Origin of the sequence: Xanthomonas sp. WHRI 8932A (assembly GCF_035012785.1) — a bacterium.
Lineage (GTDB): Bacteria > Pseudomonadota > Gammaproteobacteria > Xanthomonadales > Xanthomonadaceae > Xanthomonas.
On sequence record NZ_JAYGQQ010000006.1, the window covers coordinates 230687 to 288357 of the forward strand.

The following is a 57671-nucleotide window of genomic DNA, read 5'->3' on the forward strand; positions in this document are numbered from 1 at the left end:
GGTTTCTAATATCAGCACCACCAGCGTGCAGCAGGCCGCAACTGAGCTCAGCGCGGTGTATGCCGCGCAAGGTGTCTCGGTGTCAGTCTCAGCCAACAAGCTGCTCGTGCAGCCTGTGCCGGTGTCAGCGGGTTCCAAACTCTGAGGGTGCGTCGACCGATGTGATGCACATGTGGCATTGCATTTGCAGGAACGTCCATGCTTCCAAAGTGCCCGCAACCCATCGCGGCAACAGTTTCAGGCCTGACAAGGCCCCACGGTGACGGATCTAGACATGTTGCGTAAGAAGGTTAATGAAAAGGACGGATCTGCCCAGGTAGGCGCGGCCGTCCAGAAGGCGGTCAATTACGAGGTGAGCATCGCTGATCTCGCCCGCCGCAGTGAAAAGCGTGCATGGATTGTGGCGACCTTGTCGATGGTGGTGACGGTGATGACAGCGGGCGGTTACTACTACATGCTGCCGCTGAAGGAAAAGGTTCCTTATCTAGTAATGGCGGATGCTTATTCGGGCACCAGCACTATCGCCAAGATCGAGGCTAACTACGGTGGTCGCACGATCAGCACCAGTGAAGCGCTTGCGCGCAGCAATATTGCGCGATTCATCCTCGCGCGCGAGTCATTCGATGCATCAACCATCGGTGATCGTGATTGGAATACAGTAGCTGCGATGGCTGCTACGAATGTGCTCGGCGAATATCGCTCGCTGCACGCTGGAAATAATCCACAGAGGCCTTTCAATACTTATGGAAGGCTGCGTGCAATTCGCATCAATATCCTCAGTATTACCCTGATCGGCGGCAAGGGGCGGCCATACACTGGTGCGACAGTGCGGTTTCAGCGAAATGTCTACGACAAGGCTTCTACGATGACAACGTTACTGGATAATAAAATTGCCACCATGGGATTTGTTTATCAGGACAATCTTCAGATGAGTGATGCTCTTCGAGTGGAGAATCCTCTTGGTTTTCGTGTCACCGATTATCGCGTGGATAATGATTATTCTGCCTTGCCCGCAGCGCCGTCAGCTATCGGTACGCAGGCGCAAGCCGTCCCCCAGGCTGCATATCAGCAGCAAGTGAATCCAGGCGCGGTTGATCAAAATGCCGCTGGCGTCGTTCCACAAACAGGTGTTCCGATGCAGCAGGTCATGCCGTCGGCTCCGGGTGGCGTGCCAGTACAGCAGTCCGGATATCCTGTGCAGGCACAGCCTGCGAGCCAGCCTCAAGTTCAGCCCACGCAACCTCAAGGGATGCCGAACAATGTCAATGGAGCAAGTGGTCGATGAAACCCTTTAACCCCTACAGGGCGGCATTGGCTTTAGCGCTGCCACTCGCTTTATGTGCATTCCCAGCTGCTGCTCAGGTAGTTCAGGAGTATGAGTATGCGCCTGATAGTATTTATCAAGTTCGCACAGGCTTAGGAATTACTACCCAGATTGAGCTTAGTCCAAATGAGAAGATTTTGGATTACAGCACTGGCTTCACGGGTGGATGGGAGCTGACGCGTCGCGAAAATGTCTTCTACTTGAAGCCAAAAAACGTCGATGTCGATACGAATATGATGATTCGTACAGCCACGCATTCTTACATTTTGGAACTTAAGGTTGTGGCGACCGATTGGCAGCGCTTAGAGCAGGCCAAGCAAGCGGGCGTACAATACAAGATTCTTTTTACCTATCCGACAGATACCAGCTTCAATGGTCCAGTAGATGCCGCTGTCGCAAAAGACGGGCCCCAGCTTAATGCGAAAATCCTCAAGGATCGCCGCTATTATTATGATTACGATTATTCTACACGAACGAAAAAATCCTGGTTGATTCCCAGTCGTGTTTATGATGACGGTAAATTCACCTATATAAATATGGATTTAACGCGCTTTCCCACCGGAAATTTCCCAGCAGTCTTTGCTCGCGAAAAAGAACATAGCGAAGATTTTCTGGTTAATACGACCGTTGAGGGGAATACGTTGATTGTCCATGGCACCTATCCATTCCTGGTGGTGCGCCATGGCGATAATGTCATAGGTCTGCGAAGGAATAAGCAAAAGTGAATCCGAACACGCCAAATAACTCCGACGAGCGGGCAAGCGGCAACCGCGACGAACAGTCGCATGCTGCTCAAGATGAGCACAGCAGCAATCCGTATTTTGCGCGTCAAAACGTTGAGGGCGCGCCGGATCTAGACGCAAATGAACCGGTTCTCCGATCAAATGACATTAAGCGCCTTAATCGTAAAGCGCTGCTGTTCTTGGCAGGTATCGCCGCGCTGCTAATTGTGGCTATTTTTTGGCTGGTATCGCGAGGTTCTGATAAGGACGAGGTAAAGAAACCTCGCACCGAAACAGTGGTAGCACCAGCATTGCCTCAAAACATGACGGCCCCTGTTGATACGGCTCCCGTTCCGTTGGCCCAGCAGCAATTGAGCCTGCCGCCTATGCCGCCTGTGTCCAACGATGAAGAAGAAGTTAACGTTCCTGTCCAGCGTGAGCGTGGTCCCACCTTGCTAGAGCGTCGTATTCTTGCAGAGCAGGGCGCCGCTCAGGGAGCCCAAAATCAATCAGATGCGAATGATCCGCTTGGAATGCAGCAGTCCCCGCTGACCAAGGACGACCAAATCATGATGGCCAAGCCAATCAGTAATCCTGATGGGCTGCTGGTGCGTGGTACCTACATTCGCTGTGTGCTTGAGACGCGGATTATCTCGGATTTTGACGGTTTCGCGTCGTGCATCATCACGGAGCCGGTATATTCGATTAACGGTCACAAGTTGCTGTTGCCTAAGGGTTCCAAGGTCTTGGGGCAGTACAAAGCCGACGAGCCAAGCTCTGCTCGGATGGAGGTCGTATGGGATCGTGTCACCACGCCGACCGGCATCGATGTGACGTTAGCGGGTCCTGGTATCGATAACCTTGGTAGCGCAGGGCATCCGGGTCAGTACGATGCGCATTGGGGCAATAAAATCGCATCGGCTCTTTTTATAAGCATGCTGAGCGATGCGTTCAAGTATGCAGCCGCGGAGTATGGTCCGCGGACGACCACGGTCGGTTTGGGTAGCGGTACGATCACCGACCAGCCGTTTGAGAGCAATACAGCCGACAGTATTCAACAGGTCGCTCGTCAAGCTATTCAGAAGTCTGGGCGTCGTCCGGCAACCGTGACCATCAATCAAGGGACTGTCGTATTCGTCTATGTGGCGAAGGACGTCGATTTCACGGCGGTGTTGCCGAAATGAGCGCGACGGGTGCCGTGACGATCGAGGACTCTCCGACTGCTCGGATTTCCAATGATTTTTTGGATTATCAGTATTCGGTGTTGGGGATCCTCGATTATCTGAACTCCCCGGATGTCACGGAGATCTGTATCAATCGGCCGGGCGAGCTGTATCTTGAAACGATACACGGGTGGCAGCGGATGGAGGTTCCATCGCTTACCTTTGATCGTGCTCGCCAGTTCTGCACTGCAGTTGTCAACGAAAGTAATACCGGTCAGCGCATCACCGATGCAGATCCGGTCGTATCACTGACGTTTCCAACGGGTCAGCGTGCTCAGTTTGTGATCCCTCCTGCCTGTGATGCCGGTAAGGTGTCGATTACGATACGTCTGCCTTCCAAGCACACCAAGACCCTTGAGCAGTACAAGCACGATGGTTTTTTCGATCAGGTGCTCGAGCAGGCGTCCGATGTCAGCGATCAGGACCGTGAATTACTGGAACTGCGTCGTAACAAGGAATACTCGGAATTTTTCAAGAAGTGTGTGCTTTACAAAAAAAATGTCGTTGTCGCTGGTGCTACCGGTAGTGGAAAGACAACGTTCATGAAAGCACTTGTGAACCATATACCCAATGAAGAGCGGCTTGTCACGATCGAAGATGCGCGTGAGCTATTCATCAGTCAGCCAAATTCAGTGCACCTGCTTTACTCAAAAGGTGGGCAGAGCGCAAGTAACGTGACTGCCAAGAGTTGCATGGAGGCATGCCTGCGTATGAAGCCGGATCGCATCATTCTGGCCGAGCTTCGCGGTGATGAATCGTTTTATTTCATTCGTAACTGTGCATCCGGCCATCCGGGTTCGATCACCAGCTGCCACGCTGGTAGCGTCGAGCAAACCTGGGACCAGCTGGCACTGATGGTGAAGGCCTCCAACGAGGGGTCTGGTTTAGAATTCGAGGTCATCAAGCGTCTGTTGCGCATGACCATCGACATCGTCGTGCACATCAAGGCGCATGCTGGCCAACGCTTTATCACCGGGATCGATTTTGATCCTGCGCGAACCTTGCGTGGCGGCTGAAATGCTGTCAACAAGGTTTGCGCTCGAGTTCTAGGAGACTTCGACATGTTGCCTGGTATGGAGTTGATGGGCTGTTCTGGACTTGCCGTCCCAGGCGAGGTGATGCAGCACGTCGTGCGCGTGGAGTCGTCGCGTAATCCATACGCCATAGGCGTCGTCGGCGGACGTTTGGTCCGTGAGCCACGCGGCTTGGAGGAAGCGGTGGCGACCGCAAAGATGCTGGAGCAGAAGGGCTACAATTTTTCTCTAGGCCTAGGCCAGGTTAATCGCTACAACCTCGAAAAGTATGGTTTGACTAGTTACGAGATGGCATTCGCCAAGTGCCCCAATCTGGTAGCAGCCTCCAAGATTTTAGCTGAATGTCATTCACGTTCTGGGGCCAACTGGGGCAAGTCTTTTAGCTGCTACTACTCCGGTAACTTCGAAACTGGCTTTAAGCACGGATATGTCCAGAAGATCTATGCATCCATCCGTCAGTCGGTTGCTGCTTCCGGCGTTCAGCCAATCCCCGTGGTCTCCAATAACCGGCAGATCAGGATACGCACCGAAAGTACGGCCAGTCAGGCAGCTGCAGTGTTGGCGGATGCGATTGTTGCGCGTCGGGTACAAGGTCTGATGCGTGCATCTCCGGACGAAATGTCAGGCCAAGCGAACACGTCCGCTATATCGCCGGCTCCAGTTGCCCAGCCAAGTGTGCAGGCTAGATCGGCTCCGGCGTCCAGCGATCTGTATGTCATTCAAGCGACCGGTCAAGGACGTGGTGTGGCATTGCCAGTAGGGGCTCAACCAGCTACTGCAGCGCCTACTGGTCAAAGTTCTCCCTCAGTTGCCACGCAGCCGCCAAGTCGGCCAGTGGACAGCGCTTTCGTGTTCTAGCAAGGATGTTGTTCTGCAATCGGATTGCTACAAGACCCCCCCTGTTCCAAAAGGAGATACAAAATGAAATTTGAAATGAACAATAAGCAGTTGGCTGCTAATGCCAAGATGGTCGGCACTCAAGCATTGAAAGCATTGGTCTTCACCTCACTGTTGCTGGTTGCGAGCGGCGCCGGCGCAACTCCGGGTGGTTTGGCCGATACAGATACCAAAGTCTGCGGTTTTCTCGGAAACGTGAATTCACTGCTTACGATGGGCTCTGTCGCTGTCGTCACGATTGCGGTCATCGTCGCGGGCTACCAGATCGCATTTGCGCACAAGCGCATTTCTGAAGTTTCGCCGATTCTTATTGGTGGCGTATTGATCGGCGCTGCCGGACAGATCGCGAACATGGTCATTGGCGACCGTAACCAGAAATGCGATGGCGACACAGCGATGGCGTTGGTTCAGATGCTTCAGCACTATGCATAAAGACGTGCTCTTCCGTGGGTGTACCAGGCCAGCGATGTTTCTGGGTGTGCCTTATATTCCCTTTTTCATCGGTGCCGGTAGTGGGCTATTGATGGGAATGTACTTCGACCTTTGGTACCTGCTCAGCATTCCCGTCATCATTTTCGGCATGCAGCAGATGGCGAAGCGGGACGAGATGATTTTCAGGTTATTGGGCTTGCGCTGGATGTTCAGGATGCGTGCTCGTAATCTTCAGCGCTATGCCGGGATGTGGGTGTTTACGCCAAACGAGTATCGGAAATCTCCTCCGGGTAAGCGTTAATAGTGTGTAGCGATACTCCACGCCTACCCCATGCACCCGTGCATGGGGTAGGTGCTTATTACGATCACCGGGGCACAGCCCTTCTACCTTGGTAAGACCATGTTTAACCCAGATACGCCGATTAGCGAGTTCGTTTCCGTTTCGAGCCATGTGGCTCCGTCGGTTCTCAAGACCACGGGGGGCGATTACCTGTTGATCTGGCATCTGGCTGGGTTGCCGTTTGTTGGCCGGGACGAGTTCGAACTTTCACAACGCCACAACACCTTCAATCGTCTACTCCAGACCTTGCGTGCGCCAGACTTTGCCAATGTCGCTTTTTGGGTCCACGACGTCCGGCGTCGTCGCAAGATCCGTACGGACACTCGTTTCAAACAGGCATTTAATCAAGGTCTGTCTGACGATTATTATGCCGCGCTGTCGGCGCAGAAGATCATGCAAAACGAGTTGTACTTCTCCATGCTATATCGCCCGGTTGTCACAGGGCGACGTTTGGTAGAGAAGTCTTCCGACCCAGATAAGATTCGTGCCGAAGAAGAACAGTCGGTCGCAAAGGTGATCGAGCTCGCTACGAATGTCGAAGCTGTGTTGAAAGATTACTCGCCTTATAGGCTGGGGATGTACGAAGCCAAAAATGGCATTATCTTCTCGGAAACGCTTGAATTCTTGGGTTATCTACTCAATCGGATCGATGAGCCGGTGCCGGTTCTGCAGGCGCCGGCACACGCTTACCTTCCGGTTAGCAAACACATGTTTGCCAATAAAACCGGTGACTTTATCATTCGTACACCGGACGGTATTAATCACTTCGGTGCTATCCTTAATATTAAGGAGTACGCGGACGGAACCTATCCGGGCATCCTTAATGGATTGAAGTATCTGGATTTCGAGTATGTTGTTACCCACTCATTCAGTCCGGTCGGTCGTCATGACGCGTTGAAGGTGCTGGAGCGGACCAAGGGCATGATGGTGTCATCAGGCGACAAGTCTTCTAGCCAGATTCGCGATCTGGATGTCGCCATGGACGATGTAGCGTCGGGCAACTTCGTGTTGGGTGAGTATCATTTCACCATGGCTGTCTACGCTGACAGTCAGGAAAAACTAGCTCGGCAGATCGCGACGACCCGTGCGGAGCTTTCCAACGCAGGATTCGTTTCTGCCAAGGAGGATCTGGCAATTGCTTCGTCCTTCTATGCACAGCTACCCGGCAACTGGCGCTTCCGTACCCGTATCGCGAATCTGAGCTCGCTTAATTTTTTGGGCCTGTCTCCGCTGCACAACTTCGCCCAAGGCAAACAGCACAACAATCCCTGGGGCGACTGTGTCACCACGCTGCAGACCACCAACGGGCAGCCATATTACTTCAATTTCCACGCCACTCACCCGGCCGAGAATTCGTTGGGAGAGAAGGCGATCGCCAATACGATGGTAATCGGTAAGTCCGGTACCGGTAAAACAGCACTGATTAACTTTCTGTTGAGCCAGGTTCAAAAGTTCGATCCGATTCCGACAATCTTCTTTTTCGACAAAGATCGTGGGGCTGAAATCTTTGTGCGCGCTTGCGGCGGCAACTATCTGGCATTAGAAAACGGTGCGCCGACCGGTTTTAACCCCTTCCAGTGCGAGCGCAATGAGGCGAATACGCAGTTTCTGGCTGAATTGATCAAGGTTCTGGGCGGAAAGGCCGAATACAGCTCACGCGAAGAAGAGGATATCTATCGCGCCGTTGAAGGCATGCTGGATACTCCGATACATCTGCGTAGTATGAGCAACTTCCGTAAGAGCTTGCCTAACATGGGCGACGACGGGCTCTATGCTCGTCTGCGTCGCTGGACGGCCGGCAACTCGCTGGGGTGGGTGTTCGACAACCCGGTGGACACCATCGATCTGACGCGCGCCTCAATTATCGGTTTCGACTACACAGACGTGATCGACAATGCCGAAGTGCGCGTTCCAGTGATCAACTATTTATTGCACCGGTTGGAAGCGCTGATCGACGGACGTCCGTTGATCTACGTGATGGATGAGTTCTGGAAGATACTGGACGGAAAAGGAGGGCTGAAGGAATTTGCCAAGAATAAACAGAAGACCATCCGTAAGCAGAATGGTCTGGGCATTTTTGCCACGCAAAGCCCTGAAGATGCTCTGGCCAGCGACATTGCTGCAGCGCTGATCGAGCAGACCGCCACCATGATCCTGCTTCCTAATCCAAGTGCCAGCCGCGACGACTACATGGAAGGACTCAAGCTCACAGACGCTGAGTACCAGGTTGTGGTTTCACTGGATGAGCGTTCGCGCTGCTTCCTAGTCAAGCAGGGCCACGCCTCGGCAGTGTGCCAACTCAACCTGCGTGGCATGGATGACGCGTTGTCGGTGATCTCATCGTCGACCGACAATATTGAAATCATGCATCAGATTTTGTCACGCAAGGCTGGGCAACTGGGAGTTACTGTCGATCAGCTTACCCCGGAGCAATGGTTGGAGGATTTCTATGCCAATCGAAAAGGCTCTGGAAAGCGTAAGTCTGCGAAGTCGGAGATTGAAGATGCATGATTTCGACTCAATCAGTCACTATGGAAATGGATTTCTATCACTCATCTAGTGTTTGCGCTGATATTGGTCTTTGGTTCGCTGAAGACTTATTAGTTGCCTGAGTCATTCCTTTGAGCCCTAGACAGGATTGAACGAGCGGTTGTTTGGCGGTCTCGGTGTAGGGGGCGCAGTGGTATGGGTACAGGGTTGTTGCGTAAGAGTATCGCTTCCTACACAAGGTTCTATGCGAACTTCGACAGGTTTAATTGTTGTTTCCGAGAATTTCCAGTAATGATTCTTTGATTTACCTCCCGATGCTGTTCGTGCCTGATGTATCGGCCAACTAAGAATCCGTAGAGTTGGTTTAGGAACTTTCAGCTCGATATGAGATGAATACGTATGCACCTGCACGTCCACAAGGTGTTACGCGGCTACGCTAACAGCCTTAGCTGGGTGCTCATTCTGGCGCTCGCATTGGCCCGGGAGGGGCGTACATGTCGCAAACACCTTGGTGGCGCGGGGCCGTCATCTATCAGATCTATCCGCGCAGTTTTCTCGATTCCAATGGCGATGGGGTCGGTGATTTGCCCGGCATCATCGCCAAGCTCGACTACATCGCCGGGTTGGGGGTGGATGCGATCTGGATCTCGCCGTTCTTCAAGTCGCCGATGGCCGATTTTGGTTACGACATCGCGGACTATCGCGCGGTGGATCCCTTGTTCGGGACGCTGGACGATTTCGATCGGTTGCTCGACAAGGCGCATGGGCTTGGCTTGAAGGTGATGATCGACCAGGTGCTGAGCCATACATCGATCGCGCACGCGTGGTTCCAGGAGAGCCGTCAGGACAGGACCAATCCGAAGGCCGATTGGTATGTGTGGGCCGATCCGCGCGAGGATGGGACTCCGCCGAATAACTGGTTGTCATTGTTCGGTGGCGTGGCGTGGCAGTGGGAGCCGCGGCGCGAGCAGTACTACTTGCACAACTTCCTGGTGGACCAGCCCGACCTGAATTTCCATAGTGCAGAGGTGCAGCAGGCGACCTTGGACAACGTGCGTTTCTGGCTGGATCGGGGCGTGGATGGCTTCCGGCTGGATGCGATCAACTTCTGTTTCCATGATGCGCAGCTGCGCGACAATCCGGCCAAGCCAGCGGACAAGCGAGTAGGGCGGGGATTCAGTGCGGACAATCCGTACGCGTATCAGTACCACTACTTCAACAATACGCAGCCGGAGAACCTGCCTTTCCTGGAGCGCTTGCGTGCGCTGCTGGATCGCTACCCGAACGCGGTGAGCCTGGGCGAGATATCGTCTGAGGATTCGCTGGCGACCACCGCCGAGTACACCGCCCAGGGTCGCCTGCATATGGGCTACAGCTTCGAGCTGTTGGTGCAGGACTATAGCGCCGCGTATATCCGTGAGACGGTGAGCCGGCTCGAGGCCACCATGTTGGAAGGGTGGCCGTGCTGGGCGATTTCCAACCACGATGTGGTGCGCGCGGTAACGCGTTGGGGCGGCGAACATGCGTCGCCAGCATTTGCGCGGATGGTGGTGGCGCTGCTGTGTTCGCTGCGTGGGTCGATCTGCCTGTATCAGGGCGAGGAGCTAGGCCTGGGCGAAGCGGACGTGGCATTCGAGGACCTGCAGGACCCGTATGGCATTACGTTCTGGCCGACCTTCAAGGGCCGCGATGGCTGCCGTACGCCGATGCCATGGACCGACGCGCCATCTGCTGGATTCACCAGTGGCAAGCCGTGGTTGCCGCTGGCGGAGCCACATCGTGCCGCTGCGGTGAGTGTGCAGCAGGACAATGCGCATTCTGTGTTGAGCGCAGTACATGCGTTTCTTGCTTGGCGCAAGGAAATGCCGGCGTTGCGTGAGGGATCCATCGCTTTCTACGACACGGCCGAGCCTGTGCTGATGTTTCGGCGCGAGCATGCGGGTCAGGTCATGCTGTTTGCATTCAATCTGTCTGGCGAACCTGCCGACCTGGCATCGCCTGCCGGCGAGTGGGAGCAGGCCGATGTGCCTGGTGTTGAGCGTGGGGCGATCGAGGGCGGTCAGATCAGGTTGGCCGGGCATGCGGTTGTTGCTGCGGTAGGTCGTGGCTGAGTACGACTAGCTGCAACTTCCATTCGTGAGCTTGAGATGGTTTTGAAGAACGGTGCGGCTTTTTTTGCGATGTCGCTCCGTTCTTTTAGCAGGCTGATCGTCTCCCGTACTGGATCGTTGATAAGCCCTGGCGTTGCATGCCTTCTCACTAGTGAGTAGCAGGGTGTCATCAGGAGCGCATAAATTTTTATGCGTCTTCCGATCTGTTAGCTGGCTTGGCTAGCATTCGGCGTTATGGCTAGCGGCGACTCGCTGCAAGGCTTCTTTAAACCGCCTGCTGCCTTTGCGAGTGCGTCGCTAAGTGCATATGTGCGGCGTGCAGCCCGAAAGTCGGTCTTATGCCACGTAACTTAGGACCGGTTGCCTGTGGCCTGTGGCAGGAAAGGATGTGCTGCAAGTTGTCTTGCGCGATCTCGTTAGGTTGGACTTCGTGGTGAAGATCTCAAAAGAAAGACCCGCCGGTTTGATGTCGGCGGGTCTTTTTTATGCAGGGGGCGCAATGGAAATGTCGTTTGGCGCTATGCATTTCTTGCTTTGATCGGAGCTTACTTCGTCGAAAGTAATATCGATTTTGTAGCATTGATGCCTGGACTTTAGGGAAGGGAGGGAGCCGTACGCTCACCCCAACCCCTCTCCCGGTGGGAGAGGGGTCTATCTTCCTGCAACGCTTGGTCGCTGTGGTATCGAGCGTGCCGTTCGCCTTCCGATGTGGAAGGCGAACTTGGGGTATGACGCTCCCCGACGTTTCGGAAGCGACTCAGGCGTCTTGTATCCAGAGAGTGGTGATACCAGCCACTCAGAACTTGTAGTTCACACCCAGCACAAAGGTGCGGCCCCATTCGATGTATTCGAGCGGGCGGTCCTTGGTTTCTGCGTAGGTGCGGTACGGCGAGTTGCTGAGGTTGCTGGCTTGCAGTAGCAGGGTGAGGCCATCGAGGGTGCTGCCTTCGGCAAAGCTGTAGCTGATCTGCGCGTCGGTGATGTTTTCGCCGACGACGTAGCGCAGGGTGCGGTTGCCGTTGAAGTTGCCGATCTCGCCGATGAAATCCGAGCGGCGACGCTGGCTGACGCGTGCTTCGAAGCCCTTGTGCTCGTAATACGCGGTGAGGTTGTAGACGCGCTCGGACAAGCCGGGCAGGCTGATTTCACCATCACCGACGCTGGAGGCGCTTTCCGGGTCGCGGATCTTGACGTCACTGTCGTTGAAGGTGGCGCTGGCCTGGATGCCGAAGCCTTCTAAAGGTGCGAACAGCAGATCCAGCGGCAGCGATGCAGTGAGCTCGACGCCGCGCAGCGTGCCGCCCTTGCCGTTGAACGGTGCACTGAAGGTGCCGGTGGTGAGCACCGGTGCCGAGCCCGGTGGCGGCACGTAGCCGGCGACCAGTGCGGAGAAATCGTAGTTGTCGCGGCTCTGGGTGTAGATGTAGCTCTTCAGATCCTTGTAGAAGAAGGCGGCCGCCACATACGCGCGCTCGGCGAAATATTTTTCGTACGAGAGGTCGATGGCGTTCGCGCGCCATGGGTCGAGCATCGGGTTGCCGCCGCTGGCGCCGGGCCGGCCGGTCGAGGTGTCTACGCCAAACTCCAGCGAGGCACGCAGTTGGTCCACGCGTGGGCGCGCGACCTGCTTGGCCATCGCAAAGCGCAGCGTCTGCTCGTACGGGAACTGGAAAGCCAGGTTCAAGCTGGGCAGCCAGTCGCGATACTTCTTGCCATCGTCGATGGGCCGCACTTCGCTGCCAGGCGGCTGCGAGGCATCCCAGTAATTGGCCTGCGAGGATTGATCGGCGCTCTGCAGCTGCACACCGATATTGCCGCGCACACCGACCTCGCCCCATTCGGTATCGATGTTGGCGCGCAGCCAGGCGGTGGTGATCTTCTCTTCGACCGTCCAGGCCTTGGACACCAGGAACGAGGCATCGTCGCTGGGGTTGAACAGCATGTAGCGCGAGACCGCGGCCGGCACATTCCACGCGGGCAGGGAGCCGAGACCGGCAAAGCCGAGGTTGACCGGTGCGTATTGGAGATCCGCGGCCACCGTGGCCTCGCCCTGCGCGCCCAGCGTGATGTTGCCTTCGGGCTGGGTCTTCTGCTTTTCGCGGTTGGCGTAGTTGACGCCGACATCCAGATCCGAGAACCAGCTCAGCGCTTCGGGCATCGGGAAGCTGGCCTGCAGGCGTGCGCCCTTGAGCACGTCTTCCACACGCGGCACCTTGCCGTAACCGGAGCCGTAAATGGTGTTGGTGAGGAACAGCTCACCCGGATCGGAATAATTCATGCCCGGCGCCAGCTGCGAGAAACCGTTGCCGACGACCGACACGCCAACGGTGTCCAACTGTGGCATGGGGGCACGCTGGAGATTGTTCTCCAGGTTCAATTCGTCGCGAGTGGCCTTGGAGTAGTTCAGGTCGGCGATGATCTTGACCGCGCCGGCGGTGATTTCGTTGTTCCAGCCGAACGCTTCGATCTTGTCTTCGCGCTTGTTGTACATGCCGCGCACCAGCGGGTAGACGCCGCTGGCGGTGCCGCCGATGAAGCTGTTGTTGTCGTTGACGCGCACGTCGGTGATGTTCAGGCCCGGCGTGTAGCCGCCGTTGTAGTTGCTGAGGTTGAGCTCGAACTGGTTGGCCGTGTCGATCTGCTCGGCTTTGGTGTGGAAGGCGTCGAGCGTGCTGGTCCAGGCGTTGGACGGGCGATATTGCAGCGTGGCCATGACGCCATCGCGCTTTTGGTTGCCGGTGCGGCGCAGCGCCTTGATGCCGTCGGAGAAATACACGCCGTCGGCCACGCCGGGGCGTTGACGCTGTGCGTTGACCTGCTGCCACGGCTCGTACAGGCCCACCTGGTTTTCCTGGATCGGCATGTCGGTGTGGGCGTAGCCGATGGTCAGGCCGATGGTACGGTCCGCGAACTGGTCGATATAGCTGACGTTGAAGCGGTTGCCGTAAGGGTCGACGTTGGCAGCCTTGCCCAGCGAATTGCGCTGATAGCGGCCACCGATGGCGATCACCCGCTCGTTGTAGCTCAGCGGGCGCGCGGTCTGCATGTCGACGGTGCCCGACAGGCCCTGGCCAACCAAACCAGCGTCCGGGGTCTTGTAGACGGTGACGCCGCTGACCAGCTCGGACGGATACTGGTCGAATTCCACGCTGCGGTTATCGCCGGTGCTGACCACTTCGCGGCCATTGAGCAGGGTGGTGGAGAAGTCCGGCGACAGGCCGCGCACGCTGATGACCTGCGCGCGACCGGCCACCCGCTGCGCGGCCAGGCCAGGCAGGCGCGCGAGCGATTCGGCGATGCTGACGTCGGGCAGACGGCCGATGTCTTCGGCCGAAATGGCTTCCACGATCGAGGTGGAGTCGCGTTTGACCGAGATGGCGCCTTCGATCGCGCGCCGCAGGCCGGTGACCTGGACCTTGTCCAACTCGGTGACTTGGCCGTTCTGTTGATTGGATGCGGTTTGTTCGGTGGTGGTGGCTTGTGCAGGCGTTGCCGACTGCGCAGCAGCCAGCGTCGGTGCCATGGCAACGGCCAGGGCGATACTCAGCGCAGAGCGCTTGTGCTTCAACATTTTCCCCTCCCAGGTACATGTTGTTCTTTGATTTTTTGATCCGGCAGACGCCTGGATGTCATGCGTCGCACGCCCGGACGGACGTCACGACTGCAACGTATGGTAGACACCGCACCCGCATGCAAACGGGTGCTGCATACGTATTCAACCCGCACAACCGCAATGAAATCGATTCCACGCAAGGCATCCAGCGCACGAAGCTGCTGCTGCAGATCACGCATGGGCGCGATGCACGACCTGTGGCGATGGGGCGCGGTGGTGAGATGCACTCACTGGCGTCGGCGGCACCGCAGCGTGCTGCGATGCATCACTCAACGCTTGCCATCCAGCGGGACGAAGCGGATGGCCTGCCCGCCACCGGGTGCCAGGCGCAGTTCGAGGGTGTCGCTGCTGCCGACCTGGCGCTCCTCGCGCACAAAGGCGAACGGGTTGCTCAGGTAATCGGCGCCGTCGCCATCGCGATAGATCTGCGCGTTGTAGCGCACGCCGGGTTCGAGAAACCCCAGCGGCACCTGCAGCAGGCGCCCGTGTTCGTCGGTGATGCTGCCCAGGAACCATTCGCGGCTATGCCGATCCTTGCGCGCGATGGTCACGTAGTCGCCCACTTCGCCATTCAATGCGCGGGTCTGGTCCCAGTCCACCGCCACGTCTTCGATGAAGCGGAACGCGTCGCGATGCTGCAGATAATGCTCGGGCAGATCGGCGGCCATCTGGATCGGGCTATACAGCGTCACATACAGTGCGAGCTGCCGCGCCAGCGTGCTGGGAATGGCCTGGCCGTTGCGGCCCTTCAGGCTGACGATGCCCGGCGTGTAATCCATCGGCCCGGCGAGCAGGCGCGTAAACACCAGGTTGACCTCGTGTTCCGGCGGATTGGGCGGCTGGCCCCAGGCGTTGTATTCCATGCCGCGCGCGCCTTCGCGCGAGATCCAGTTGGGATAGGTGCGGCGCAGGCCGGTGTCCTTGATCGGCTCGTGCGCATTGACTGCGATATGTCGCTCGGCCGCCTCGCGCACCACGCGCAGATGATGGCGCGCCATCCATTGGCCATCGTGCCACTCGCGCAACGGTGCACCGCCCGCAGGGTTGCGTCGCTCCACCTGGCCGTCGTCGCAGACATAGCCGGTCTTCACCGAGTCCACGCCGAAGCGTGCGTACAGGTCCATCGCCTCGGCGATCTGGTCTTCGTAATGGTCCACTGCGCATCCCGTTTCATGATGGCCGATCAAATGCACGCCCTTGGCTGCGGCGTACGTGCTCAGTGCGGGCAGGTCGAAATCCGGCGTGGATTTTGTGAAATCGAAGCTACCGCCGTTGCCGAACCATTCGCCGTCCCAGCCCGGGTTCCAGCCTTCCACCAGCACGCCGCGAAATCCATGTGCGGCGGCAAAGTCGACATAGCGCTTGGTCGTGGCGGTGGTGGCCGCATGTTTGGGTCCGGTGGCCCAGGTCTGTTGGTTGAGATGCATCGACCACCACACACCGACATATTTGGACGGCTTGACCCAGTCCACTGCGCCCAGCGCATTGGGTTCGTTGAGGTTGAGGATCAGGTTGGATTCCACCAGGCCGGTGGCCTGATCGGCGATCTGCAGCGTACGCCACGGCGTATCGAACGGCAGGCTGCGGCGCACCTTCCAGCCTTCGGCGGCCGGCGACAACTGCGCGCGCAGGCGCTGGTCGTCGGTGCGGCGTAGCCACATGCCGGCGTAGTCCACCAACGCCGCTTCGTGCAGCGCAATGTGCAGCCCGCTGTCGGTGCGCAGCGTCAGTGGCGTATGCGCCAGTGCGACCTGATTCAACGGCGTGCGCCGATACAGATACTCGTAGTGGATCGGCTCGCCTGCGGGAATCCACCATGCTTCGGCCGGTTGTGCGATGGCGAATTCAGTGACTTCCTCGTCGATGATCGCTTCACGCAATCCGGCTTGCTGCGGGAAGTGGTAGCGAAACCCCACGCCGTCGTCGTAGACGCGAAAGATCACCTCGAAGCTGCGCTGCGCACCGTCGCGTTCGCCCAGGCTGACGCGCAGTTCGTTGTAGTGATTGCGCACCAGACGTGTTTCGCCCCAGGGTTGCTCCCAGGTGTCGTCATGGCTCTGGCGTGACTGCGAACGCACCACCAACCCGCGGTCCAGACGGCCATCGCGCAAGGTAAAGCCCAGCCGTGAGCGCTGTACGACCGGCTGGCCCAGTCGCTGCACACGGTAGTAAGGCGTGCCGCCGTCCAGGTCCAGGCTTACCTGCAGTACCTTGCCGGGCGACGCCACGTCGATGGTGGTGACCTCGGCGTGCGCTAGCGAGGCAAGGCTGCCGAAGCAGGTCAGAATCAGCAGCCGCGCGATCCAGGCGGCGCCGAATGTCGAGCGTGCTCGACGTGAAAACAGCGGCATATCCCCTCCCAAGGCGACCGTTGCAGAAGCGGCGACTATGCAGCGGCACACCGTGCAAGCGCCGTGCTGTGCGCTCGTTGCCGCCATGAATACGTATGCAGTGATGCGTCAGGGCAGGGTGCGCGTCTACCATGGCGTACGGCACCTGGGAGGGTCCGCGACCGTGGCACGCCTGTGCCGCGCACCACAACGCGTGCAACGAGGGAGGAAGGCCGACGGCACAAGCCGTCTCGCCGCTTCGATGCTGAAGATGATCTGCATGGCTGCAACGCTCGGCGTTGCGGCAAGCTCGCCGGTATTGGCCGACGAGTTGGAATTTCAGGGGCGCCGCGCACATGCGCAGGCGCTGGACGATGGGAGCTTTGTGTTGCGCTGGCCGCAGGGCGAGCGCCGCATTGCCGCACAGCCGATGCGCACGCACACCGCCAGCCCGATGTTCGACGCCTTGTTTGCGTTGGCGCAGCAGGAGATGGCCGACGACCGTGTCGATGCGATCCGCGATCCGGCCTTCAACGCTGGCAAGCCGGTGCCGTGCAACTGCTTCGAGACCGGCGAACGCTGGCCGTATGTGTGGACGCGCGATGTCAGTTTTGCCGCCGATCTGGCGTTGGCGCGGCTGGAACCGCAGCGCACACGCAATGCCTTGCGCTTCAAGCTGTCGGCCGCACGCGATGGGAAGACCCCTGGCGTGTTCGTGGCGCAGGACACCGGCTCCGGTGGCAGCTGGCCGATCAGCAGCGACCGCGTGGTGTGGTTTCTGGCCGCACGTGGATTGCTGGACGACACACAGTTTGCTGAAGACGTCTGGCAGGCGCTGCAGGCGACGATCGCGCAGGATCGCGATGCGGTATTCGATGCGCAGATCGGCCTCTACCGTGGCGAAACCTCGTTTCTGGATTGGCGCGAGCAAACCTATCCGGACTGGACGCGGGAGAACGTGGTCTTCATCGCCGAGTCGTTCGCGCTATCGACCAACGTTTTGCATTACCAGGCGCTGCGCTTGGCCGAGCAGCTGGCACGCCAGCATGGCGACGCACGCGCTGCCGACTACGCACAGTGGGCCGATGCATTGCGCCAGACCATCGATGCACGCTTCTGGGATGCAGGCAGCAGCCAGTATGTGAGTTATCTCGGCACGGCGGCGCATCCGGTGCGCTATGCCAAGGTCGATCTGCTGGGCGTCTCGTTGGGCGTGCTGGCCGATGTGTTTCCCGCAGAGCGCGCACGCACCGCGCTGCGAAACTATCCGGTGGTTGCTGGTGGCAGCCCGGTGGTGTGGCCGCAGGAAGCGGCGCAGCCGATCTATCACAATCGCGCCATCTGGCCATTCGTCAGTGCCTATGCCTTGCGCGCTGCCCGTGCGCTGGACGATGCGCCGCGCATTGCATTGGAGCTGCAATCGCTGATGCGCGGTAGCGCGCTGGCTGGCTCCAACATGGAAAACTACGAGATGCAGAGCCTGGCCGTGCATGTGGAAGATGGCGTGCGCAGTGGCCCGGTGGTGAATTCGCCGCGTCAGCTGTGGTCGGTTGCCGGCTATCTTTCTGCGGTGCTGGATGGCGTCTTCGGCGTGTCTGCCGATGGCAGCGTTGCCCCGAAATTGCCGCGCAGCCTGCTGCCGCTGCTGTTCGGCGACCGCGAGCGGATCGTGCTGGAGCAGGGCACACGTCGGTACGAATTGCTGCGCCCGACAAACGAAGAGGGCGACTTACTGGTGGCCGGCCGTGTTACCCAGCAGGGCCAGACCACGCAGGTGCAGTTGGTCGGTCGCAAAGCCGATCTGGCCGCGCCACCGCAGCCGGTACAGGTGTTTGCACCGGAAACGCCAGCGATGCCGGTCGCGCAACGGCGGGGCAGCGGTCACCGCATCGCCATTCCCGCTGGCGCGACGCTGTACATGGATGGCCGTGCGTTGGACGCCAGTGAACATTGGGATCTTGCCGATGACGGCGTGTTGCATGTGCTCAGCCTGACCCGGCGTGTGGCCGGTCTCGAATCGCTGCACAGTCCTTCGTTGACGCTTGGTCCAGCGCAGGAACTGCGCGGCAGCCAAGTTTGGACGTGGCAGCCGTCGCGTAGCGGCCCGCATCGCGTGTCGCTGCGCTATCGCAACGACAATGGCCCGATCAACACCGGCGTCACTGCCGCAGTGAAGCAGCTGGTGCTGGAATGCCCAGGAAAAGCTGCGCAATCGCATGTCATCGTGATGCCGCATAGCGTGGGCGAGCAGATCTCCACGCAGGCGACGTTCGATGTGGTGGCGGGGCAGGCCTGTGCGTTTCGGCTGGACGATGGTTTCAACATGAGCGCGTTGAAGCATTTTGCGCAGTACAACGGCGGCCGTGGCGGTCGTGATGGGGTGGTCAATACGGCGCAGATCAGCGCGTTGATCGTCGGGCCGGCAGCCATCGTGGAGACAGCGCAATGACCGCCAAACCACGCCTGAGCTTCTGGCAGATCTGGAACATGTGCTTCGGCTTTCTCGGCATCCAATTCGGGTTCGCGCTGCAGAACGCCAATGCCAGCCGCATCTTCCAGACCCTGGGCGCGCAGGTCGACGATGTACCGGGGTTGTGGATCGCTGCGCCGCTCACCGGGCTGATCGTGCAGCCCATCATCGGCTATCTGTCCGATCGCACCTGGACGCCCTGGGGCCGTCGGCGCCCGTATTTCATGGTGGGCGCGGTGTTTACCACGCTGGCGCTGCTGGTGATGCCCAACGCGCCGGTGCTGTGGATTGCCGCCGGCACGCTGTGGGTGCTGGATGCATCGATCAATATTTCGATGGAGCCATTCCGCGCACTGGTGGGCGACCAGCTGCCACCCGCGCAGCGGCCCACCGGCTATGCGATGCAAAGCTTCTTCATCGGTGTTGGTGCGATCGTGGCGAGCTTCCTGCCGTGGCTGCTCACGCGCTGGGGCGTTGCCAATACCGCACCGCCGGGGCAATTGCCCGACAGCGTGCGCTACGCGTTCTACCTGGGTGCGGCGGTGTTGTTCCTGTCGATCGCATGGACCGTGCTACGCACCCGCGAATACAGTCCCGCGCAGCTGGCAAGCTTCGACGATGCGCACCCTCCCGCTGCAACGCAAATGGGCAGCGGTGCGCTGCCGTCGCAGGCATCAAGTGCAGCATGGTGCGTTGCTGGCGTGTTGCTAGCTGCGGCCATCGCCTGGCAGCACGGCGATCGCATGCTGTATGTGCTGGCCGGCCTGTGCATCGCCTATGGCGCGTTGCTCGCGTTGACGCGTGTACTGCCGGGCACCAGCATGCTGGTCGTCATTGTGCAGGACTTGCGCAGCATGCCGATGACCATGCGACGTCTGGCCTGGGTACAGTTTTTCTCTTGGTTTGCGCTGTTTGCGATGTGGATCTACACCACCGCAGCGGTGACGCAGGTGCACTTCGGCGCGACCGATACGGGTTCGGCAGCCTATAACGATGGTGCGAACTGGGTGGGTGTGCTGTTTGGCGCCTACAACGGATTTGCAGCGCTGGCAGCGTTGATCATTCCTTTGCTGGTGCGTGCGATTGGCCTGCGCTGGAGCCACCTGTGCAACCTATGGCTGGGTGCTGCGGGCTTGCTGTCGATGTTGGTGATTCGTGACCCGCAGTGGTTGCTGCTGTCCATGCTGGGCGTCGGTTTTGCCTGGGCATCGATCCTCTCGCTGCCGTACGCCTTGCTGTCCGACAGCGTGCCCGCCGCCAAGATGGGCGTGTACATGGGCATCTTCAATTTCTTTATCGTGATTCCGCAGTTGGTCGCTGCCAGTGCGCTGGGCTTTGTGCTCCGCGTCTGGTTGGGTGGCCAGCCAATCTATGCATTGGCCATTGGCGGGCTCAGCCTGTTGATTGCAGGCGTATGCGTGGTGCGGGTCCCCGTCGCCTCGGGAGGGCAGTGATGCGTAGTGCGATCTATCTGGCATTGACGATGTATGCGGGCGTGGCGCTCGCCGCGCCTGCTTCCAAGGAGTATTACGGCACCCTGGAGCCGTTGGCCGCCGATGCGGTGTATTTCGTGGTCACCGACCGCTTCGTCAACGGCGATACCGGCAACGATCAGCGCGAGCAGGGCGGTGCGCAGCGCACCTTCGATGTGCCCACACCGTGCGCCGATGGAAGCGACGACAACATCGGCTACCTCGGCGGCGACTTCAAAGGCATTGTCGAGCAGGCCGACTATATTCGCGACCTGGGTTTCGGCGCGGTATGGATCACGCCGATCGTCGACAACCCGGACCAGGCATTTACCGGCGGCAAGCCGATCACCTGCGGCAGCACGCTCAGCGACCACGGCAAGACCGGTTATCACGGTTACTGGGGTGTCAACTTCTACACGCTGGACGAGCATCTCCCCAGTCCGGGACTGGACTTTGCCGGCTTCACCCGCGCCATGCACGCCAACAAGCTGAAGGTGGTGCTGGATATCGTGGGTAATCACGGCTCGCCGGCCTACACCATGCCGGTGGCGCAGCCCGGTTTCGGCAAGCTCTACGATGCCAGTGGTCGCTTGGTTGCCGATCACCAGAATCTGCCGCCGGCGCAGCTGGATCCGCAGCACAACCCATTGCACGCCTTCTACAACACCGGTGGCGGTCTGGCGGAATTGTCCGACCTCAACGAGAACAACCCGGCGGTGCTCGATTACCTGGCCGGTGCGTATCTGCAGTGGATGGAGCAGGGTGCCGATGCATTCCGTATCGACACCATCGGCTGGATGCCGGACCGCTTCTGGCATGCCTTCGTTGCGCGCATCCGCGAAAAACGGCCGGGATTTTTCATGTTTGGCGAGGCGTTCGATTACAACGCCGACAAGATTGCCGGCCACACCTGGGCACGCAACGCCGGTGTGAGCGTGCTGGATTTCCCGTTGAAGCAGCAGCTGTCGGCAGCCTTCGGCCACGCGCAAGAGGGTTTCGAACAGCTCGCCAAACCGTTGTTTCTGCGTCAGGGGCCGTATGCGAACCCGTACGAGTTGATGAGTTTTTACGACAACCATGACATGGCGCGGCTGGATGCCAGCGACACCGGCTTTATCGATGCACACAACTGGCTGTTCACCGCGCGCGGCATCCCGGTGATCTATTACGGCTCGGAAATCGGCTTCATGCGTGGGCGGGCGGAGCATGCGGGCAATCGCAATTACTTCGGCGTCGAGCGCATTAAAGCAGCACCGCAAAGCCCGATCTTCGGCCCGCTGAAACAGATCGCCCGCGTGCGCCGTGAGACGCCCGCGCTGCAGCGCGGCGTGCAGGTCGACGTAATGTTGCGCGGCAATCAGGCTGCTTTTTTTCGCGTCTATCAGCATGCAGGAACCAGCCAGACCGCCCTGGTGTTGCTCAACAAGGGCGATGCGGCCGCAAACATCGAAGTGACGCGCTTTCTGCAGCCGGGCACGTGGCGTGATGCGATGAGTGGTGAGCAGGTGTCGGTGCAGCGGCACCTGCGGCTTCCGGTGCCGGCGCATGGTCTACGCGTGCTGCTGTCGGATGCGCCGATCACCGACCCTGCGTTACGCAAGCAACTCGACGTCCAGATGGCCGATCAAGCCGTCCGCGACGCCCGCAACAGGTAGGAGCGCACCCGGGCGCGATGGGACTTAATCGGTAACGCCTCGTCGCGCCCGGGTGCGCTCCTACGATGCATCAATGGTCTGCCGCCACTATCGCAGCCCGCCGTGCATGCTCTAACGATTCCCGATTCCCGATTCCCGATTCCCGAATCCTCAACGCGTTCCAGGCACATCAGCGGCTCGCCCACGCCCGCCATCGCCGGTTTCCGCCGCCGCGGCCGGCGACCAGCCCAGCGGTGGCTGCAACCCGCTGCTGCGCGAAGAATCGCGTAATGCCAGCCGCACCGGGATCGTGCGGCTCTGCGCCGCATCGCCACGGATCAGCGCGACCAGGCTTTCCACCAACAACGCGCCGGCCTGCTTGGTGTCCTGTTGCACGGTAGACAGGGCCGGCGCAACCGATGCGGCCAACGCAATATCGTCGAAGCCGCTGATCGCCACGTCCTGCGGCACGCGTAAACCGCGTTCGCGCAACGCGCGCATCGCACCGATCGCAATCAGGTCGCTGGCTGCACACACCGCATCGAAGGCCTTGCCGCTCTCCAGCAGCGCCAGGCATGCCGCATGGCCCGACGATTCGGTGGTGATCGCATCGAACTGCAGCGCGGCATCGGCGACCAGATCCTGCTGCGCCAGCGCCGCGACGTGGCCCCGGTAGCGCTCTTCGAATTCGGGGTAGTGATTGGACGCATGGCCAAGAAACGCAATGCGTCGGCACCCCTGCGCCAACAGGTGCTCGGTGATGTCCAGCCCGCCCTGATAATTGTCGCTGCCGATGGAAATGCCCGGCTGGCCCGGCAATGCCGCGCCCCAGCGCACGAAGTGCGTGCCTTGCTCCACCAGCAACTGCAGCCGCTGGCGCGATTCCTGATAATCGCCATAGCCCAGCAAAATAATGCCGTCGGCCTTGTTGCTGTCTTCGTAATCGGCCTGCCAGTCCTTGGACAGTTGCTGGAACGACACCAGCAAGTCATAACCCTGCAGCGCGCAGGCGCGCGTGATCGAGCCCAGCATCGAGTGGAAGAACGGGTTGATCAGCGAATCGTCGGCGGTGGGGTCTTCGAAGAACAGCAGCGCCAGCGTGCCGGCGTTGCGCAGCCGTAGCGAGGAGGCGTTCTTGTCGACCTTGTAGTTCAGCTCGTGCGCGATACGCAGAATCCGCTTGCGCGTTTCCTCGTTGACCATCGGGCTGCCGCGCAACGCGCGCGAGACGGTCGGCTGCGACACACCGGCCAGGTAGGCGATATCCAGCGAAGTGGCTTTACCCTTGATGGTCATGGTCGGCAACGGACAGGACAAGTGGCCGGCATCATGCCACGCGCCCGGTGGCGGCGTGCCGCACTGCGCAGTGGCCGCCTGATTGGTTTACCATTCACGCCCAAGACCCCTTGCGAGAAGGTGGCCCGCGCTCCGCGCCGGCCCAGCGTGCGACATGAGCACTATCACCGCCCACCGTTGATCCGGACCGGCCCCAGCGCAGCCAGCGCCCGCGTGCCGTTGTCCCGCGCAGCACTTCTCGTACGTTCTTTCCGAGCCTGTCCAGCAGTGGGCAGATCTCTCATGGCAGCTCACCGCTGCAGCCAGCCCAGACCTCATTCTTGCCCATGATCAACATCACGCTCCCCGACGGCAGCCGCCGCGAATTCGAATCCTCCGTCTCGGTGATGCAGGTCGCCCAGTCGATCGGCGCCGGGCTGGCCAAGGCCACCATCGCCGGTCAGGTGGACGGCCAGCTGGTCGATGCCAGCGACGTCATCGACCATGACGCCAGCCTGCGCATCATCACGGCCAAGGACGCCGAAGGCGTGGAGATCATCCGCCACTCGTGCGCGCATCTGGTCGGGCATGCGGTCAAGCAGCTGTACCCGGACGTCAAGATGGTAATCGGCCCGGTCATCGCCGAAGGCTTCTACTACGACATCTACAGCGAGCGCCCGTTCACGCCGGACGACATGGCGGCGATCGAGCAGCGCATGCAGGAGCTGATCGCGCAGGATTACGAGGTGATCAAGAAGGTCACCCCGCGCGCGGAAGTGATCGAGGTGTTCGCCCAGCGCGGCGAGGAGTACAAGCTGCGCCTGATCGAGGACATGTCCGACGACATCACCGCGATGGGTCTGTACTACCACCAGGAATATGTGGACATGTGCCGCGGCCCGCATGTGCCCAATACGCGCTTCCTCAAGGCCTTCAAGCTGACCCGCATTTCCGGCGCCTACTGGCGCGGCGATGCCAAGAACGAGCAGTTGCAGCGCATCTACGGCACCGCCTGGGCCGACAAGAAGCAGCTCGATGCCTACATCCTGCGCATGGAAGAAGCCGATAAGCGCGACCATCGCCGCATCGGCAAGGCGCAGGATCTGTTCCATCTGCAGGAAGAAGCCCCCGGCCTGGTGTTCTGGCACCCCAAGGGCTGGTCGCTGTGGCAGGTGGTCGAGCAATACATGCGCAAGGTCTACCGCGACAGCGGCTACGGCGAAGTGCGCTGCCCGCAGATCCTGGACGTGTCGCTATGGCAGAAGTCCGGCCACTGGGACAACTATCAGGACGCGATGTTCTTCACCGAGTCGGAGAAGCGCACCTACGCGGTCAAGCCGATGAACTGTCCCGGCCACGTGCAGGTGTTCAACCAGGGCCTGCACAGCTACCGCGATCTGCCGATCCGTTACGGCGAATTCGGCGCCTGCCACCGCAACGAGCCCTCCGGCGCGCTGCACGGCATCCTGCGCGTGCGCGGGTTCACCCAGGACGACGGCCATGTGTTCTGCCTGGAATCGCAGATCGAAGCCGAAGTCACCGCCTTCCACCAGCAGGCACTGGCGGTCTACACCGCGTTCGGCTTCGACGACATCGAGATCAAGATCGCGTTGCGCCCGGAAAAGCGCCTGGGCGACGACATCACCTGGGACAAGGCCGAAGCCGCGCTACGCAGCGCGCTGGGCGTGTGCGGTGTGGAGTGGCAGGAGCTACCGGGCGAGGGCGCCTTCTATGGCCCCAAGATCGAATACCACCTCAAGGACGCCATCGGCCGCACCTGGCAGCTGGGCACGATGCAGGTCGATTTCATGATGCCGGGCCGCCTCGGCGCCGAGTACGTGGACGAGCACAGCCAGAAAAAGCATCCGGTGATGCTGCACCGGGCCATCGTCGGTTCGATGGAGCGTTTCATCGGTATTTTGATCGAGCATCACGCCGGCGCGTTCCCGTCCTGGCTGGCCCCGGTCCAGGTCGTTGTCGCCAATATCACCGACGCTCAGGCCGAATATGTGGACTCGGTTCGGAAAACCCTTGCAAATCAAGGCTTCCGTGTCAACGCCGATTTGCGTAATGAGAAGATCGGTTATAAGATTCGCGAGCATACGCTGCAACGCGTGCCGTACCTGCTCGTCGTCGGTGACCGCGAGAAGGAAAATGGCGCAGTCGCCGTGCGGACGCGTTCGGGGGAGGACCTCGGGACCATGACGGTCTCTGCCTTCATCGAACGCCTGCAGGCAGAGCAGGCAGCGTGAGCCAACCCCGGCCGGTCTGGATGATCCGGATGCGCCGGTTCGATTCCCCTGGGAGATTGCAATATCAGTACCCCTGACAACAAACAGAACCGCAAGAACCAAGAAATCCGTGTGCCGCGCGTCCGCGTGATCGGCAGTGACGGTGAGATGGTCGGCGTGTTGTCGCGCGACGAAGCGCTCGCCAAGGCCGAGGAAGAAGGCCTGGATCTGGTCGAAATCCAGCCGCAGGCCGATCCGCCGGTCTGCAAGATCATGGATTTCGGCAAGTTCAAGTTCGAGCAGCAGAAAAAGGCCAACGAGGCCAAGAAGAAGACCAAGCAGGTCGAGATCAAGGAACTCAAGTTCCGTCCGGTCACGGACGAGGGCGACTACCAGATCAAGCTGCGCAACATGCGTCGCTTCCTGGAAGAGGGTGACAAGGTCAAGGTCAACATCCGTTTCCGTGGCCGCGAAATGAGCCACCAGGAACTGGGTCGCGAGATGGCGGCACGGATCGAGGCAGATCTGGGCGAAGACATCGTCATCGAGTCCCGTCCGCGCCTGGAAGGGCGTCAGATGGTCATGATGATCGCGCCGAAGAAGAAGATCTGATTCCGCGCCGCGACGGGCCCCGACCGGGTTCGTCAAGGCGGCGAATCCGTCGATTTGCAAGAATTCCCGGCAACGGGTAGACTGCGCGGCCCGGTTTTGCCGGGAGCCGCGCAAGCGGCACAGGACCTGTCCCGATCGTGTTCGATCAAGGACTTACAAGCAGGCAAGGGCAAGGATGGAAAGCGTGGTCGCAAGACTGCCGCCCGTGTCAGTGACAAAACACCATCAAGGACATTGCAATGCCCAAGATCAAGACCAACCGGGCGGCGGCCAAGCGTTTCCGCAAGACCGCCTCCGGCAAGTACAAGTGCGGCCACGCAAACCGTAGCCACATCCTCACGAAGAAAGCGACCAAGCGGAAGCGCAACTTGCGGCAGACGAATCACGTCCGTCCCGAGGACGCAGGCCGTCTCGATCGTATGCTTCCCTATCTCTGAGGACTGAACCATGGCACGAGTAAAGCGTGGTGTGCAGGCGCGCCGCCGCCACAAGAAAATTCTGAATCTGGCGAAGGGCTACTACAACGCCCGTCGTAAGGTCTTCCGCGTTGCAAAGCAGGCGGTCATCAAGGCACAGCAGTACGCCTATATTGGCCGTAAGCAGAAGAAGCGCGTGTTCCGTGCGCTTTGGATCACCCGCATCAATGCGGCTGCCCGCATCAATGGTCTGAGTTACAGCCGCTTCATGAATGGCATGCTCAAGGCTGGCATCACCCTGGACCGCAAGGTGCTGGCTGATATCGCCGTGCACGACGCCGCCGGCTTTGCCGCGCTGGCCGAGAAGGCAAAGGGCGCGCTGGCGGCATAAGTGCGAGTCCCTCGCAAGAGCTCGCACAGAGTAGGTGCGAGTCCCTCGCAAGAGCCCGCACATCCATGTGCGGACTTCTAAAGGGGTAGTCATCGCGACATCGGCACATGCGTGTGCAGATGTCGGCGAGGGAACGCAGATATGCAGGGGGAAGGGCGCGAGTCCTTCCCCTTTTGCGTTTTGGGCCGCCAGCTTCGATTGATGCAAGGGGCTGGCAGCAAGTGAGTGGTCATGCATTCCGGTGCATCCGGAAACACCGTTCGGCTGAGTAGTTGAGGCGCGAGTGCAATGAGTGAGATTCAATCCCTGACCGAGCGCGCGCTGGCCGATGTCGCCGCCGCGCAGACACCGGACCAACTGGAAGCCTTGCGGGTTGCCTTGTTGGGCAAGAGTGGCAGCATCACCGCCCAGCTCAAGCAGCTCGGCACGCTGCCGGCCGAGCAGCGCAAGGCTGCGGGCGAGGCGATCAACCAAACCCGAGATACGCTGAGCGCAGCGTTGTCGGAGCGCAAAACGACCCTGGAAACCGCTGCGCTGGACGCACGTCTTGCCGGCGAGCGCATCGATGTCACTTTGCCGGGCCGCCGTGGCGAGCGCGGCGGCCTGCATCCGGTGACGCGCACGCTCGAGCGCATTGTCGAGATTTTTGCGCGGCTGGGGTACGAGTTGTCCGATGGTCCGGAAATCGAGGACGACTGGCACAACTTCGAAGCACTGAATTTTCCGCCGCATCATCCGGCGCGCGCGATGCACGACACGTTCTATTTCGGCGACGGTCGTCTGCTGCGCACGCATACCTCCGGTGTGCAGGTGCGCTACATGGATGCGCACAAACCACCGCTGCGCATGATTGCGGCCGGCAAGGTGTATCGCTCCGATTCTGATCAGACGCACTCGCCGATGTTCCATCAGGTCGAAGGCCTGCTGGTGGACGAGCATTCAAATTTCGCCGATCTCAAGGGCACCTTGTCCGAGTTCGTGCGCGCGTTCTTCGAGCGCGATTTTGAAATGCGTTTTCGCCCCAGCTATTTCCCGTTCGTGGAGCCGGGTGCCGAAGTGGATATCGCCTGGCAGCAGCCCGACGGCAGCACGCGTTGGCTGGAAGTACTGGGCTGCGGCATGGTGCACCCGAATGTGTTGCGCAGCGTCGGCATCGACCCGGAGCGCTACACCGGCTTTGCGTTCGGTCTGGGCGTGGAGCGTTTTGCGATGCTGCGCTACGGCGTCAACGACCTGCGCGCGTTCTTCGAAAACGACGTGCGCTTTCTCAGGCAGTTTGCTTGACGGCGGGGAATCGGGAATCGGGAGTGGAGCATCGGAGCAGCCAAGCGCGCCCCTAGCCCACCTTCCAAATCTCCGAAGACCTCCCGCTGTTGCGATTCCCGATTCCCTATTCTCCATTCCCGGCTCTCCATGAAATTCTCTGAAAATTGGCTGCGTAGCCACGTTCCGATCCAGGCCTCGCGCGAGGAACTTGCCGCCACGCTGACGGCGATCGGTCTGGAAGTCGAAGACGTCACGCCGTTGGGTGAGGCGCTTGGCCAGGTGGTGGTGGCGCGTATCGTCGAGGCCGTGCGGCATCCGGAAGCCGATCGCCTGCAGGTGTGCAGTGTCGATGCGGGGCAGGGCGAGTTGCTGCAGATCGTGTGTGGTGCGCCCAATGCGCGTGCCGGCCTGGTGGCGCCGTTGGCGCTGGTCGGCGCACAGATCGGCGAGCTGACCATCAAGGCCGCCAAGCTGCGCGGCGTACCGTCCAACGGCATGTTGTGCTCGGCCAAGGAGCTGGGCCTTGATAGCGATGCGTCCGGCCTGTTCGAGTTGCCGGACGATGCGCCGGTGGGTCAAGCCCTTGCGGAGTATCTGGGTTTGCCGGATGCGAGCATCGAAATCAAGCTCACCCCCAATCGCGCCGACTGTTTCAGCGTGCGTGGCATTGCGTTCGACGTGGCTGCAGCATGCGCCAGCGAAGTGGTGGCCTTCGACGCCGGTGCGGTCGCGCCGGTGTCCACGCGGACTCTGGCGGTTGAGCTGGAGGCCGGCAAGGAGGCGCCGCGCTATTGCGGACGGGTGATCGAAGGCATCGACCCGCTGGCGAAGACGCCGGTGTGGCTGGCCGAGCGTCTGCGTCGCAGCGGCGTGCGCCCGGTCTCGCTGCTGGTGGATATCACCCAGTACGTGATGCTGGAGCTCGGTCAGCCGATGCATGCCTTCGATCTGGATACCTTGCATGGGCCGATCGGGGTGCGTCGCTCGCGCAGTGGCGAACAGCTGGCGCTGCTGGATGGGCGTCAGGTCACGTTGGACGACAGCTTCCTGACCATCACCGATGCCGGCCGCCCGGTGGCGCTGGCCGGGTTGATGGGCGGGCTGGACACGCGCGTCACCGACAAAACGCACAACGTATTCCTGGAGTCGGCGTATTTCGATCCGGCCGCGATCATGGGCCGTGGCCGCAAGTTCGGCCTGCATACCGATGCGGGCCATCGCTTCGAGCGCGGCGTGGATCCGGCGTTGCCGCCGCAGGCGATCGAGGTGGCCACGCGTCTGGTGCTGGAACTGGCTGGCGGTACGCCGGGCCCGGTGGTGCACGCGCAACTGCCGGAGCATCTGCCGCAACCCGCGCGCATTCTGCTGCGTCGCGCACGCATCGCGCGGGTGCTTGGCATCCACATCGACGACGCGGATGTCGTGCGCATTCTGAGTGCGCTCGGCATGCAGCTCGATGCGGTTTCCGAAGGCTGGCAGGTCGTTGCGCCGAGCCGTCGGTTCGATATCGCCATCGAAGAAGACCTGATCGAAGAGTTGGCGCGCATCCACGGCTACGACCGGGTGCCGACCACGCTGCCGGGCGGCGCGAGCCGGATCGCGATGCCCAGCGAAACCCAGCTGGACGAGCTGACGGTGCGCCGCCAGCTGGTGGCGCGCGAGCTGCAGGAGACCATCAATTACGCGTTCGTCGATGCAGCGTTGCTGCAGCGTTGGCAGTTGACCGACGGGCTGGTGCCGCTGGCCAATCCGCTCAGTGCCGAGCTGGCCATCATGCGTCCGCGCTTGCTGCCGGGCCTGGTCGCGACACTGGGCCGCAATGCTGCCCGTCAGGCCGGGCGGGTGCGGCTGTTCGAGCTGGGTAAGGTGTTTGCGGCTTCCGCGCAGGCGGGCGCTGCCCCGCAGGAATCCCAGCATGTCGCCGCCGCGGTGTGTGGCGATGCGCTTGCGTTGCAATGGGGCGAGCCCGCGCGCAAGGTGGATTTTCATGATGTGAAGGGCGACCTGATCGCTTTGGCAGCGGCCAGCGGCGCGGTGCTGGAGTTTCAGCCCTCCGCCCAGCCGTTCGGGCATCCGGGTCGGTCGGCCGATATCTATCGCGATGGCGTGTGCATCGGCTGGATCGGCCAGGTGCATCCGCGCCTGACCAAGGCGTTGGAAATCGACGTCGATGTGATCGCTTTCGAACTGCAGCTGGCGCCGCTGGTGCAGCGCGCCCTGCCGCGCGCCGGCGAGCTGTCGCGGTTCCCGTCGGTGCGCCGCGATCTGGCCTTCCTGGTGCCGGACGAGGTGAGTTGGGCGGCGTTGTCGGCCAGCGTGCAGACCACGGTCGGCCCGTTGCTGCGCGAGGTGCAGCTGTTCGACCGGTACGTCGGGCAGGGGGTCGAGCCAGGTTTCAAGAGTCTGGCTATGGGCTTGATTTTGCAGGATAACTCGCGCACTCTCACCGACCGGGACGTGGATGCGGTCGTTACCGATGTGGTGGCCGTGATCGAGCGCGAGCACCGCGCCCGGATCCGGAGTTGAGGCGGTAACCAGGGGATTGGCATGGCATTGACGAAAGCGGAGATGGCCGAACGTCTGTTCGACGAGGTTGGTCTGAACAAGCGCGAGGCGAAGGAATTTGTCGACGCGTTTTTCGACGTGCTACGCGATGCGCTGGAGCAGGGTCGTCAGGTGAAGCTGTCGGGGTTCGGCAACTTCGATTTGCGGCGCAAGAATCAACGGCCCGGTCGCAATCCAAAGACCGGTGAGGAAATTCCGATCTCGGCCCGGACGGTGGTGACCTTCCGCCCTGGCCAAAAGCTCAAGGAACGGGTGGAGGCTTATGCTGGATCCGGGCAGTAATCGCGAACTACCGCCGATTCCGGCCAAGCGCTATTTCACCATTGGTGAAGTCAGCGAGCTATGCGATGTCAAGCCGCATGTGTTGCGGTACTGGGAAACGGAATTTCCGAGCCTGGAGCCGGTCAAGCGACGCGGCAACCGCCGTTACTACCAGCGACACGATGTGCTGATGGTCCGGCAGATCCGCGGCCTGCTCTACGAGCAGGGCTACACCATCGGCGGCGCGCGTCTGCGGCTTGAAGGCGATGGCGCCAAAAGCGAGTCGGCGCTGAGCAACCAGATCATCAAGCAGGTGCGCATGGAACTGGAAGAAGTCCTGCAACTGCTTCGCCGCTAGGAAAACGTGTCGCAAAGCCGCTATAATCGCAGGCCGTCCTAGCGACGGGATGCAGTATCTTCGGGGTATAGCGCAGCCTGGTAGCGCACTAGTCTGGGGGACTAGTGGTCGTCGGTTCAAATCCGGCTACCCCGACCAAACATCGAGCCCATGTCCTTCCGACATGGGCTTTTTTGTTGCGGCGCAACATTGCATTTTTGTGTCCCTGCAGCGGTCGCTCACTATGTAGATCGGCATATCGCAGTGCAGCATGAACCGGACACGAGCGCCCGTTTATTTCGGTCCAGTTCGCTATGGACTTGGGTCACGGAACGATGCTAAGTGTCCGGAAACGTTCCAAATCATTAGCTTGAGATTAGAACGTGGATCACGGTTTTTTAACGCGACCACGACGAACTTGAATCAATAGGCCAACGCCGTCAAAAAAATGGCGTGTCATGCCTTGCGATGCGATCGTTCTGTGCCATAGTGCAGTGCAACACGCTGTACCTTTTCGTGATCCCGATGTTTCTGGGATGAACTTCTCTGTCGTACGTTCGTGCTGGCGCGTTGGCCGGTTGAATGCTGCGCGAGCTCCTGTCCCACCCAACCGAGGCAGCCAGCCATACGCATGAAGAAACTGATCGGACGATTCTGCCAAGGCCTCAGCCTGGCATTGATCTGCTCGATGGCCCTGGGTGCTTGCAGCACCGGGAAGAACATGGCGTCGTCATTGCCGCTTCCCGATCCGCTGGCAATGTCCGCGGTGCAGCCCGAGTATCGACTCTCCCCAGGCGACCTGTTGTTGGTCAAGGTATTTCAGGTCGACGATCTGGAACGGCAGGTCCGCATCGATCAGAACGGCCACATCTCGCTGCCGCTGATCGGCGACGTCAACGCCGCCGGCATGGGTGTCGGCGAGCTGGAAAAGCTGGTCGCCGATCGCTACCGCGGCGGCTATCTGCAGAATCCGCAGGTGTCGGTGTTCGTGCAGGAATCCAATGGCCGTCGCGTGACCGTGACCGGCGCCGTCACTGAGCCCGGCATCTACCCGGTGATCGGTGCCAATCTGACGCTGCAACAGGCCGTGGCGCAGGCCAAGGGCGTCAGCACTGTGGCAAGCCGCGGCAATGTCATCGTGTTCCGCATGGTCAACGGGCAGAAAATGATCGCGCGCTTCGACCTGACCGAGATCGAGAAGGGCGCCAATCCTGACCCTGAAATCTACGGTGGCGACATCGTCGTGGTGTATCGCTCGGATGCGCGCGTCTGGTTGCGCACCATGCTGGAACTGACCCCCTTAGTGATGGTGTGGCGCGCTTACCGATGAGTATGAATTCCGACAATCGTTCCTCGCCGTCGCAGCGTCATGGGCATCTCGAACTGGCCGACGTCAGCTTGCTCGACTACTGGCGTGCCCTGGTGTCGCAGCGCTGGCTGATCATCCTGATCACGATCGCCGCTGTGCTGCTGGCGCTGGTGATCACCTTCCTGATGCCGGAAAAGTATCGCGCCACCAGTACGCTGCAGATCGAGCGTGATTCGCTCAACGTGGTGAACGTCGACAACCTGATGCCGGTCGAGTCGCCGCAGGATCGCGACTTCTACCAGACCCAGTACCAGCTGCTGCAGAGCCGTTCGCTCGCACGTGCGGTGATTCGCGAAGCCAAGCTCGATCAGGAGCCGGCGTTCAAGCAGCAAGTCGAAGATGCGTTGGAAAAGGCAGCCGCCAAGAATCCGGAAGCGGGCAAGTCGGTGGACTCGCGTCAGGCGATCATCGAGCGCAGCCTGACCGACACCTTGCTGGCAGGTCTGGTGGTCGAGCCGATCCTCAATTCGCGCCTGGTCTACGTCAATTACGATTCGCCGGACCCGGTGCTTGCGGCGAAGATCGCCAACACCTATCCGAAGGTGTTCATCGTGAGCACGCAGGAGCGCCGCATGAAGGCGTCTTCGTTTGCGACCAAGTTTCTTGCCGAGCGTCTGGAGCAGTTGCGCGACAAGGTCGAAGACTCGGAAAAAACGCTGGTTGCGTACTCGACCGATGAGCAGATCGTCTCCGTAGGCGACGACAAGCCGTCGTTGCCGGCGCAGAACCTGACCGACCTCAATGCGCTGCTGGCGTCGGCGCAGGATGCGCGCATCAAGGCCGAGGCCGCCTGGCGTCAGGCCGCCACCGGCGATGCGATGTCGTTGCCGCAGGTGTTGAGCAGCCCGCTGATCCAGACCTTGCGCGGCGAGCAGGTGCGCTTGACCAGTGAGTATCAGCAGAAGCTGTCGACCTTCAAGCCGGATTACCCGGAAATGCAGCGCCTGAAAGCGCAGATCGAAGAGTCGCGCCGTCAGATCAATGGTGAGGTCGTCAACGTTCGCCAGTCGCTCAAGGCGACCTATGACGCGTCCGTGCATCAGGAGCAATTGCTCAACGAACGCATTGCCGGTCTGCGCACCAACGAACTCGACCTGCAGAGCCGCAGCATCCGCTACAACATGCTCAAGCGCGACGTCGATACCAACCGTCAGCTCTACGATGCGCTCCTGCAGCGCTACAAGGAAATCGGTGTGGCGAGCAATGTCGGCGCCAACAACGTGACCATCGTCGACACTGCAGATGTGCCTACGTCGAAGACTTCGCCGAAACTCAAATTGAACCTCGCGTTAGGCTTCATCTTTGGCGTATTCCTTGGGTTGGCTGTGGCGCTTGTGCGTTACTTCCTGCGGGGCACCGGGCCGGAAACACGATTGAACTGACATCGTGATGTTGCAAAACAGTGGTTAATTAAAGTGACAACCGATTCAGCGTAGAAAAAGTCGGATCCCGTATGTTTCGGGCTCCCTCGTTTTGAAAGTTTGTCTCTGTTGAAACAAAGGGCTGTCGAGTGATCTGGGGTCGGTAGGTATTACCGCGGTGATCGCTCGACGGAGATGATTGAAAGCTCGCGTGCGATTCGTATGTTCCCCCGCATGCGCCGTATCGAGTTTGGAGGACATCCCCATGCTTTTGGCAGACTTGAGTAGCGCGACGTACACGACATCCTCGCCGCGATTGTTGTCCAAGTACTCGGCGGCAGCCGATCTGGTGCTGCGCGTGTTCGACCTGACCATGGTGGTCGTGTCGGGCCTGATCGCATACCGCATCGTGTTCGGCTCCTGGGTTCCGGCAGCGCCATATCGTGTCGCAATCGCCACCACGCTGTTGTATTCGGTGATCTGTTTTGCGCTGTTTCCGCTCTATCGCAGCTGGCGCGGTCGCGGACTGTTGAGCGAGCTGATGGTGTTGGGCGGTGCCTTCGGCGGCGTGTTTGCGCTGTTTGCGGTGCATGCGCTGATCGTGCAGGTTGGAGAGCAGGTCTCGCGCGGCTGGATCGGCCTGTGGTTCGTTGGCGGCCTGGCATCGCTGGTGGCGGCACGCACCTTGTTGCGCGGCTTCCTGAACCACCTGCGTGCGCAGGGCGTGGACGTCCAGCGTGTGGTGGTCGTCGGTCTGCGCCATCCGGTGATGAAGATCAATCATTACCTGAGCCGCAATCCGTGGGTCGGTATGAACCTGGTCGGCTACTTCCGTACGCCATACGACATTGCCGTGACCGAACAGCGCCAGTCGCTGCCGTGCCTGGGCGAACCGGATGCACTGATCGATTACCTGAAGGAAAATCAGGTCGAGCAGGTGTGGATTTCGCTGCCGCTGGGCGAGCGCGACCATATCAAGCAGCTGCTGCAGCGTCTGGACCGTTATCCGATCAACGTGAAGCTGGTGCCCGATCTGTTCGACTTCGGTCTGTTGAACCAGTCCGGTGAGCAGATCGGCAACACGCCGGTGATCAACCTGCGTCAGGGCGGTGTCGATCGCGATAATTACTTCGTGGTTGCCAAGGCGCTGCAGGACAAGATCCTGGCCGTGATCGCGCTGATGGGCCTGTGGCCGCTGATGGCTGCGATTGCCGTCGGCGTCAAGATGAGCTCGCCGGGTCCGGTGTTCTTCCGCCAGCGTCGTCACGGTCTGGGCGGTCGCGAGTTCTACATGTTCAAGTTCCGCTCGATGCGCGTGCATGACGATCATGGCACCACCATCCAGCAGGCGACCAAGAACGACACCCGCATCACCCGTTTCGGTGCGTTCCTGCGGCGCAGCAGCCTGGATGAGTTGCCGCAGATCTTCAATGTGCTGGGTGGCAGCATGTCGATCGTGGGCCCGCGCCCGCACGCCGCGCAGCACAACACGCACTACGAAAAGCTGATCAACCATTACATGCAGCGTCATTACGTCAAGCCGGGCATCACCGGTTGGGCGCAGGTCAATGGCTTCCGTGGCGAAACCCCGGAGCTGCGGACGATGAAGAAGCGTATCCAGTACGACCTGGACTACATCCGTCGTTGGTCGCTGTGGCTGGATATCCGCATCATCGTGCTGACTGCAGTGCGCGTGTTCGGACAGAAGACCGCGTACTGATGATGGCGGGGAGCGTGCGACCTGGCGCGTCAGGCGTCGCGGGCGGCTGCAGTGCAGCCGCCCCTCTCAAGCAGGCGTGTGCATGCTGATCCGAATGAGCGAGGAAACCCGCGTTCGCTGGCATAACCTGCTGATCGAACTGACGCTGCTGGTCGGCGTGGGCTACAACCTGGTGCTGGCGCTGATCAACGCGAACGTGTTCACCGTGCGTCCGGTGATCACCTACGCTGTCGAGTTCATGATCTACGCGGCCTGCTTCCTGCTGGGCCTGGGCTCGCTGAGCCGTAAACGCATTGCGCTGATCATCAGCGGGCTTGGATTGATCGTGCTGCTGATGTTCGTGCGGTTCCTGGTGAACTGGCAGATCGATCCGAAATTCTTTCGCGATGCCCTGGTGGTGTTCGCGTTTGTGGTGCTGGGCTCTGCCTATACCGGCTCGGTGCCCAAGTTGTTCATCCGCATGACCATCATCGTCTCGCTGGTTGCCGCGTTCGAGCTGGCAATGCCGAGCGCCTACGGCGACCTGGTCAACCCGAAGAGCTTCTTCGTCAACGCGCGTGGCATGAGCGCCGAAGGGTTCTGGAACGAAGACAGCAACCTGTTCGTCAGCGCCACGCGGCCGGGCGAACGCAACTTCTTACCGGGTTCCAATCTTCCGCGCGCTTCCTCGATGTTTATCGAGCCGGTGACGATGGGCAACTACATCTGCTTCTTTACCGCCATCGTGCTGGTGTTCTGGCGTTGGATGCGGCCGGCGGCGCTGGTCTTGTCGGTGGGGTTGATCGGTTTCATGATCGTCGCCTCGGATGGACGATTGGCGGCGGGCACCTGCGTGCTGATGGTGTTGCTGACGCCGCTATTGAAACGCCTGGATCAGCGATTGGCGTTTCTGGTGTTCTTGCTGGTGATCATGAGTGCGTGGCTGCTGGTGTGGATCACCGGGATCACGGCCTACCAGGACACCACCATGGGCCGGATATTTTTCACCGTTTACTCGATGAACAACCTGTCGTTCGAGTCCTGGCTGGGGCTGGATTTTGCGCAGGCCTACCGTTACTTCGACAGCGGCATTTCGTACTTCATCGCGTCGCAGTCGATCGTCGGGGTGCTGGCGTTCCTGTTGTCGTATTCGTTCCTGCTGCTGATGCCGAGCAAGGAAGGCCAGCTGTTCAAGAACCTGGCCATCTTCGCTTTTGCGCTGAGTCTGCTGGTGTCCAACGGCTACTTTTCGATCAAGACCTCGGCGCTGTGGTGGTTCGTGTGCGGCTGCCTGTGGCATATGCGTCCGACCTGGTCTGCGTCGGCGGTCTCCGCTGCTTCGATCAAGGATGATCCAACGGTTGATGGCGCGCAGTTGCCATTGCCTGCGGGAGCGGGGCGATGAGTTCGGCCGCAGCGTCGTCGTCGGTCGCGTCTGATTCCGGCGTGCGGATCGCAGCCGGCGGGAAGGCCCGCGATCCGCGGATCGATGCGGCCAAGGCCATCGCGATCTTGCTGGTGGTGTTCTGCCATGCCAAGGGCGTGCCGCATGACATGACCTTGTTTGCCTACAGCTTCCACGTGCCGCTGTTCTTTTTGGTGTCTGGCTGGTTGGCCGCTGGCTATGCGTCGCGTACCACCAGCATGGCGCAGACGATCACCAAGCAGGCGCGCAGTCTGCTACTGCCGTATGTCACGTTCTATCTGTTGGGCTACGCGTACTGGCTGCTGACCCGCAATATCGGTGAGAAGGCCGCGCGCTGGGGAAGTCACCCGTGGTGGGAGCCGATCGTGTCGCTGTTTACCGGGATCGGTCCGGATCTGTATGTGCAGCCGCCGCTGTGGTTTTTGCCGGTGATGCTGGTCACTGTGGTGAGCTACGTATTGCTGCGCCGCTTGCTGCCGCCGCTGGCGATTGCGGCGGCGGGATTGGTGCTGGCGTGGTTCTGGATGAACTGGTTCCCGGCGCAGGGAGTGCGGCTTTTTTTCGGGCTCGATGTGCTACCGGTGTCGTTGTGCTTCTACGCGCTGGGCGCGCTGTTGATTTACGTGTCGCCGCGTCTACCGACTTCGCTGCCGGTCAGTGCGCTGGTGACCGTTGCATTGGCGCTTGCGGTGGCGTGGCTGGCGCAACGTAACGGGCGTATCGACGTCAACATGCTCGGCTTCGGCCGCGACCATGCCGTATTCCTGCTCAGTGCGGTGCTGGGATCGTTGATGGTGATCTGTGCGGCGCGGCTGGTGCAGAGCTGGAGCTGGGTACAGTGGATCGGCCGCAATACCTTGCTGATCCTGTGCACGCATATGCTGGTGTTCTTCGTGCTGTCCGGTGTTGCCGCGGTGGCGGGCGGATTCGGTGCAGGGCGGCCGGGCCTGGGTTGGGCGGTCTTCGTGACGGTGTTCGCGCTGGTCGCGTGCGTACCCATGCGCTGGTTGTTGATGCGTTTTGCTCCCTGGGCCTTGGGTGCGCGCACGGTGGCGGCATGACCGGCGCCGCGGCATGACGACTGCTCCGTATCCCCCGCAAGCCGGACACGACAAAACCGTGCCAATGCCCGGTCGCGCGCCGGCGCTGGCCCGCGATTGGCAGATCGATGCGGCAAAGGCGCTGGCCATCGTGCTGGTGGTGCTGGGGCACGCGAGCGGCATGCCGCCTGCCTACAAACTGTTCGCCTACAGCTTCCATGTGCCGTTGTTTTTTGTGCTTTCCGGCTGGGTCGGCGAGCGCTTCGGACGTCGCGGGTTGAATGTGTCGACGGTGAAAAAGCTGGCGCGGACGTTGTTGGTCCCGTACCTGGCGTTCTTCCTGGTGGCATATAGCCTGTGGCTGCTGACGGCCGTGCTCAATCATGCGTTCCAGCAGCCGGGCGCACGGGCGTGGTGGGACCCTTTCCTTGGCGTGTTCTGGGCCAACGGCACGCGCCTCTACGTGCTGCCGGCGTTGTGGTTCTTGCCGGCGTTGTTTGTCACAACGCTGACCTACATTGCATTGCGTGCACGTTTGAGCACGACGGTGGTAGCGGCGCTCAGCTTGCCGATCGCCCTGGCATGGGCAGGATGGTTTCCCTCGTTGCAGCTGCGCTTGCCACTCGCGTTGGACGTGTTGCCGATCGCCTTGTTCTTCATCGCGGTGGGTGGCTGGCTGTCGCGTTTTGCCGATGCGCTGCGCGCGCTTCCGGCATGGGTGTGGGCGTTGGCGCTGCCGGTCGTCGCAACGGCATGGTGGCTGCTGGCCGGAGCGAACGGGCAGGTCGACGTGAACAACCTGCTGTTCGGGCAATCGGCTGCGCTGTTCCTGCTGGTAAGTCTGTTGGGGACCGCGATGACGCTATGCGTCGCGTATTTCGTCCGGCACTGGCAGTGGGTGCAGTGGATCGGCACCAACACCTTGTTGATTCTGTGCACGCATACGCTGGTGTTCCTGGTGGTCACCAGTGTGGTTGCGCGCACCGGGGTCATCGATCGCGGCCTCATTGGTACGCCGGCGTGGGCGATGGGGCTCAGCGCTTTCGCGATCGCGTGCGCGGTGCCGATGCGCGCGGTGCTGGTGCGTGCTGCGCCATGGATGTTGGGGTTGAAGAGTCAATGACGAATTTCAAGAATCATCAGTTGTCGCGGCACATGCGTGCGCGTCACTGGCACAGGAGATTGGCGTAATGAAAGTGGTGCATGTCGTCCGCCAATTCCACCCCTCGATCGGGGGCATGGAAGAAGTCGTTCTCAATGTTGCCCGCCAGCATCAGGCCAACAGCGCCGACACGGTGGAAGTAGTGACGCTGGATCGCGTGTTCACCGATCCGGGCGCGCAGCTCGCGCCGCAGGAAACCTATCAAGGGTTGCCGATCCGCCGGATCGGCTATCGCGGTTCGTCGCGCTATCCGTTGGCGCCATCGGTACTTGGTGCGATTGGATCTGCTGATGTGGTGCATCTGCACGGGATCGATTTTTTCTACGACTATCTGGCGGTGACCAAACTGCTGCACGGCAAGCCGATGGTGGTGTCCACACACGGTGGCTTCTTCCATACCGCGTACGCGTCGCGCATGAAGCAGCTGTGGTTCCAGACACTCACGCGCACCTCGGCGTTGGCGTATTCGCGGGTGATCGCAACCAGCGAAAACGATGGCGATCTGTTTGCCAAGGTGGTATCGCCGGCCCGCTTGCGGGTGATCGAAAACGGCGTGGACGTGGAGAAATATGCGGGGCAGGGTGCGGTCACTCCGGGCCGGACGATGCTGTATTTCGGGCGCTGGTCGGTCAACAAGGGGCTGATTGAAACGCTGGAGTTGCTGAAGGCGATGCTTGCGCGCGATCCGCACTGGCAGCTGATCATCGCCGGCCGCGAATACGATCTGAATGAAGCCGACTTGCGCAAGGCGATTGCCGAGCGCGGGTTGCAGGATAAGGTGCAGCTGAGCATGTCGCCGTCGCAGGAACAGCTGCGCGCCTTGATGCAGCAGGCGCAGTTCTTCGTCTGCCTGTCGCGCCACGAAGGGTTTGGCATTGCCGCGGTCGAGGCGATGAGCGCGGGCCTGATTCCCATCCTCAGCGATATTCCGCCGTTCGTGCGGCTGGCCAGCGAGTCGGGGCAGGGCGTGATCGTCAACCGCGACAGGATCGAAGCGGCAGCCGACCAAGTGCAGGCGCTCGCACTCACGGCCGATGGCGACTTCGCAACGCGTCGTGCGGCATCGATGGCCTACGTGAGCCGCTACGACTGGAAGCATGTGGTGGGGCGCTACATCGACGAGTACCACACTGCGCTGGGCTCGCCGCGCCCGCAGGAGACGCCGCGATGAGCGCGCTTGCATCCGCATCGATGACACGTGCGGCGGCCAAGCCGCAGCTCACGGTGCTGTTCTCCACCGAAAAACCCAATGCCAGCACCAACCCGTATCTGACCCAGCTTTACGACGCGTTGCCAGATGCGGTGCAGCCGCGTTTCTTCTCGATGCGCGATGCACTGCTGTCGCACTACGACGTGCTGCATCTGCACTGGCCCGAATACCTGCTGCGCCATCCCAGCGCCGTGGGCACTTTGGCCAAGCAGCTTTGCGCGGCATTGTTGCTGCTGAAGTTGCAGGTCACCGGTACGCCGGTGGTGCGCACTTTGCACAACCTGGCCCCGCACGAAGATCGCGGTTGGCGCGAACGTAGCTTGTTGCGCTGGACCGATCGTCTGACGCGCCGCTGGATCCGCATCAATGCCACCACGCCGGTGCGCCCGCCGTTTACCGACACCATCCTGCATGGTCACTACCGCGACTGGTTCGCGACGATGCCGCAAGGCACCACCGTGCCAGGGCGGCTGCTGCACTTTGGTCTGATTCGTCCGTACAAGGGTGTGGAAACGCTGCTGGAGGTGATGCGCGAGGTCAGCGACCCACGCGTGAATCTACGCATCGTCGGTAACCCGGCCACGCCGCAGATGCGCACGCTGGTGGAAGAGGCCAGTGCGCAGGATCCGCGCATCAGCGCATTGCTTGCCTATGTCGAAGAGCCGGTGCTGGCACGCGAGGTTAGCGAGGCCGAGCTGGTGGTGTTGCCGTACCGACAGATGCATAACTCCGGCACGTTGCTGCTCGCATTGTCGTTGGCGCGCCCGGTGCTGGCGCCGTGGAGCGAATCCAATGCGGCGATTGCCGAAGAAGTGGGCCCGGGCTGGGTGTTTCTGTACGAAGGCGAATTCGATGCGGCGCTGTTGACCGGCATGCTCGACACGGTGCGCGCTGCACCGCGCGGGCCGGCACCGGACCTATCGCAACGCGATTGGCCGCGCATCGGGCAGCTGCATTACCGCACCTATCTCGAAGCGCTGGGCAAGGATGGAGACGCCGCGCTGTGACCGCAGAAACCCCCACGACGTCTTCTCCCACACCACCGCCGCAGCGCAGCCTGGGCTCGCGCGCTGCCGGCGGAGCAGCGGTGACCATGCTGGGCCAGTCGGCCAAGATGGTCGTGCAGTTCGGCGGCATCATCCTGCTGGCGCGGTTGCTGACACCGTACGACTATGGGTTGATGGCGATGGTCACCGCGATTGTCGGTGCAGCCGAGATCCTGCGCGATTTCGGCTTGTCGGCGGCCGCGGTGCAGGCCAAGCACGTCAGCCGCGAACAGCGCGACAACCTGTTCTGGATCAATAGCAGTATCGGTCTGGTGCTGTCGGTGGTGGTGTTCGCATCGGCGCATGTGATCGCCAACTTCTACAAAGAGCCGGCGCTGGTCACGATCTCGCAAGCGCTTGCGGTGACGTTCCTGATCAACGGCATGACCACGCAATACCGCGCGCATCTTAGCCGTGGGTTGCGCTTCGGGCAGGTGGCGCTGAGCGATGTGGGCTCGCAAGTGCTGGGGTTGGGCGCCGCCGTTGCCGCTGCGCTGCTGGGCTGGGGCTATTGGGCATTGGTGGTACAGCAGGTGGTGCAGGCGGTGGTCAACCTGGTGATCGCCGGCAGCTGCGCACGTTGGCTGCCCGGTGGCTATCGGCGCGACGCGCCGATGCGCGATTTCATGAATTTTGGCTGGAACCTCATGGCCGCGCAGTTGCTGGGCTACGCCAGCCGCAATGTGGGGCAGGTGATCATCGGCTGGCGCACCGGGCCCGATGCGTTGGGTCTGTACAACCGCGCGTTTCAGCTGTTGATGATGCCGTTGAACCAGATCAATGCACCGGCGACCAGCGTGGCGTTGCCGGTGCTGTCGCAGTTGCAGGACGACCGCGAGCGTTTCAGCGCGTTTCTGCTGCGCGGGCAGACGGTGATGGTGCATCTGATCGTGGCGCTGTTCTCGTTCGCCTGTGCGGTGGCGATGCCGTTGATCGTGCTGGTGCTTGGCGAACAATGGCGCGAGGCAGTGCCCTTGTTCCAGGTGCTCGCGCTGGGCGGTATTTTTCAGACTGCTTCCTACGCCACATATTGGGTGTTTCTGGCGCGCGGTTTGATGCGCGAGCAGTTGCTGTTCTCGCTGGTCAGTCGCGTTGTGCTGATCGCCTGCATCTTCGTCGGTTCGCGTTGGGGCGCAATGGGAGTCGCGGTCGGCTACTCGTTCGGGCTGCTGGTGACCTGGCCGATGTCGCTGATCTGGGTCGGCAAGATTTCCGACACGCCGGTGGGCGTGCTGTTCACCAACGCGGTACGCGCGATGGTGGCGTATGGCGTTGCCGGCGGCTGCGCGTATTACGCCTCGATCACCGTTGGCGGCCCGCTATGGCAGCAATTGGCCGCAGGCGCAGCGGCGATGGCTGCAGTGTGCCTGCTGATGCTGGGCATCTGGCCGTCGTTCCGTCGCGATGTGATCTCCATCGTCAACATCCGCAAGTTGCTGAGTCAGGCCAAGGCGCGTCGATGAGATCGACATCGTCTTCGCCTGCATTCGGGCATGCTTTCTCCCACTCATTCATAGGACACGGCCCATGAGCGACACACCCGCCGCCGCCGCTTCCGGCATTCGCCGGCCTTGCTATCTGGTCTTGTCCGCACACGATTACCGCACACCGCGCCGCGCCAACATCCACTTCATCACCGATCAGCTTGCGCTACGCGGGACGACGCGATTTTTCTCGCTGCGTTACAGCCGGCTGTCGCGGATGAAGGGCGATATGCGGCTGCCGCTGGACGACACTGCCAATACCGTGGTGTCGCACAAGGGCGTGGAGTGCTATCTCTGGCGCACCACGGTGCATCCGTTCAATACGCGCCGGGCGTGGCTGCAGTCTGTCGAAGATGCGATGTTCCGCTGGTATGCCGCACATCCGCCGAAGCAGCTGCTGGACTGGATGCGCGAGGCGGATGTCATCGTGTTCGAAAGTGGCATTGCCGTGGCCTTTATCGAGCTCGCCAAGCGCATCAATCCGACCGCCAAGTTGGTGTATCGCGCCTCCGATGGGTTGAGCACGATCAACGTCGCCTCCTATATCGAACGCGAGTTCGACCGGGTTGCGCCCACTCTGGACGTCATCGCGCTGGTGTCGCCGGCCATGGCCGAAGAGATTGCAAGCCGCGATAACGTCTATCACGTCGGGCATGGTGTGGATCACAACCTGGATCAGCTGGGCGACCCATCGCCGTATGGCGAAGGTATCCATGCGGTGGCGGTGGGGTCGATGTTGTTCGACCCGGAATTCTTCGTCGTTGCCAGCAAGGCGTTTCCGCAAGTCACGTTTCATGTGATCGGGTCTGGCATGGGCCGCCACCCGGGCTATGGCGATAACGTCGTCGTTTATGGTGAAATGAAGCACGTCGAGACGATCGGCTACATCAAGCACGCGCGGTTTGGCATCGCGCCGTACGCCTCGGAACAGGTGCCGGTCTACCTGGCCGATAGTTCGATGAAGCTGTTGCAGTACGACTTTTTCGGCTTGCCTGCGGTGTGTCCGAATGCAGTTGTCGGGCCGTATCAGCAGTCGCGCTTTGGTTACACGCCCGGCAACGCCGATTCGATCGTCGCTGCAATCGGGCAGGCGCTGGACGCGCCGCATGTGCGTTACCGCCAATGTTTGAACTGGTCTGACACCACCGACCGCGTGCTGGATCCAGCCGCGTATCCGGAAACCCGTTTGTATCCGCAGCACACCGGCGCCGCCGCGCGTGCTTCCTCGGAGGCCGCGCTCTCGCATTGATGCAGCGCACCTCACCCGTTTGAGACAGGAGACCCCTCTTTATGGCCAACGCTTTGCTGCAGAAGTGGATAGAACACGCAGAACGTCGCGCATTGTTCTGGTGGCAGCCGAAAAACGCTGGCGTCAACATGGGGGATCACCTGTCCAAGGTGATCGTGTCCTGTGCGCTCTCCTTGCAGGACAAGACCCTGATCGAGAAGCGCGATCTCAGCAAGAAGCTCATCGCGATCGGGTCGGTGCTGCATTTTGCCAAAGACGGCGACACCGTCTGGGGCAGCGGCATCAACGGCAAGATTCCGGCCGAGCGCAATACCTTCAGCACGCTCGACGTGCGTGCGGTGCGCGGGCCCAAGACCCGCCAATTCCTGCTGGACCGTGGCATCGCGGTGCCGGAGGTCTATGGCGACCCGGGTTTGCTGACCCCGATGTTCTTCCCGGCCGAGGCATTGGGCGCGGTGGAAAAGCGTCCGTTCGCGATCGTTCCGCATTTCAACGAGCCGGTCGAAAAGTACAGCGCGTACGCAGACCACCTGGTGTTCCCCAACGTCAAGCCGGCAACGTTCATGAGCCAGCTGCTGGGTGCCGAACTGGTGGTCAGCAGTTCGCTGCACGGCCTGATTCTTGCCGAGGCCTATGGCATTCCAGCGGTGTATCTGGACTGGGGCAATGGCGAAGACCGCTTCAAGTACGACGATTACTACTACGGCACCGGACGCACGCAGTGGCACTCGGGCAACAACGTCGAAGAATGTCTGAAACTGGGCGGCAACGGCGCGTTCGATCTGGAAAAACTGCAGGCCGGTTTGCTGGCTGCATTCCCCTACGACCTTTGGTGATTCGATGATGCAGGGCCAGCGTGTGGACAGTGACACAACGACCGTTGCCGCCGTCGCCACGCCGCCGGGCGTGGTGATTCCACTGGGCGGGTTTCCGGTGTTGTCCACCACGCAGGAGGCATTCGCGCTGGATCTGTTCCATGCATTGGCCGCGCAACAGCCACGCCGTGTGTTCTTCGCCAACACCAATTTTGTGGTGCAGTGCCAGGCGCTAAGGATGCGCATGCGTGAGCCCAGCGTGCGGATCGTCAACGACGGTATCGGGATGGATCTGGCGGCGCGGCTGATTCATGGCCGCCGCTTTGCCGGCAACCTCAATGGCACCGATCTGATTCCGTATCTGTGCCGCGAGGCTGCGCAACCGCTCAAGTTTTTCCTGTTGGGTGGACGCCCTGGCGTGGGCAAGACTGCGGCGGCGACCTTGACCGATAGGTTGGGTCAGCAGGTGGTCGGCATGTGCGATGGCTACGGCGAATTTGCCGCGGCGGGCGAAGGTCTGGCCGAGCGCATCAACCGTTCCGGCGCCGATGTGCTGCTGGTCGCGTTCGGAAATCCGCTGCAGGAGCGCTGGATTCTCGATCACAGCCAGGCGCTGCATGTGCCGCTGGTGTTCGGCGTCGGTGCGCTGCTCGACTTTTTATCCGGCACCGCCAAGCGTGCGCCCGATTGGGTGCAGCGTCTGCATCTGGAGTGGATGTACCGGTTGCTCCACGAGCCGCGCCGTTTGCTCAAGCGCTATAGCTGGGATCTGCTGGTGTTCTTCCGTACCTGTCTGCGCGCGGGCAAGCACCTGCCCTGATGCATGGCGGCGGCGTCTGGGCTTAGCATGCACGCATGCATCCGACCGCCGCCGCTCTGATCCGCTCGCTCGACCTGTCGCCGCATCCGGAAGGCGGGCACTTTCGCCGCGTGTATGCGTCCGAGCGTCAGGTCAGCGACAACGGCCGGCTCCGCCCCGCGCTGACCGCGATCCGTTTTTTGCTCGCTGCCGGCGAATGCAGCGCCTGGCACCGTGTCGATGCTGAGGAAAGCTGGCATTGGCAACAAGGCGATGCGCTGGAATTGCTGATTTACGACGAAGCCAGCGGGCAGCTGCAGCGCTTGATTCTGGACGCCGCCGAACGTGGCGAACCGATGCAGGTGGTTCCCGCAGGGCAGTGGCAGGCGGCACGTTCGCTGGGCGACTTCACCCTGGTGGGTTGCACGGTGTCGCCGGGATTCGTGTGGGAGGGATTTGCGCTGCTCGAGACCACCTCGCCATTGGCCACCCACCTGGCCACACTCGCTCCCCGCTGATCGATCGCGGCGCCGCGTGCGGCCGAACGCTTCCCTAACGCGGCGCGTGCGGGCTTGGCGTACTGTCCGCCTCAAACAGGGGCGACATGTGATGCGATACAAGGCAACGTTATGGGGCGCCGGCGTGATGCTGGCATCGATGCTGGCGACGGCCAGCGAGACCGCGGCGCAAACAGCGGCCGCGCCACCGCCGGTGGTCGACCTGGAGGCGATGGTGGTGCGCGGCGTGCAGCCCGGCCCGGGCTTGTGGAAGGTCAGCAAGGGCGATCACGTGTTGTGGATCCTCGGCACCTTGTCGCCATTGCCGAAACGGCTGCAATGGCAGTCGGCCGAGGTGGAAACCATCATCGGCCAGTCCCAGCAGGTACTGATGGCGCCAACCGTGCAGGTCGATGCGGACATGGGCTTCTTCGGCAAGCTGACCTTGCTGCCATCGGCGATGAAGGCGATGAAGAACGAAGACGACCGCGAACTGCGCGATGTGTTGCCTGCCGATCTATATGCGCGCTGGACTGTGGCCAAGGCGCGCTACATCGGCAGCGATCGTGGGGTGGAGCGCAAACGCCCGATGCTGGCGGCCGGCGAGTTGTATCAGGCGGCGATCAAGCGCTCCGGCCTGGCCCGTTCGCCGGTGATCTGGTCGGTGGTGGAACGCGCGGCCAAGCGCGCAGGCATCAAGCCCACGCCAACCGCGCTGGACTACAAGATCAAGGACCCGCGTCAGGCGCTCAAGGAGTTCCGTGCCGGCGGCATGGACGACACCGCCTGCTTTCGCAGCATCCTGGTGACGGTGGAGCGCGATCTGCCGACCATGGTCGAGCGTGCCAACGCCTGGTCGGTGGGCGATATCGAGGCCTTGCGTCAATTGCCGCGCGAAGATCCGCAAGCGGCCTGCATGAGCGCGATGGCCAGCTCCGGCGCCGCCAGAAAGCGCGGCATCGACGATCTGGAGCGGCGCATGCGCGAACATTGGCTCGGCATCGCCACCACCGCGCTGCAACGCAATCGCAGCACCTTCGCGGTACTGCCGATCAGCCGCATGACCACGCCGGACGGCTATCTGGCGCGCTTGCAGGCGCTGGGGTACGAGGTAGAAGCGCCTTGAGCGACCGCCATCGCGCATGAGCTTGTCGTAGAGCTGCCGGCGGGGCGAGGGGGCAATCAGTGATTGCGACGTGCGGCGCTGGTCGCAGTGCACCGGCTCGTCAGCTGCAGCCGGGCGGCAGTCGAGCGACCGCTGTTTCGGTCATCGTTTGTTCGTGCGCACCGCCACGTTGTCGCTGTCACCTCGGGTTAGGCCAGCCCCGCCAGCCACGGTATGCTGCGCGCCTTGTTCACTGAGAGCTCCGCGTTGAACGCACTGCCGCTGCGCATCCTCGGTACCGGGCGCCACCTCCCGGCCAGGGAAGTCACTTCGCACGCGCTGGACGCGCGCTGGCAGTTGCCGGCCGGTACCACCTTTGCGCGCCTGGGAGTTGCCACGCGCCATTACGTCGGCGAGGGCGAGACCGCATCGTCGATGGGGGCCGCCGCCGCGCAGCAGGCATTGGCCAACGCGGGCATTGATAGCAGCCAGATCGATTGCCTGATCTCTGCCTGCAGCGTGATGGAGCAGCCCATCCCCTGCCAGGCGGTGTTGATCCAGCGCGCACTGGGGCTGGGCGATTCCGGCATCCCTGCCTTCGACGTCAATGCAACCTGCCTGAGCTTTGTGGTTGCGCTGGACATGGCCGCCAATGCGCTGGCGCTGGGCCGTTACCAACGCGTGCTGATCGTCTCCAGCGAAGTGGCCTCGGCCGGTCTGGACGAGGCAGTACCGGCCACCGCCGGTCTGTTCGGCGATGGTGCTGCGGCCGTGGTGGTCGGGCGTAGCAGCGCCGATGACGGCTCGGCCTTGCTGTCCAGTCGCCTGTCCAGTTACGGCAGCGGCGCAGATGTGTGCCGCATTCGCGGTGGCGGTACCCGCGCACCGCATGACCAAGACAGCGCGCCGGATGCGTCGCGCGCATTCTGGATGGATGGGCGTAGCGCCTACCGCTTTGCGGCGCGCCATCTGCCGGCATTCTGGGAACAGTTGCTGCACGATGCCGGCATCACCGCGTCGCAGCTGCGCTACCTAGTGCCGCATCAGGCCTCCGGTGGCGGCCTGGATCACGTGGTGCGCGCGCTGGGGCTACGCAGCGATCAGGTCGTGCGCATCCTGCACGCCACTGGCAACCAGGTGGCCGCTTCGCTCCCGCATGCCTTGCATCACGCCTGCGTCGATGGGCAACTGCAGCGCGGCGACGTGTTCGCGCTACTCGGCACCGGCGCCGGTCTGGCGATCGGCGGCATGGTGTTGCGCTACTGATGCACGTGCGCGTTTCTCTCGAACTCTTGCGCGTCGGCCACTGCCGGCATTGCGAGCGCATGGTGCGCGCAGACGGCCATTGGCATGCGGTGGAATTTCCCGCGTTGAGTGTGTTGATCCGGCACCCGCAGCGTGGAGCGATGCTCTACGACACCGGCTATGCCACGCATTTTTTCCAGGCCACCGATCCCTGGCCAGAGCGCCTGTATCGCTGGACCACCCCGGTGACCCTGCCCACGCACGAAACCCTGCGCGCGCAGCTGGCACGTCGCGACGTGCAGCTGGACGACATTGCCTGGTGCCTGATTTCGCATTTTCATGCCGACCACGTGGGCGGTTTACGCGATCTGCCGAGCGCACGCTTCCTCTGTCTGCGTGCGGACTACCAGCAACTGCGCAGTTGTTCGCGCCTGGGGGGATTGCGCCGTGCCTTGCTGCCGCAGCTACTGCCGGAGGATTTCGATCAACGCTTGCAGTTTGCCGAGCAGGCGCCGCAGTGCGAGCTGAGCGGCGCCTGGAAGGGCCTGGGCACCGCATACGATCTGTTCGAAGACGGCAGCGTGCTCGCCGTGCCGCTGCCCGGCCACGTACCCGGACAGATGGGCCTGTGGTTACGCGACCAGCATGATCGCGAGGTATTGCTCTGCGCAGATGCGGTGTGGTCGTCGGCCACCTGGGCAACGTTGCAGTGGCCGGCATGGCCCACCCGTTTGCTGATGCACGATTGGAACGCGTTCCGGCGTACCGTGCAGCACTTGCATGGGTTGTCGCAGGCGCATCCGGAGTTGACGATCCTGCCCTCGCACTGCCAACCCAGTCTTGACCGTTACCAACCGGAGTGGCGATGAGCCTGCGTATTCTCGTGACCGGCGCATCCGGTTTTGTCGGCGGCTCCTTCATGCGCCGTTTCCAGGGACAACCCGGTGTGGAGATTCACGGCATCGGGCGTCGTGCCAGCGAATTACCCAACTATCACCGCATCGATCTGAGCCAACCGTTTTCGCTGGACTGGCAGCCGGACGTGGTGATCCACGCCGCGGCACTGGCATCCCCGTGGGGGACTCGCGCGCAGTTCCAACTGCACAACGTGCAGGCCACCGCCAATGTCATCGATTTCTGCATGCGCAACGGCTGCCCACGCTTGCTGTACGTGTCCTCCAGCTCGGTGTTTTACCGCGAGGCGCATCAATACGATCTGGATGAAGACAGCCCCATCGGCCCGCACTTCGTCAACACGTACGCCCACACCAAATACCTCGGCGAAACCTTGCTGGAGCGCTATCCGGGGCAGGCATCGGTGTTGCGTCCGCGCGCGGTATTCGGACCGGGCGACACGGTGCTGTTCCCACGCGTGATCGCCGCTGCGCGCAAAGGTGCGTTGCCGCGCTTTGTCGGCCAGACCCAGCCGGTAATCGGCGATCTGATCTATATCGACACGCTCTGCGACTACCTCTACCGCGCGGCCACGGCACCGCAGCTGCAGCGCGCCTACAACCTCACCAACGCGCAGCCGGTGGATCTGCAGCAAACGGTGCTGGATGTGCTGGCGCGCCTGCAACTGCCGTTGCCGCAACGCGAAGTGCGCATCGGCACCGCGCTGCGTATGGCCAGCGTGGTGGAAGGTCTTTATCGCGTGCTGCGGTTGCGCGGCGAGCCGCCGATCACGCGGTTCGGCGTCGGTGCGTTTGCTTACTCCAAGACCTTCAATCCGCAACGCACGCTTGCCGATCTTGGGGCGCCCAGCGTGGGCGTGGAAGAGGGCATCGAGGCCTTCGTGCGCTGGCAGGCGGCGCAGTGGGTGTAGCCGTGCTCGCATTGGCCGCGCTGTATCTGAGCCTGCTGGTGGTGAAGGCGGGCGCGGCGCTGTGGGTCATGCGTGACGCGCGCGCACGGCCAGCACGCGGTCTTGCCGGTACCCAGGCAGAGGTGGCGATCCTGCAGCCGATTCTGGGCGGTGATGCGCATTTGCAGAGTGTGCTGGCGGCCAATCTGCAGGCGCTGCCGCATGCGCAGTTCTATTGGTTGCTGGACGCGGACGATGCGGCGGGAAACACGGTCGCAGATGCGCTGATCATGCAGTATCCGCAGGTGCGCATTACCCGGATGCTGGTGCCTGCGGCGCCGGCCAGCATCAATCCCAAGGCGTGGAAGCTCGAGTACGCCCTTGCCCAGGTGCATGCGCCGATCTGCCTGATCCTGGACGACGATGCGCAGCTGAGCGAAGCCGCGCTGGTGCAGCTATTGCAGGATCTGAGCGACGCCGACGTGGTGACTGCGTTGCCGTATTACTGCGACAACGACACCTTGGCAGGCCGCCTGCTGTCGCAGTTCGTCAACAACAATGCCGCGCTCACCTATCTGGGCTGGCTGCCGTTCGCGGCGCCGTTGACCATCAACGGCATGTGCTACGCCGCGCGCACGGCGCAACTGCGTGCCTGGGGCGGTTTTGCCACGTTGCTGGAGCAACTGACCGACGATCTGGCGGTTGCCACGCTGGTCCGCGCACGCGGTGGGCGCCTGTGGCAATCCACTGCACCGGTGGCGATGCGCACCGCAATGCCGAATCTGCACAGCTACGCGCGGCAGATGCATCGCTGGATGTTGTTCGCCTTGATCCTGCTTCGGCAGCAACGTCTGCGCACGCGTAGCGCCATCGGCATCTTGCAGGGCTTGCTGCCGTTATTGCTGGTTGCCATGTTGATCGGCGCCTGCGTGTGGCCTTCGTGGCCGGTGGGGGCAGGCGTGGTCGTCACGTTATTGCTGCGCGCAGTGCTGCTCTGCGCTGTGCAACGGCGTGCAACTGGTGCGGTGCGCCATCGCCCGCTGTTATCGCTCTGCGCCGAGTGTCTGCAACCGCTGCATCTACTGCATGCCGCGTTGGTGCACACCATCCGCTGGCGCACCCGCCGTTACTGCGTGTTGTCGAACGGGTGCTTCCGTGCGCAGTGACGCCGCGCTGCTGCAGATCGCCTTCCTGACCGGGCAAAGCGACTCGGCACGTTGCGCCTTGAGTGCAGAACAACACGAATTTCTGCACGCGCTGCAGGGCGCGCGCCGACGACTGATCGCGTGCAATTACCCGTACTGGCCGGACAGTGCTCCACACCGGCGCATACCGTTATGGCGTGCGAGTCTGTCCAACGCGCGTGACTATCTGCAGGCGCGTGCCGGTCGCGTTGCAGAGGCTGATCGCGCGCGGGTCAGTGCACTACTGCAGCAGACGCCGATGACCGTGCTGCTGGCCGGCAGTTGCGGGCTGCAGTTGCTGACCGCACTGCAGTTGCCGCAGGCACTACGCGCGCGGCTGGCCGTGTTTGCGTACGGCCCGGTCTGTCGGACGCCTGCTGCATTCGGTCACGTGCGCGTAGTACAAGGGCAGGGCGATCGGATCTCGCGTGCGCTGTTCGATGGTGCGGTTGAGCTGACGCCGGCCTGCGGTCATATGGATTATTTGCGCGATGCAGCGGTGCTTGCCAGCTGCCAGGCCTTTGTTGCCGAGGTCGAGCAGCATGTGCAGAGCGGTGCAGATGCGGATTGATCTGATCGCGCCGCCGTACAGCGGCCATCTGCATCCGATTCTGGCCATTGCGCGTCAGCTCGCGGCCCGGCATGACGTCCACGTCATCAGCACGCCGGCGGCGCAGGCGCATATCGCTGCCTGCGGGGTGTACGCGGCAAGCGTGCTGGACGCGCAGGCCGATCGCGTCTTGATGCAGATCGCCAACCCGCCACACGCCGTGGGCCATCACCCGTTACGTCTACGCCGACAGCTGCACGATGCGCTCGGCCTGATGGCACGTGTGGGCACTGCATTGCAGCAGCGCTGGAGCGAGCGACGGCCGGATCTGGTCATCGTCGATTTCACCCTGCCCAGCGCCGGGCTGACAGCGCAGGCCATGGGGATTGCGTGGTGGACCAGCATGCCGTCGCCCTGCGTGATCGAAACCCATGATGGCCCGCCCGCCTATTTCGGTGGGTTGCTGCCTGCAACCAGCATGCGTCAGCGTGTCTGGCATGCGTTGGCGCGGCGGCTTACGCGCGGATTCAAGCGCAGCTTGCATGCCTGCTATCGGCGCCAGATGCGTGCCTGCGGCTTGCCGGCGCTCTACCGCAGCGATCGCAGCGAGGCGGTGTATTCGCCGCAGTGCATTCTGGCGTTGGGGCTGCCGTCGTTCGAATTCGCGCAGCGCTGGCCGGCGGCGCTGCGCTTTGTCGGGCCGCAGTTGTGCACGCCGCCATCGACCGTGGCGGCTCCCGAATTCGTCCCTGGCCATCGCCATGTGCTGATTACGTTGGGCACGCATCTGCAATGGGTCAAGCAGCGCATGGATGGCATGTTGCGCGCGCTGGCGCCGCAGTTTCCCGAGGTGATCTTTCACTTCAGCGATGGCGATACGAACGCGCCGTACCATCATGGGCAGGGCAATTATCGGCGCCTGCCGTATGTGGATTACGCGCAGCATCTGCATCGCTACGATCTGGTCATCCACCACGGCGGTGCCGGCATTCTGTATGCCTGCCTGGCCGCGGGATTGCCGTCGATCGTGTATCCGCTGGACTACGACCAGTTCGATCACGCTGCGCGTCTGCAGGTGGCAGGTGCCGCAACGTGGCTGCGCGAGCTGAGTGCATTGCCGCAGGTGCTGGGCGCGGCGCTGGCGGCTGCTGGTCCACGCTCGGGCGTGCTGCGTTTGCAGACGGAGTTGCAGCAGATCGCGGCGCAAGCGCGCATCGTGCGGCTGGTGGAGGCCTTCGCGCAGACGGGAACTGTGCCGAGCGACGACGGAATCGACGGCATTGCAGCCCAGGCGTGATGCATCGCGTGCGTTGATCTTGCAGGTGCAATGCGCAGTGGTGCAGCTGCTGATGAAAGTGATGCTTTCTTTAGTGCGTAAGCCTCAGCGCTGTCGCTGCGGATGCCGGTGACCGAGTCGCGCAGGGTCTGCAAGCGGCCTTGCGCCTGCATAGCGAACCGGTGCGATGTATCCGTCGCCGCGCAGGCGTCGCATCGAGATCATCCATGGCACGCAGGAAACGTCACACGCAGAACGCATCGCGCGCCTTGGCGTGGCTAACACACTGATGCGAGCAATCGTCGTTCGACCAAAATCAACGCGAGCAAGTCGCGCACAAACGGATCACCTGAAATCGCATGTAGCAACGTATCCACACGACCGGCGACCCCAGTCGTGTGGATAGCGCAGTGCAGTGCTTAACCCGCCGCGGCGTTTCGCGGTGGGGTGCTGCTGGCCATCAGCTGCGGCCAACGCTTGAGCACCGCGGCGCGGATGCCGGTCTGGTCGATGCAGGCTTCGGCCAGCAGGTCTTCGCGGCTTGCGTGGTGCTGGAAGCTGTCCGGCAGGCCAAGGTGCAGCATGGGCATGGTGATGGCTTCGGCATTGAGCAGTTCGGCCACGCCCGAGCCGGCGCCACCGGCGACGACGTTGTCCTCGATGGTGACGAAGCCGTCGTGGGTCTTGGCCAGCTCCAGCAGCATCGCCTTGTCGAGCGGTTTGACGAAGCGCATGTTGACCACGGTCAGCCCCAGTTCGCGGCCGACTGCTTCTGCTGCTTCCACGGTCACGCCGAAGCCCAGCAGCGCGATGCGCGTGCCGCTGTGTCGCAACTGCGCCTTGCCGATCGGCAGCGTAGCCAGCGATGCGTCCAATGCCACGCCGGGGCCGGTGCCGCGCGGGTAGCGCACCGCCGCCGGGCCTTCGTAACGCACACCGGTACTCAGCATCTGGCGGCACTCGGCTTCGTCGGCCGGTGCCATCACCACCATGTACGGCACGCAGCGCAGGAAACTCAGATCCAGGTTTCCGGCGTGGGTGGCGCCATCGGGGCCGACCACGCCGCCGCGATCGATCGCGAACAGCACATCCAGCTGCTGGACCGCCACGTCGTGCACCAATTGGTCGTAACCGCGCTGCAGGAAGGTGGAGTAGATCGCCACCACGGGCTTGGCGCCCTGAGTCGCCATGCCGGCGGCCAACGTCACTGCGTGCTGCTCGGCAATCGCGACATCGAAGTAGCGCTGCGGATATTCCTTGCTGAAACGCACCAGGCCCGAGCCTTCGCGCATCGCCGGGGTGATCACCAGCAGCTTCGGCTCGGCCGCAGCCATGTCGCAGACCCAGTCGCTGAAGACGTCGGTGTAGGTGGGCTTCTTGGCGCCGGTCTTGGCCACCAGCCCCTTGCTTGGATCGAACGGGCCGACCGCGTGATAGCCGATCTGGTCGCCTTCGGCCAGCTCGTAGCCCTTGCCCTTGGTGGTGATGACATGCAGCAACTGCGGGCCCTTGAGCGTCTTCAGGGTCTTCAGCGCGCCGACCAGGCTGGGCAGGTCGTGGCCATCGATCGGGCCGGTGTAATGGAAGCCCATTTCTTCGAACAGCGTGGACGGCACGAACATGCCTTTCCAGTGTTCTTCCCAGCGCCGCACGAAGCGCGCAGTCGGGTTGTTCTTCTTGTCGCCGAGGATCTTCTTGCCGCCTTCGCGGATGGCGTTGAGCGTGCGGCTACCGCTGGCGCGGCCCAGCATCTTGGTCAGCCCGCCCACCGCTTCGGAGATCGACATGCGGTTGTCGTTGAGGATCACCAGCAGGTTCGGTTCCGGGTTCATGCCACCGGCGTGGTTGAGCGCCTCGTAGACCATGCCGGCGGTCATCGCGCCATCGCCGATCACCGCCACGACTTTGCGGTCGTCGCCATTGCGCTGCGCGGCGATCGCCATGCCGAGCGCGGCCGAGATCGAGGTGGACGAATGGCCCACACCGAAGGTGTCGTAGATGCTTTCTTCGCGCTTGGGAAACGGCGCCACGCCGTCCTTCTGCTTGACCGTATGAATCTGGTCGCGACGGCCGGTGAGGATCTTGTGCGGGTAGGTCTGATGCCCCACGTCCCACACCAGCTGATCGACCGGGGTCTGATACAGGTAGTGCAGGGCGACGGTGAGTTCGATCACGCCCAGGCCGGCCGCGAAGTGCCCGCCGCTCTTGCCCACCGACTCGATGAGGTAGGAACGCAGTTCTTCCGCGATCGCCGTGAGCTCGGTCTCGTCGAAGCTACGCAGATCGTCGGGGGTCTGGATGCGCGACAGGCGCGGATAGCGGGTTGAATCGATCATCGTCGTGTCAATGTTCTGAAGCCATATTGTCCTCCCCATGCGAAGGCCCGGCAAGCAAACCGGTTCAGCTGTCAGCGGATGGTGATGGTCCGGCGCGCCGTCGCTGCTGGTGTGTGCGGTCCTTGCTGGCGCCTGCGGCAATCTGCCGCACCCGGGAGGCGGGGCGTCATGGCATTTATCGCACCTCGCACCTCGCATTAATCACTAAGCATGCGGCGCATCGCGGCCTTTGTGGGTGCCGCTGTTGGTGTGTCGCGCGCTGTTTGGGTGGGCAGTTGCGGGCGCGTGCTGTCGGTCGGAGCCGCGGCTCCAGCCGTGTGCCGTAATCCGCGAAGGCAACGCAGCGTGGAGTGAAAAGCAAGCCGGGTCAGGCGAGTCTTTGCTGGATGACCACCGTCGTTACCGGCACGCAAGCCGCTTTCCCGATCACGCTGCCATCAGCCGCAGTGGCTGGCTTGCGGGCGTCGTTCAGTGCGTCGTCGCGGGTGCTCGCACCCAGCAGCCTTACAGCGACAGCTTGGAACGCTTGGGCAGCTGCGCGCGCAGGAAGGCCATCTGATCGGACAGGATGTTGCGGTTGGACAGGATCAGATGCTCGATCCAACTCGGCCGATACGGCACCGCCAGCAGCGGCATGTGCGCCTGCTGTGGCGTGCGGTTGGCCTTGCGCGAGTTGCACTGGAAGCAGGCGGTGACCACGTTCTCCCAGCTGTCGCGCCCGCCCTTGGAGACCGGCATGACGTGATCGCGGGTCAGATGCGGTCGGCTGAAGTGCTGGCCGCAGTACATGCACAGCTGCGAATCGCGTGCGAACAACGCGGTGTTGCTCAAGGTCGGGGTGGGGTCCAGCGCGCGCGAGCGGGCGTGGCCGCGCGCAGCGATGATCGGGTGCAGCTCCAGTGTGCTGCGCTCGCCGGTCAGCCGCGAAATGCCGCCGTGGATCTGCATGCACGGCTCGCCCAGTGTCCAGGACACCGCACCGCGGGCATACAGGCAGGCCGCATCTTGCCAGTTGATCCAGTCCAGCACGCGGCCGTGCGCATCGAGGGAAAGCAGGCGCAAGGTGGGAAGTTGCTGGATCGCAGCGACAGCGCTGCCCGCGACCGGGGCAAGGATGCCTCCGGGGACGATCACATCACGAACGTGCGTGTCTGTCTCCATCGGGAAAACAGCTTATACCCGATCGTTGACAGTTTGTGTATCGCAGCGAACGGCCTTGGCGCGTGTCTTGCAACGAATGACTCATGGTGTGCCGGCATGTCTGCAACACTCTCTCGCGGCGGAGCCGACCTGAAATCAATCGGTACTACCTCGTCGCGGCCAGGTCCGCTCCTACGACAGCGGCAGAATCCTGCGCTGGTTACCCGTAGAAGCGCACCCGGGCGCGAGGCCTTGTCGGTCGGTACCGCCTCATCGCGGCCAGGTCCGCTCCTACGACAGCAGCGGAATCCCGCGATGTTTACCTGTAGAAGCGCACCCGGGCGCGACGTCTTGTACCTCGTCGCGGCCAGGTCCGCTCCTACGACAGCAACGGAATCCCGTGATGTTTACCCGTAGGAGCGCACCTG

46 protein-coding genes and 1 tRNA gene (1 of these 47 cut by a window edge) are annotated in these 57671 nt (G+C 61.7%); 42 read left to right on the forward strand and 5 right to left on the reverse strand.

What is annotated here, in order from left to right; all coding sequences use genetic code 11:
* The 10 genes from VC212_RS11790 to VC212_RS11835 form a co-directional block, all read left to right on the forward strand.
* Nucleotides 1–145, forward strand: the 3' portion of a protein-coding gene (locus VC212_RS11790; RefSeq protein ID WP_323514985.1) for a TcpQ domain-containing protein. Its footprint begins 266 nt before the window's first position; 145 of the gene's 411 nt are visible here — the last part of the coding sequence; its start codon lies off the left edge, out of view; its stop codon occupies nucleotides 143–145.
* 129 nt (nucleotides 146–274) lie between these two features.
* Nucleotides 275–1285, forward strand: coding sequence for a type IV secretion system protein (locus VC212_RS11795; RefSeq protein WP_323514911.1), 1011 nt, complete (start codon nucleotides 275–277; stop codon nucleotides 1283–1285).
* Nucleotides 1282–2049 carry a TrbG/VirB9 family P-type conjugative transfer protein gene (locus VC212_RS11800; RefSeq protein WP_115513308.1) on the forward strand — a complete coding sequence of 256 codons (768 nt, stop codon included), beginning with the start codon at nucleotides 1282–1284 and terminating at the stop codon, nucleotides 2047–2049. The genes VC212_RS11795 and VC212_RS11800 overlap by 4 nt, the downstream gene beginning before the upstream one ends.
* A complete protein-coding gene (locus tag VC212_RS11805; RefSeq protein WP_323514910.1) occupies nucleotides 2046–3230 on the forward strand; it encodes a TrbI/VirB10 family protein in 1185 nt (394 codons plus the stop codon). Before VC212_RS11800 ends, VC212_RS11805 begins: the two co-directional genes overlap by 4 nt.
* Nucleotides 3227–4285 carry a P-type DNA transfer ATPase VirB11 gene (virB11, locus tag VC212_RS11810; protein ID WP_115559036.1) on the forward strand — a complete coding sequence of 353 codons (1059 nt, stop codon included), beginning with the start codon at nucleotides 3227–3229 and terminating at the stop codon, nucleotides 4283–4285. The genes VC212_RS11805 and virB11 overlap by 4 nt, the downstream gene beginning before the upstream one ends.
* 57 nt (nucleotides 4286–4342) lie before the next feature.
* Complete coding sequence (locus VC212_RS11815) at nucleotides 4343–5161, forward strand: transglycosylase SLT domain-containing protein (RefSeq protein ID WP_323514984.1); 819 nt, start codon at nucleotides 4343–4345, stop codon at nucleotides 5159–5161.
* Between the two features lie 63 nt (nucleotides 5162–5224).
* Nucleotides 5225–5632 (forward strand): TrbC/VirB2 family protein, encoded by a 408-nt coding sequence (locus VC212_RS11820; RefSeq protein WP_323514909.1) that lies wholly within the window; start codon nucleotides 5225–5227, stop codon nucleotides 5630–5632.
* Complete coding sequence (locus tag VC212_RS11825; RefSeq protein WP_115513304.1) at nucleotides 5625–5933, forward strand: VirB3 family type IV secretion system protein; 309 nt, start codon at nucleotides 5625–5627, stop codon at nucleotides 5931–5933. Before VC212_RS11820 ends, VC212_RS11825 begins: the two co-directional genes overlap by 8 nt.
* Before the next feature lie 99 nt (nucleotides 5934–6032).
* Complete coding sequence (locus tag VC212_RS11830) at nucleotides 6033–8483, forward strand: VirB4 family type IV secretion/conjugal transfer ATPase (RefSeq protein WP_115514558.1); 2451 nt, start codon at nucleotides 6033–6035, stop codon at nucleotides 8481–8483.
* A gap of 473 nt (nucleotides 8484–8956) precedes the next feature.
* On the forward strand, nucleotides 8957–10573 hold the full coding sequence (locus VC212_RS11835; RefSeq protein ID WP_323514908.1) for an alpha-glucosidase: 1617 nt from the start codon (nucleotides 8957–8959) through the stop codon (nucleotides 10571–10573).
* A 796-nt stretch (nucleotides 10574–11369) separates the two neighbouring features.
* On the opposite strand, the gene VC212_RS11840 is transcribed toward VC212_RS11835, so the two are convergent.
* The gene (locus VC212_RS11840) at nucleotides 11370–14144 is read right to left on the reverse strand and encodes a TonB-dependent receptor (RefSeq protein WP_323514907.1); all 2775 of its coding nucleotides are present in this window, start codon (nucleotides 14142–14144) and stop codon (nucleotides 11370–11372) included.
* 311 nt (nucleotides 14145–14455) lie between these two features.
* Complete coding sequence (locus VC212_RS11845; RefSeq protein ID WP_323514906.1) at nucleotides 14456–16537, reverse strand: glycoside hydrolase family 97 protein; 2082 nt, start codon at nucleotides 16535–16537, stop codon at nucleotides 14456–14458.
* A 241-nt stretch (nucleotides 16538–16778) separates the two neighbouring features.
* Here VC212_RS11845 and VC212_RS11850 point away from each other — a divergent pair, with 241 nt between their 5' ends.
* From VC212_RS11850 to VC212_RS11860, 3 genes are read left to right on the forward strand one after another with little or no spacing between them, the layout of a single operon-like run.
* Complete coding sequence (locus tag VC212_RS11850) at nucleotides 16779–18965, forward strand: Six-hairpin glycosidase-like protein (protein ID WP_323514905.1); 2187 nt, start codon at nucleotides 16779–16781, stop codon at nucleotides 18963–18965.
* Nucleotides 18962–20440 (forward strand): MFS transporter, encoded by a 1479-nt coding sequence (locus tag VC212_RS11855; RefSeq protein WP_323514904.1) that lies wholly within the window; start codon nucleotides 18962–18964, stop codon nucleotides 20438–20440. Before VC212_RS11850 ends, VC212_RS11855 begins: the two co-directional genes overlap by 4 nt.
* Complete coding sequence (locus VC212_RS11860; protein WP_323514903.1) at nucleotides 20440–22113, forward strand: alpha-amylase family glycosyl hydrolase; 1674 nt, start codon at nucleotides 20440–20442, stop codon at nucleotides 22111–22113. Before VC212_RS11855 ends, VC212_RS11860 begins: the two co-directional genes overlap by 1 nt.
* 150 nt (nucleotides 22114–22263) lie before the next feature.
* On the opposite strand, the gene VC212_RS11865 is transcribed toward VC212_RS11860, so the two are convergent.
* Nucleotides 22264–23388, reverse strand: coding sequence for a LacI family DNA-binding transcriptional regulator (locus VC212_RS11865; RefSeq protein ID WP_323514902.1), 1125 nt, complete (start codon nucleotides 23386–23388; stop codon nucleotides 22264–22266).
* Nucleotides 23389–23714: 326 nt separating this feature from the next.
* Here VC212_RS11865 and thrS point away from each other — a divergent pair, with 326 nt between their 5' ends.
* From thrS to VC212_RS12010, 29 genes are all read left to right on the forward strand, one after another.
* Nucleotides 23715–25619, forward strand: a complete 1905-nt coding sequence (thrS, locus tag VC212_RS11870) for a threonine--tRNA ligase (RefSeq protein WP_323514900.1) — start codon at nucleotides 23715–23717, stop codon at nucleotides 25617–25619.
* 63 nt (nucleotides 25620–25682) lie between these two features.
* Complete coding sequence (gene infC, locus VC212_RS11875; protein WP_074052463.1) at nucleotides 25683–26210, forward strand: translation initiation factor IF-3; 528 nt, start codon at nucleotides 25683–25685, stop codon at nucleotides 26208–26210.
* Nucleotides 26211–26449: 239 nt separating this feature from the next.
* Nucleotides 26450–26647, forward strand: a complete 198-nt coding sequence (gene rpmI, locus VC212_RS11880; RefSeq protein WP_006449141.1) for a 50S ribosomal protein L35 — start codon at nucleotides 26450–26452, stop codon at nucleotides 26645–26647.
* Between the two features lie 10 nt (nucleotides 26648–26657).
* Nucleotides 26658–27017 carry a 50S ribosomal protein L20 gene (gene rplT / locus VC212_RS11885; protein WP_006449140.1) on the forward strand — a complete coding sequence of 120 codons (360 nt, stop codon included), beginning with the start codon at nucleotides 26658–26660 and terminating at the stop codon, nucleotides 27015–27017.
* A 288-nt stretch (nucleotides 27018–27305) separates the two neighbouring features.
* Nucleotides 27306–28301, forward strand: coding sequence for a phenylalanine--tRNA ligase subunit alpha (pheS, locus tag VC212_RS11890; RefSeq protein ID WP_055851500.1), 996 nt, complete (start codon nucleotides 27306–27308; stop codon nucleotides 28299–28301).
* Between the two features lie 129 nt (nucleotides 28302–28430).
* Nucleotides 28431–30809, forward strand: coding sequence for a phenylalanine--tRNA ligase subunit beta (gene pheT, locus VC212_RS11895; protein ID WP_323514899.1), 2379 nt, complete (start codon nucleotides 28431–28433; stop codon nucleotides 30807–30809).
* A gap of 21 nt (nucleotides 30810–30830) precedes the next feature.
* The gene (locus tag VC212_RS11900; RefSeq protein WP_002811076.1) at nucleotides 30831–31130 is read left to right on the forward strand and encodes an integration host factor subunit alpha; all 300 of its coding nucleotides are present in this window, start codon (nucleotides 30831–30833) and stop codon (nucleotides 31128–31130) included.
* Entirely contained in the window at nucleotides 31111–31467 is a 357-nt protein-coding gene (locus VC212_RS11905; protein WP_005995911.1) for a MerR family transcriptional regulator, read from the forward strand. Before VC212_RS11900 ends, VC212_RS11905 begins: the two co-directional genes overlap by 20 nt.
* A gap of 61 nt (nucleotides 31468–31528) precedes the next feature.
* Nucleotides 31529–31605 (forward strand) — tRNA-Pro (locus VC212_RS11910).
* A 472-nt stretch (nucleotides 31606–32077) separates the two neighbouring features.
* Entirely contained in the window at nucleotides 32078–32776 is a 699-nt protein-coding gene (locus tag VC212_RS11915) for a polysaccharide biosynthesis/export family protein (protein ID WP_055851503.1), read from the forward strand.
* Nucleotides 32758–34197: a GumC family protein gene (locus tag VC212_RS11920; protein ID WP_115562387.1), complete on the forward strand. Its 1440-nt coding sequence runs from the start codon at nucleotides 32758–32760 to the stop codon at nucleotides 34195–34197. Before VC212_RS11915 ends, VC212_RS11920 begins: the two co-directional genes overlap by 19 nt.
* A gap of 244 nt (nucleotides 34198–34441) precedes the next feature.
* A complete protein-coding gene (locus VC212_RS11925; RefSeq protein ID WP_055851505.1) occupies nucleotides 34442–35896 on the forward strand; it encodes an undecaprenyl-phosphate glucose phosphotransferase in 1455 nt (484 codons plus the stop codon).
* A 94-nt stretch (nucleotides 35897–35990) separates the two neighbouring features.
* Nucleotides 35991–37280, forward strand: a complete 1290-nt coding sequence (locus VC212_RS11930; protein ID WP_323514983.1) for a polysaccharide biosynthesis protein GumE — start codon at nucleotides 35991–35993, stop codon at nucleotides 37278–37280.
* On the forward strand, nucleotides 37277–38362 hold the full coding sequence (locus VC212_RS11935; protein ID WP_311240516.1) for an acyltransferase family protein: 1086 nt from the start codon (nucleotides 37277–37279) through the stop codon (nucleotides 38360–38362). The genes VC212_RS11930 and VC212_RS11935 overlap by 4 nt, the downstream gene beginning before the upstream one ends.
* A 64-nt stretch (nucleotides 38363–38426) precedes the next feature.
* The gene (locus VC212_RS11940) at nucleotides 38427–39464 is read left to right on the forward strand and encodes an acyltransferase family protein (protein WP_323514982.1); all 1038 of its coding nucleotides are present in this window, start codon (nucleotides 38427–38429) and stop codon (nucleotides 39462–39464) included.
* A 67-nt stretch (nucleotides 39465–39531) separates the two neighbouring features.
* Entirely contained in the window at nucleotides 39532–40674 is a 1143-nt protein-coding gene (locus tag VC212_RS11945) for a glycosyltransferase family 4 protein (RefSeq protein ID WP_323514897.1), read from the forward strand.
* Entirely contained in the window at nucleotides 40671–41720 is a 1050-nt protein-coding gene (locus tag VC212_RS11950) for a glycosyltransferase (RefSeq protein ID WP_323514894.1), read from the forward strand. Before VC212_RS11945 ends, VC212_RS11950 begins: the two co-directional genes overlap by 4 nt.
* Nucleotides 41717–43222, forward strand: a complete 1506-nt coding sequence (locus tag VC212_RS11955; RefSeq protein ID WP_323514891.1) for a lipopolysaccharide biosynthesis protein — start codon at nucleotides 41717–41719, stop codon at nucleotides 43220–43222. The genes VC212_RS11950 and VC212_RS11955 overlap by 4 nt, the downstream gene beginning before the upstream one ends.
* Before the next feature lie 64 nt (nucleotides 43223–43286).
* Nucleotides 43287–44492: a glycosyltransferase gene (locus VC212_RS11960; protein WP_115528103.1), complete on the forward strand. Its 1206-nt coding sequence runs from the start codon at nucleotides 43287–43289 to the stop codon at nucleotides 44490–44492.
* Nucleotides 44493–44533: 41 nt separating this feature from the next.
* Nucleotides 44534–45328, forward strand: a complete 795-nt coding sequence (locus tag VC212_RS11965) for a polysaccharide pyruvyl transferase family protein (protein WP_055851527.1) — start codon at nucleotides 44534–44536, stop codon at nucleotides 45326–45328.
* A 4-nt stretch (nucleotides 45329–45332) separates the two neighbouring features.
* Complete coding sequence (locus tag VC212_RS11970) at nucleotides 45333–46127, forward strand: WecB/TagA/CpsF family glycosyltransferase (RefSeq protein WP_161964696.1); 795 nt, start codon at nucleotides 45333–45335, stop codon at nucleotides 46125–46127.
* Nucleotides 46128–46162: 35 nt separating this feature from the next.
* Nucleotides 46163–46624: a cupin domain-containing protein gene (locus tag VC212_RS11975; protein ID WP_323514889.1), complete on the forward strand. Its 462-nt coding sequence runs from the start codon at nucleotides 46163–46165 to the stop codon at nucleotides 46622–46624.
* A gap of 91 nt (nucleotides 46625–46715) precedes the next feature.
* Nucleotides 46716–47729 (forward strand): TraB/GumN family protein, encoded by a 1014-nt coding sequence (locus tag VC212_RS11980; RefSeq protein ID WP_323514888.1) that lies wholly within the window; start codon nucleotides 46716–46718, stop codon nucleotides 47727–47729.
* 213 nt (nucleotides 47730–47942) lie between these two features.
* Entirely contained in the window at nucleotides 47943–48974 is a 1032-nt protein-coding gene (locus VC212_RS11985; protein WP_323514886.1) for a 3-oxoacyl-[acyl-carrier-protein] synthase III C-terminal domain-containing protein, read from the forward strand.
* A complete protein-coding gene (locus tag VC212_RS11990) occupies nucleotides 48974–49822 on the forward strand; it encodes an MBL fold metallo-hydrolase (protein ID WP_323514884.1) in 849 nt (282 codons plus the stop codon). Before VC212_RS11985 ends, VC212_RS11990 begins: the two co-directional genes overlap by 1 nt.
* Complete coding sequence (locus VC212_RS11995; protein WP_323514883.1) at nucleotides 49819–50778, forward strand: NAD(P)-dependent oxidoreductase; 960 nt, start codon at nucleotides 49819–49821, stop codon at nucleotides 50776–50778. The genes VC212_RS11990 and VC212_RS11995 overlap by 4 nt, the downstream gene beginning before the upstream one ends.
* Nucleotides 50769–51923, forward strand: a complete 1155-nt coding sequence (locus tag VC212_RS12000) for a glycosyltransferase (protein WP_323514881.1) — start codon at nucleotides 50769–50771, stop codon at nucleotides 51921–51923. The genes VC212_RS11995 and VC212_RS12000 overlap by 10 nt, the downstream gene beginning before the upstream one ends.
* Nucleotides 51844–52512 (forward strand): hypothetical protein, encoded by a 669-nt coding sequence (locus VC212_RS12005; protein ID WP_323514880.1) that lies wholly within the window; start codon nucleotides 51844–51846, stop codon nucleotides 52510–52512. The genes VC212_RS12000 and VC212_RS12005 overlap by 80 nt, the downstream gene beginning before the upstream one ends.
* Entirely contained in the window at nucleotides 52502–53788 is a 1287-nt protein-coding gene (locus VC212_RS12010; protein ID WP_323514879.1) for a glycosyltransferase, read from the forward strand. The genes VC212_RS12005 and VC212_RS12010 overlap by 11 nt, the downstream gene beginning before the upstream one ends.
* 398 nt (nucleotides 53789–54186) lie before the next feature.
* Here VC212_RS12010 and dxs read toward each other — a convergent pair whose 3' ends face one another.
* Both dxs and VC212_RS12020 read right to left on the reverse strand, forming a co-directional pair.
* Nucleotides 54187–56103, reverse strand: a complete 1917-nt coding sequence (gene dxs, locus VC212_RS12015; RefSeq protein WP_115528095.1) for a 1-deoxy-D-xylulose-5-phosphate synthase — start codon at nucleotides 56101–56103, stop codon at nucleotides 54187–54189.
* A gap of 504 nt (nucleotides 56104–56607) precedes the next feature.
* On the reverse strand, nucleotides 56608–57264 hold the full coding sequence (locus VC212_RS12020) for an HNH endonuclease (protein WP_115513283.1): 657 nt from the start codon (nucleotides 57262–57264) through the stop codon (nucleotides 56608–56610).
* Between the last annotated feature and the right edge of the window lie 407 nt (nucleotides 57265–57671).

Excerpts from the sequence above, each read along its gene's own strand:
- VC212_RS11975 (WP_323514889.1), top strand. The coding sequence starts at position 46,163 with ATGCATCCGACCGCCGCCGCTCTGATCCGCTCGCTCGACCTGTCGCCG.
- VC212_RS11900 (WP_002811076.1), top strand. The coding sequence starts at position 30,831 with ATGGCATTGACGAAAGCGGAGATGGCCGAACGTCTGTTCGACGAGGTT.
- virB11 (WP_115559036.1), top strand. The coding sequence starts at position 3,227 with ATGAGCGCGACGGGTGCCGTGACGATCGAGGACTCTCCGACTGCTCGG.
- pheS (WP_055851500.1), top strand. The coding sequence starts at position 27,306 with ATGAGTGAGATTCAATCCCTGACCGAGCGCGCGCTGGCCGATGTCGCC.
- VC212_RS11905 (WP_005995911.1), top strand. The coding sequence starts at position 31,111 with ATGCTGGATCCGGGCAGTAATCGCGAACTACCGCCGATTCCGGCCAAG.
- pheT (WP_323514899.1), top strand. The coding sequence starts at position 28,431 with ATGAAATTCTCTGAAAATTGGCTGCGTAGCCACGTTCCGATCCAGGCC.
- VC212_RS11845 (WP_323514906.1), bottom strand. The coding sequence starts at position 16,537 with ATGCCGCTGTTTTCACGTCGAGCACGCTCGACATTCGGCGCCGCCTGG.
- VC212_RS11945 (WP_323514897.1), top strand. The coding sequence starts at position 39,532 with ATGAAAGTGGTGCATGTCGTCCGCCAATTCCACCCCTCGATCGGGGGC.
- VC212_RS11995 (WP_323514883.1), top strand. The coding sequence starts at position 49,819 with ATGAGCCTGCGTATTCTCGTGACCGGCGCATCCGGTTTTGTCGGCGGC.
- VC212_RS11915 (WP_055851503.1), top strand. The coding sequence starts at position 32,078 with ATGAAGAAACTGATCGGACGATTCTGCCAAGGCCTCAGCCTGGCATTG.
- VC212_RS11865 (WP_323514902.1), bottom strand. The coding sequence starts at position 23,388 with ATGACCATCAAGGGTAAAGCCACTTCGCTGGATATCGCCTACCTGGCC.
- VC212_RS11940 (WP_323514982.1), top strand. The coding sequence starts at position 38,427 with ATGCCCGGTCGCGCGCCGGCGCTGGCCCGCGATTGGCAGATCGATGCG.
- VC212_RS11815 (WP_323514984.1), top strand. The coding sequence starts at position 4,343 with ATGGAGTTGATGGGCTGTTCTGGACTTGCCGTCCCAGGCGAGGTGATG.
- VC212_RS11935 (WP_311240516.1), top strand. The coding sequence starts at position 37,277 with ATGAGTTCGGCCGCAGCGTCGTCGTCGGTCGCGTCTGATTCCGGCGTG.
- VC212_RS11835 (WP_323514908.1), top strand. The coding sequence starts at position 8,957 with ATGTCGCAAACACCTTGGTGGCGCGGGGCCGTCATCTATCAGATCTAT.
- VC212_RS12020 (WP_115513283.1), bottom strand. The coding sequence starts at position 57,264 with ATGGAGACAGACACGCACGTTCGTGATGTGATCGTCCCCGGAGGCATC.
- VC212_RS11830 (WP_115514558.1), top strand. The coding sequence starts at position 6,033 with ATGTTTAACCCAGATACGCCGATTAGCGAGTTCGTTTCCGTTTCGAGC.
- VC212_RS11795 (WP_323514911.1), top strand. The coding sequence starts at position 275 with ATGTTGCGTAAGAAGGTTAATGAAAAGGACGGATCTGCCCAGGTAGGC.
- VC212_RS11970 (WP_161964696.1), top strand. The coding sequence starts at position 45,333 with ATGATGCAGGGCCAGCGTGTGGACAGTGACACAACGACCGTTGCCGCC.
- VC212_RS11800 (WP_115513308.1), top strand. The coding sequence starts at position 1,282 with ATGAAACCCTTTAACCCCTACAGGGCGGCATTGGCTTTAGCGCTGCCA.
- thrS (WP_323514900.1), top strand. The coding sequence starts at position 23,715 with ATGATCAACATCACGCTCCCCGACGGCAGCCGCCGCGAATTCGAATCC.
- VC212_RS11850 (WP_323514905.1), top strand. The coding sequence starts at position 16,779 with ATGCTGAAGATGATCTGCATGGCTGCAACGCTCGGCGTTGCGGCAAGC.
- VC212_RS11960 (WP_115528103.1), top strand. The coding sequence starts at position 43,287 with ATGAGCGACACACCCGCCGCCGCCGCTTCCGGCATTCGCCGGCCTTGC.
- dxs (WP_115528095.1), bottom strand. The coding sequence starts at position 56,103 with ATGATCGATTCAACCCGCTATCCGCGCCTGTCGCGCATCCAGACCCCC.
- VC212_RS11855 (WP_323514904.1), top strand. The coding sequence starts at position 18,962 with ATGACCGCCAAACCACGCCTGAGCTTCTGGCAGATCTGGAACATGTGC.
- rplT (WP_006449140.1), top strand. The coding sequence starts at position 26,658 with ATGGCACGAGTAAAGCGTGGTGTGCAGGCGCGCCGCCGCCACAAGAAA.
- VC212_RS11965 (WP_055851527.1), top strand. The coding sequence starts at position 44,534 with ATGGCCAACGCTTTGCTGCAGAAGTGGATAGAACACGCAGAACGTCGC.
- VC212_RS12010 (WP_323514879.1), top strand. The coding sequence starts at position 52,502 with ATGCGGATTGATCTGATCGCGCCGCCGTACAGCGGCCATCTGCATCCG.
- VC212_RS11980 (WP_323514888.1), top strand. The coding sequence starts at position 46,716 with ATGCGATACAAGGCAACGTTATGGGGCGCCGGCGTGATGCTGGCATCG.
- VC212_RS11860 (WP_323514903.1), top strand. The coding sequence starts at position 20,440 with ATGCGTAGTGCGATCTATCTGGCATTGACGATGTATGCGGGCGTGGCG.
- VC212_RS11925 (WP_055851505.1), top strand. The coding sequence starts at position 34,442 with ATGCTTTTGGCAGACTTGAGTAGCGCGACGTACACGACATCCTCGCCG.
- VC212_RS11990 (WP_323514884.1), top strand. The coding sequence starts at position 48,974 with ATGCACGTGCGCGTTTCTCTCGAACTCTTGCGCGTCGGCCACTGCCGG.
- rpmI (WP_006449141.1), top strand. The coding sequence starts at position 26,450 with ATGCCCAAGATCAAGACCAACCGGGCGGCGGCCAAGCGTTTCCGCAAG.
- VC212_RS11930 (WP_323514983.1), top strand. The coding sequence starts at position 35,991 with ATGAGCGAGGAAACCCGCGTTCGCTGGCATAACCTGCTGATCGAACTG.
- VC212_RS11840 (WP_323514907.1), bottom strand. The coding sequence starts at position 14,144 with ATGTTGAAGCACAAGCGCTCTGCGCTGAGTATCGCCCTGGCCGTTGCC.
- VC212_RS11950 (WP_323514894.1), top strand. The coding sequence starts at position 40,671 with ATGAGCGCGCTTGCATCCGCATCGATGACACGTGCGGCGGCCAAGCCG.
- VC212_RS11820 (WP_323514909.1), top strand. The coding sequence starts at position 5,225 with ATGAAATTTGAAATGAACAATAAGCAGTTGGCTGCTAATGCCAAGATG.
- VC212_RS11985 (WP_323514886.1), top strand. The coding sequence starts at position 47,943 with ATGCTGCGCGCCTTGTTCACTGAGAGCTCCGCGTTGAACGCACTGCCG.
- VC212_RS11825 (WP_115513304.1), top strand. The coding sequence starts at position 5,625 with ATGCATAAAGACGTGCTCTTCCGTGGGTGTACCAGGCCAGCGATGTTT.
- VC212_RS12005 (WP_323514880.1), top strand. The coding sequence starts at position 51,844 with ATGCCGCGTTGGTGCACACCATCCGCTGGCGCACCCGCCGTTACTGCG.